This is a genomic window from Bacillus sp. FSL K6-0073, from assembly GCF_038006085.1.
Lineage (GTDB): Bacteria > Bacillota > Bacilli > Bacillales > Bacillaceae_G > Bacillus_A > Bacillus_A cereus.
The window spans coordinates 2,183,243-2,240,913 of record NZ_JBBOUN010000001.1 but is presented as its reverse complement, the minus strand read 5'-3'; the positions used below and the strand labels follow the sequence as shown (position 1 = coordinate 2,240,913).

Here is a 57,671-nt window from a genome sequence, read left to right as displayed (position 1 = left end):
TACAAGTCCTCTTCGAACGATATGATGATCCTCAACTAGTAGCAATTTAATCTTCAATCTTATTCTCCCCTTCAAATCGGCAATTGAATTTCTATTTTTGTACCCTTTTTCAGCTCCGTTATAATTTGAAACGATCCCTTCATTAACTGAATACGTTCCTTCATACTTTTCAGACCAAGTGCTGATTCCCTTACTTGTTCTTGTATAAATCCTATTCCATTATCTTCTATGTAAAAATGTAACTGGTTATTTTCTATTTTTAAAAGAACATGTACCTTTTCACACGAAGCATGCTTTTTACAATTATGTAGCGCCTCTTGGCTAATACGCCATAAAACTTCTTCTATTTCATCCCCAATTGAAACCATCCCATCAATTCGAACTTCCACTTGAACTCCTAATAACTTCCCGTAATTTTGAATTGCTTCCGCTAATCCTTTCTCTAATCCTTCAGGTCTTAATTGCCAAATTAATAGCGTCATCTCTTGTAATGCTTCTTGTGATAATTCTCCAATATAACTTAACATCTCTTGCAATTCTCTATCTTGCGTCATATTCAGAGTACCTTTCGCTGTTAGCATAATAGAAAATAACAATTGTTTTACTGAATCATGTAAATCACGTGCAAGTCGATTTCTTTCCGCTACCACTACATATTTACGTTCTTTCTCAACTAATTGAATACGTTGTATTGTCGTTCCAATTTGAAATGCAATTGATTCTAATAACGCTAACTCTTCCTCTGAAAAATAAGTTTTATGAGGTGCAGCCACATTTAGTAGACCAAATTTTTCTAATCCAGACCTAAGCGGAATAGTCGCATGATGTGTAACATCTTCTGTCTCTCCCCAATTACATTCAATTGCATCTTCTATTCGCTTACATTCAATAATATTAGTCGCTTTTTCCAATCTCCCATTTACAAAACGTTCTACACACCAACAGTTTCCTTCACACATCGGCTTCTTCTTTTGCCACGTAAGAGCCTCTGGTAAATTTTCGTCTACAAGCATGCTGTGCTTTCCACTTTCATCAATAAAGAATATCCACCCTGTTTGTAAATTCATTACTTGTAACAATGTATGCAACACTTTTTCTAACATATCCTGTAAGTTTGTTGCTTCATTTAATAATTCAGCAATTTCTTTTAATGCTTCTAAACGACGCATCTCTTTTTCTTCAAAGTTCATTCTCATCACCAACTACAATTATAACATTAAGAAATTTCTAAATTCTATAAATAAAAAAAGAACCGAATTCCTTCAGCCCTTTCTTTATATCAATCATTTTATTATTGTTATTCTATCCAATTTTGGAAGCAGAATTTTTGTTAACAAACGATTCTACTTTAGCTGTCCGATAAAGATTGTCCACCATGGATATGCTGTAAACCTTCAGTAGTAACAACCATATTCGCTGCTGGCATTTGCACTTGATTCTTATGGAACATAGACATTAATTCAAATCTTACTTGTCTAGAAGTTTCAAAATAATCTTCTGGCTTTATTAAACCTGTAATACAAAATTCATAGCCAACATATTTCAAGTTAGGATTTAAGTCTGTAACACCGACGTATTTAAATGGTTCAACAGCCTCATCCTCTACTCTATAAAGAGTTTGATTCAATTTTTCATTGCATATAACACAGACTTCTTCTAACAATTCCTTCACTCTTGTTGGATCTTCCTGATAACTTACCGTGATGCGTTCAATTACACGCATCCATCCTTTATTAAAATTTTGTATCGTTCTAATCTCTCCGTGCGGGATGGTAAGTAGTTTTCCTGACCATTCACGAATTTGCATAAAACGAATACTAATCTCTTCAATAGTTCCTGAATTTGTTCCGTTAAAAGTTACAAAATCACCAACTCGAAACTCTTTGTCCGCTAATCTTGCAAAACCTAATATAACATCTTTTAGCATCTGTTGTGCAGCAAAACCGATGACAACTCCAGCTATCCCTGCACCTGCAATAATACTTTTTATATCTACAAATTGGCTAATTAAATATATGATAAGACTGATGATAATGATATATCTAAAAATAGATCGAATTACACTTTGAATCGTCTGCTCTACCTCTTCATCAAAAAAGCTTGATTTCCTAAAAAACCAATCAATAATACGGTTTATTACAAAAGAAATAATGATTAAAACTAAAGCAAATAGTAAAAATCTTAAAAGTAAAAACTCCCTTACATAATTAAAAAATTCTTCAGTATACGTTAATAAACTCATCCATCCACTTCCTTACTAATTAAGAAATTCATAATCGTCTCAGTTTTTTCTAGGAAAATCTATTATCCTAATCTAAAATGCCACTACCCTTACTATGTATTTTGACTTTATTACTAATTCAGTTTATACAGTATGTCTAGATGTTCTTTTCCTTTCCCTTTAAATATACCCTTTTTAATAACCTAAGGGGGAGCAAATCGTGAAATTTTTTCAACGTTACAACTTTATTCAGCTCATTACGATTTCAACTCATTTATTCATTAACTACGTAAAAAAAGAGCTGAATTTATCAGCTCTTTTATTCGATGTTAATTGTTGTCTTACTGTTTTTTTCTTCTTTCAGTTTTGGTAATTCTATTGTCAGTACGCCATCTTTATAATTTGCTCTAACATTTTCTTCCTCAACTTGTTTAAAACTAAAGCGTCGAGTTACAGAACCTATAGAACGTTCTTTACGAATATATGTGCCATTCTCATTTTTTTCTTCTACTTCATTATGGTTAGTTGCTTGAATCGTTAATACATCTTGTTCAAAATCAACTTGAATGTTTTCTTTTTGAAAACCTGGTAAATCTGCTTTCACAGTATATTTATCAGATTGCTCATGAACATCTACTTTAAAAGTATCCATGTTCAGTGGCTTAAAGAAAGCATCTGTCATCCCTTCTAATAAAGAAGGCCCAAAATCAAAAATACCATTTTGACGTTTTGTTATCTCTGGAAATAAATTACGCATATTTTTTCCTCCTTATTATTTATGAATGAAAGATTATCTCTTTCTGCCTTTATTATAACATTTGGTCAAAAAAGGTCAAAGATTTTGTTTGACCTTTTTTGATGTATATTTTACCAAATAACACAAATAAGTTATATGTCTTCTCTCCCCTTATAAAGAGGAATATATTTACATAATAACGAATAGTTTATTTGCTCTTATTTTTTCTTACGGAGGTTACATACAATGGGATATATTGAAGAACTTAGAAAAGTTGTCGGATCAAGACCACTCAATTTATTAGGCGTTGCGGTAGCTGTTTTCAATGAACAATGACAAATAAAAGAGACCTTTTTTAAAGGCCTCTTTTTTCACTTCACTTCTGCATGTAAGCATGACTTAAAATGTCCAAGTGCAAATTCATGCCCTTGTGCATTAAAAGATGCAACCGCCTTTTCATAAACAACAATTTTAAACCCTTTATTATAAGCATCTACTGCTGTATGAAGAACACAAATATCAGTACAAACACCTACAAGATGAACTTCTGCTATTCCTCTTTCTCTTAGCTTCATCTCTAAATCCGTTCCAGCAAACGCACTGTATCGCGTTTTATCCATATAATATACATTCTCAGCATTTTTATATGTTTCGTATACTTCTTGTAACTCACCGAATAAGTCTCTACCATTTGTACCTGCTATATTATGAGGAGGAAATAATTTCGCTTCGGGATGATATTCATCATTTTCTTCATGTTTATCAATTGCAAACACTACGTAATCCCCATTTTCAATATATTGCTTCGTTATATGTACAATTTCATTCTCAATTTCTTGTCCTGGTTTTCCGCAAGTTAAAGCACCTTTTTCCGCTACAAAATCATATGTATAATCAATATTAATAAGAGCTCGTTTCATTACTATCTCTCCTTCTTCTGTTTCACAGTAAACAATAGAAAATTTGTTATTACGACATCGTATGTACTATTCGACATTTCAAATGAAATACCTACATTTTTCTTGCAAAACTCACCTTAATCCGAGTTTATCATAAAGTGAAACTTTAATCATTGGAGAGGTTGTTCATCTCCAATGATTATCAGCCCTCATCAATCGTGCATTTACAGGCAGTTGATCTCCCACCTAATCTCCTCACCTATACCGAGTTTTAAGGTAAGGTCTTACTGCCCGTTAGTGCGGGATATAATAGATAAACAATGGTAAAACAAATAGCTCCTATTAACAAGTCATGAATTTGATAATTGAGCGTTATTTGCATAAACTCTTATATCGTAAACCAAATTACTGCCATCATTAGGCTAATCAAAATGATACGAATACACCGATTCACGTATTCAGCCTCTTTCTCTGTCATAAGTAACAAGTGATTACTTCCTATTTAATCGTATTAGAAAATGAAATAAGTTATTCACTCTTGCACACTCTAGTCCAAACAAAAAAGCACACTACTTTTTGAGTAATGTACTTTTTATTCATATTAAGACGCTGGTTTTGTCTCAAATGTTGCTTGATTAAAACTAATAACCTTTCCTTTCGGGTCATTGTTTTCATACTGAACTGCAGTAATTGTATGACTACCTGTTTCCAGCGTTTTTTCTTTTAACTGCACTGTTGTCTGCGTTGTACTAGTTACTTGATGTTTATCCGTATACATTTGATCTACAAATACGAATGTTTCTTTATCACTTTGAAAATTAGAAAGTTCTAATTCAACTTGCTGAATTAACGTATCCTTTTTGATGAATACAGTCGGTATATTGCCGTTTTCAGAAGTACCATCTGGAGTAATAACTTTTACTTTCCCTTCTCCAATTGACATTGCTCCTTCAGGAAATACAACCATATTCTCATCACTTGCGTTTACAACTTGTTCTTCCTGTTTTGATTGCGCGTCCTCTTTTTCCTGTGGAGCACCGCAACCAACTAATAACAATACAGACAATCCAGTGATTATGAATTTTTTCAAAATTCATCCCCCCTGTAACTTCATTATAATTTATTATACAAAAATAACTTTTAAATTTTGAGACTACTTTCAACACTTTCATGAACAAATAGAATCTTGCTCACGATTAATGTATCATACTTTCCTTAATAGAACATTAATTTTTTTTATGAAATAAATAGTAATTCCCTCTTATCTATCATTTTAGCCCAACATATGAATTACATACCCTCAAAAATAAAAAGACATTGTTAGTTCAATGTCTTTTCTATACAGCAATTAAAAAACAAACGTTGTAATCTCATCTACTTCTTTTCTTGGAAGTTTCTTCGGTTTATCTTTCGGAAATCCGAGTGAAATAACCATATTTATTTGTTTTTCAGGCTCAATTTGTAAATATTGGCGCAGTTCATCTTGAGCTAGCAATACTGGCCCTGTCATTGGACAAGTACCAAGTCCCTTTGCATGTGCAGCTAACATTAAGTTTTGTGCCGCTAAACAGCTACTCTTAATGCCTTCTTCTTCCCAAACTGAATCTGGAACAAAAGCAATTGGATCAAATATCTTTTCACGGAACTTTGATTCATATGGTGTTGCCAAACATACGATTAATACTGGTGCCTCCGAGAAAGCTGTTGCATATGGTCCGAAAGAACGTGTAAGTAATTTCCCTGCTTTCTCTTCTCCATTTTCTGCTGCTTTTGTCGCAAGTTTATGTAATGCATCCCATGTCATTTGTTCAATTTCTTTAATCTTCTCTCGATTCATGATAACTAAGAATTCCCACGTTTGTGAATTCGTATCACTTGGTGCGTAACGAGCACAATCAATTATTTCTTTTATATCATTAGTAGATACTTCTTGATCTGTAAACTTTCTAACACTTCGTCTTCCGTGAATTACTTCTTTAAAATCTTCATAATTCATATATTAAATCCCCTTTTTACAGCGTTTTCAAAACTTGTCCTATGCTTGAATTATATCATGAAAAAAAGCCGGAAGAATACCAGCTTTTTTCTTCATAATTAATTTGTCACTTTAAATAAACGAATACTCTCTTCGTATGCAGCTTGTAGTTTTTTCGTAATTGGTCCTCTTTCACCAGCCCCGAACTGTTCATCACCAATTTGAACGACTGGGAATATTTCAAGCGGCGTCGCTGTAAAGAAGCACTCCTCAGCGTCATATACTTCTTGTAATGAAAACTCTCGTTCCTCTACATCGATATGTAACTCTTTCGCTAATGTAATTACGTAGTGACGTGTAATACCATGTAAAATGAAATGATCCGCTGGATGTGTAATCAACTTATTATTCTTCACGATAAAGAAATTGGAATGACACCCTTCAGTCACAATGCCATCTCGTACTAATATTGCTTCTTGATACCCTTGTTCATTTATTTTGTTTTTGATCATGATATTAGGAAGCAAATTTAAAGATTTTATATGGCAAAACTTCCACCTGATGTCCTCTTCTACTGTCACCTTAATCCCTGCCTCCATTGAAGCAACTGGTCTTGGGAACGAAACAAGATTTGCAAAATATGTCGGTTGTAAATCTGATTCATATACATGATTGCGCGGTTGTGCACCTCTTGATATTTGTAAATATACATTCCCATCTTCTTGAAATTGATTTTTTTTAATCATTTGATATAACTCTTCTACTAATTCTTCCTTCGTAAATGGTGGAATTAGTTTTATTTCCGCCATAGAGTTAAAGAATCGTTCCAAATGTAAATCTAATAAATGAGGCTTGCCATCGTATAGTCTAAATACTTCATAAATCCCATCACCAAATTGGAAGCCTCGCTCTTCTAATGCGACCATCGGCTGTTCTTCCTTCGTATTAATCATTCTCCCATTAAACAAGATCCAATCTTTATGAGTAGCTTTCATTCTTCCCCACTCCTTTATCACATGATTGATTTTATTGTACAACTTATGACACCCTGAAAGAAGGAATTTTCTGTATTTTCACAAACAAAAAATACATCACTTCGTAAAAGTGATGTATTTTATCATTTATTTAAGGAAATATTTTTCAATATCATCTAACATAAGGTTCGCAGCTTTAATACCGCCTGCTGTATTCCAGATTACCTCATCTACTTGGAATACTTTGTTATTTTTAGAAGCCTGTAGTTGCTTAAAGAGTGGATCTTCTGTCCATTCCTTTGCTAACGAATTTCCTTCATTATTCTTATCTGCATCTTTATCAGACGTGAAATAGAATAAGTAGTCTCCGTCCATATTTGGAATCTGCTCTTTTGTAATTCCTTTTATCGCAAAATCATCTTTATCTTGTAATGGTGGTCGTTTAAATCCAATATCATTTAAAACGACGCCCGAGAATGAGTTTTTTTGATAAATACGAACATCACCTGGCACGAAACGAATAATAGAAACTTTAGAATTTAATTTATCGCCTAACTTCTCTTTCATTCCTTCAATGCGTTTTTTATAATCATCAAGAGCTTTTTGCCCTTCTTCTTCTTTATTTACAGCTTTTGTATAAAGTATAAAGTTTTCTTTCCAATCACCGCGTAATGTTTCTGCATAAACAGTTGGTGCGATTTCTTTTAGCTGATCATATATTTTTTCATGACGCATTTTATTTCCGATAATTAAATCTGGCTTAAGCTTCATTACAGCCTCTAAATTAATATCACGTTCAGTTCCTACAACTTCTGTGTTTTTTAACTCTTTCGCTAAATGAGGATACCATTCATCACCAGCACGTGGTTTCGTAGTCCCCACTGGCGTTACGCCCACAGCTAGGAGAGCCTCTGCGCCTTCATTTGTTAAAACAACAACTTTTTTAGGTGTACCATTTACTGTCGTTTCACCCATTGCATGCTTTACCGTATATGAACCTTTTGCTTTCGCTGATATATTATTTTCTTTTTTCTCTTCTTTACTACATCCTGCAATTACAACCATGAGTATCATAATGCAGAACATAATTAGTTTTTTAGTATGTATCATATGTCCTCCCTAGATGAAATCGATTATCATTAACATTTAAAGATTAATGTATCTTACATACATTGTCAATGTATATCAGAAAACTTTTTTAATATATACTATTTAGATTCTATCCGCTTTTCTAATGTTTCTTTTTAAAACATAGTGCATAAGTATGAAAAATAATGTTGTTATTAAAATGCGTATCCTTGTTATACATAACAAGGATACGCATCCATATTGCACTATCATTTCAATTCCTAATATTGAGTATACTTAATATATGCTGAGTCATTATATACCCACTGATTTCCCCCAAGGTTTAACCAACCATTTTCATTTATATATACTGAATAAGATTCTGGAGAATTTAATTGGCGGATAACTGCAGATGTAGTTGATGGACCACTTCTTAAATTTACATTCATCCCTTGTATATATGCAACCCCAATCGGGCTTCCATCACTATTGCTTGTCTTTACAAAATTAATGTACGAAGGATCATTATACACCCATTGTCCATTCCCCAAATCTAGCCATCCGTTACTTTCCTGATATACAACGTAAGATTCTGGAGAATTTAATTGACGAATAACTGAGGAAGAAGTTGATGGACCATTTCTTAAATTTACATTTTTCCCAAGAACATAAGCGATTCCCTTCGTTTGAGGTGTCGGTTGTGGGTTAGGGGGTTGTGGATTTGGAGCTACTCCCAAAATAGCTGCTATTCCATTTGCATACGCTTGACTTAGATCTTCAATAAATTGTGGATTTTTTAATAAATTCGCATCAAACGCTGTATCAATAAAAGCAGTCTCAGTTAAAATTGCATCCATTGCGGTTTCTCTTAATACCGCATAATTTTCTTTTTTTGCTCCTCGATCACGAAGACCATATTTTGTTAATACAGGATTGACAGCTGTATGCATTTTTTGTTGCTTTGCATATGCAGTGCTGCTATTGGATAACGCATTATAAATATAACTTTCAAAACCTGTACCCCCGCCGCTATTAATATGAAATGAAATAAAATAATCCGCACTGAAAGCATTAGCAATATTAGCACGTTCCGATAAAGAAATAAACACATCACTATCACGTGTCATTTTAATTGTAATTGGGTAATTTACCGTTAAAATGTCTCGAACGCGTCTAGCAATTTGAAGTGTTAAGTTTTTTTCTACTAAACCATTACCAACAGCACCAGAATCATATCCACCGTGCCCTGCGTCTATAACAAGTTTCATTTTATTGCCCCGCCCCTTTCTTGTAATATGTTCGCATTTCTACTCGTCCTATTTTATGTGAAATGTACAAGTTCTGTTACAATTGCAAATAAAAAAACCGCCTTATGTAAGGCGGTTTCTATCATCTTGCTTTAACCAATTTAAAATAAATATATACGATTGATAGTGAACATAACGTATGCAAAATAAAATAAATAAAAGTGCTATTCCAACACCACTATAAAGTAAACCAAACTTTAAAAAAACATTTACAAGTGGTGGAAAGTTCATTAGATTTTGTAATGTACTAAGCATACAAAACATAATGAAAAAGACAGGGATGTATTGTAATTCATATGGCTTTTTTTTCTTACTCATTCTTTTCCGAATGATTATATGACATAATTCTGCTACTATAAAGCACCCTCCAATTAATACAAGACCAGAAGTCATCGTCATACATCCACCTGCCTTATATTTATTGTATCGCATAAATAATCATCGTTATATTTTCTTTACATACTCTTCATCTTCTGAAGTAAAACCAAAACTCTCTATGAAAGACTTCGCCTTTTCTGTTAATTTCTCTTGTAGCACTTTTATTTCTTTCACATTTCTTTGTTTCATCATTTCTTCAAATGTAAAATACGTATTTGTACCATAACCGTAACCTTGGTAATCAAAATGAATAATTAGCTGTGATAAAACAGCCCGTTCCTCTTGTACACTATAATCTATTACACCAATATATGTATCATCAACTTTCACACAGTACTGTACCTTTTTCTCACCTAAACTATGCGATTTAAACATTTCTTTAACAACGCTTTCATTTTCTACAGTAACTTTCTCAAACGTAATCATATGTTGTCCATCCTTTTACTATTATTGTATCAATAATACTTCCTATTTATGAAAAAAACCTTAAGACCGTATGCGATCTTAAGGTTTTTCTAATTAAACTAAGCTATACGCACGTTTTGTTTCTTCATGGAACTTATTCGTATCGTATTTATGCTCAACATAAATTTGGTGCCATACCATAAACGCAAGTACAGTCCAAATTTTACGGCTATAATCGCCTTTATCTGCACAATGTGCTTCCAGTAAGTTTAATACATACTGTTTGTCGATTAAATGCTCTGTCTTACTTTCGTTTATAATATTTATAGCCCAATCATGCATTTCGTCTTTTAACCAGTGACGAATTGGTACTGGGAATCCAAGTTTTTTACGATCTAATACGTGATCTGGAACGATTCCGCGTGCTGCTTCACGTAAAATAGCTTTCGTAGTTCCGTTAGCAATCTTAAATTCAGTTGGAATTTTAGATGCAACATCGAATACTTCTTTATCTAAGAACGGTACACGAAGTTCTAATGAGTTTGCCATTGTCATTTTATCAGCTTTTAATAAAATGTCACCGCGTAACCATGTGAACATGTCAATGTACTGCATTTTACTTACATCATCATAATCTTTAATCTCGTTATACAATGGTTTCGTGATATCCATATAGTTAACACTTTCATTGTAATACTTCATTAATTCAGCTTTTTCTTCTTCACGGAAGATTTTAGCATTTCCATAGTAACGCTCTTCAATTGGTGTACATCCACGCTCTAGGAAGCTCTTACCTTTAAATCCTTCTTTAAGAGCACCACTTAATGCTTTTAGAACGCTCTTACCTGGGCTAGGAATGTAAGAGAACATTTTTAGTGAGTTTGGCTCACGGTAAATGTTATAACCACCAAATAGCTCGTCTGCGCCTTCACCAGAAAGAACAACTGTTACATGTTTACGTGCTTCTTTCGCAACGAAGTACAATGGTACAGCTGCTGGATCAGCTAAAGGATCATCCATATGCCAAATGATTTTTGGGAACTCATCCATAAATTCTTTCGCTGAAATGAATACGTTATGGTTTTTAACGCCTAATTTCTCAGCAGTTTCTTTCGCAACATCAACTTCACTGAAACCACGTTGCTCAAAACCAACAGAGAATGTTAAAAGATTTGGATTCATTTCTCTTGCGATAGAAGCGATGATAGATGAATCGATACCACCAGATAAGAATGAACCTACTGGTACATCACTACGCATATGCACTTTTACTGAATCATATAACACATCACGAATTGCTTGGATATGCTCCTCTTTCGTTGCACTTGAAGCGTTGAAATAAGGTTTCCAGTAGCGATGGATTTCCATCTCTTTACCGATTTCTTTTACGAAATAATGACCAGGCTCGATTTTATTAACATCAATTGTTAACGTTTCTGGCTCTGGACCATATTGGTACGTAAAGTAATGTTGTAGTGACGTTGGATTAACGCCTTTATCTTCCATCACATGCATAATACTTTTCTTCTCAGATGCGAAGAATGTAGTATCACCTTGTTGTGCGATGTATAAAGGTTTAATACCGAAGTGGTCACGTGCACCGAAAAGTTTCTTTTCCTCACGATCCCAAATCATAAATGCAAACATACCACGAAGGTAGTCTACACATTTTTCTTTCATATGTGCATACAATGCAATGATAACTTCTGTATCAGATTGCGTTGCAAACGTTGCACCTTTTTCAAGTAACATTTCACGTAATTCTACATAGTTGTAAATTTCACCATTAAAAATAATTACATATCGATCATTTTCATAAGTTAGCGGCTGATGTCCTGCCTCTAAGTCAATGATGCTTAAACGGCGGAAGCCAAATTGTACATGTTCATCACGAAAATATCCTTCGTCATCTGGACCACGGTGGAAAATCATCGTGTTCATATTTTCAAATTGATGTTTTTCTGTTTCTGAAAACTCTCTAGGGTTTTCACATAAACATCCTACAAAACCACACATACTTCTTACCCTCTTTCAGTTTTCATTCTGTCTCTATACTACTATATCAACCCTATTTATACTAGCATAATCAACTGAATATGGCGACCAAAAACTATAAAAAAATCACTCCATTTCACATTTTTAACAATTTTTTATGAAAACATGAAAACTAGGCACTCACCTTTCTCCGCTTTTGTCATATGATATTGCAAATTGATTTCTAGGAGGGAATACCATGAGTGAAGAAAAAAAAGATTCTTCTCGCCCACCGGTTCGTAATTACTTAAAGCAAATTGATGATTTCTTCGAGCAAACACCTCTTCGCAATGTAATCGCTGATTTAAATCATTTTTTCCAAAAAGGAAACCGTTTATTAACATTCCCTGTAGATTTATATGAAGTTGGTGAAGAACTCGTTGTTACAGCTGAACTACCAGGTATACAAAAAGAACAAATCCAAATTGAAATACAAAGTGAATACTTAAAAGTCTCTGTAAAAGAAGAGATACTTGAAGAGGAAGAAGAACAAACATCCCATAACTATTATCGCCGAGAACGTTCCATTTCAGAAGCATCAAGATTGATTAAATTGCCGTATTCAATTAATAAAAAAGCGGCAAAAGCTTCTTATCAAAACGGCGTATTAGAAATTCGTGCACCGAAACTTCCCCAGCAACATGACATTTTATCGATAGACTAATACAAAAAAAAATAAGGGTGCTATGCACCCTTATTTTTAACCCACTAATCGCTTCATATCACGTATAATGTCTTCGTATGGCGTATTACTAATGCCACTATACTTTTTCATTACTTTTCCGTTTTGATCAATTAAATAAAATGATGTCCCATGCATGACCTGACCGTTCTCCGGCTTATCAACAAGTGATTGGAAATTATCTTTTGAAAACTTTGTAATATCTTCTAACGAATACCCCGTTAATAAATTCCAGTTACTAGTATCCTCTGTAAACTTTTGAATAAAAGCTTTCAGATTTTCTGGCTTATCAAGGTCTGGATCTACACTAAATGAAACAAACTGAACGTCTAATTTCTCTTCTTTTGCCATCTTTTGAAGCTTGGCCATATTTGCAGTCATTGGCGGACAAACTGTCTGACAATTTGTGAACATAAAATCTGCAACCCAAACTTTCCCTTTTAAATCTTTTGTACCAAATTTCTTTCCATCTTGATTTGTAAATTGGAAGGTTTCTAAATCCCAATTTAATGGTTTACGAAGCTTTGAACCTGATTCACTACATCCAGCAAGTACAAAGAGACAAAATACAACCATAAGACCAATTATTTTTTGATAACGCTTCATTTATAAACCTCTTTTCTCTATCCTAAATTTAAATAGGTTATGTTTATAATAACAAAAGTTAACACTACGAGAAAATTGTTTACTACATTTGTTCACGAAATCGTACGAATTTACGTATGTTACTTCTTTATTTCAAGCGAATTACTAGACAAAATATATTTTTTTACTATTATTTCTCTAAATAAAAGTGATAAAACTAATTTCATTGTTACTTTTGTAAATACCTCTCCCTATTTTTTAACAATTCCTTAAACATTAATCCATGTTTTACACTGTATTCCTTAACAACATTTCGGTACAATACAAATACAACGATTTTAAATGAGGTGATGTTCATGGCAAAGCGCTATGAAAATATGGATAATGTTAGTACAAAAAAATCAATTCGCTCTTTTTTACGCTGGCGTAAAGAACGAAAGCAAAACAAAAAAGATTTTTCTTTCTTAGTAGAACAATCACCCGTTAAACAAAGTGCATTTTTGCAAAGTAATGTTGAAAAAACGACTATCACATGGATTGGGCATTCCACTTTTCTTATCCAAACGAATGGACTTAATATATTAACAGATCCAGTATGGGCTAATAAATTAAAGCTAGTTCCAAGACTTACAGAACCTGGACTCTCTATAGAAGCACTACCTAAAATTGATATTGTCCTTATTTCACATGGTCATTATGATCATTTAGATTTTTCAACTCTTCGTCAGTTGAATGATGATGTTCTATATCTTGTACCTATTGGATTAAAAAAATTATTTACTCGTAAGAGATTTAAACATGTAGAAGAGTATAAATGGTGGGAAAGTACGATAATTAACGAAGTTTCTTTTCACTTCGTACCTGCTCAGCACTGGACGAGAAGATTCTTATTTGATATGAATACGTCTCACTGGGGCGGATGGATTATTGATAATGAAACGACTATGGAAACCATATATTTTTGTGGCGACAGTGGCTATTTCCAAGGTTTCAAAGAAATTGGTGAACGCTTTTTAATTGATATTGCTCTTATGCCCATTGGCGCTTATGAACCAGAATGGTTTATGAAAGTATCTCATGTTTCACCTGAAGAGGCCGTGCAAGCTTATTTAGATTTAAACGCTACACATTTTATACCAATGCATTACGGAGCTTTTGCACTCGCCGATGAAACACCTCGTGAAGCAATAACTAGACTTCGAAATAATTGGAATTTGCGCATGTTACCGTGGGAACAACTGCATGTACTCTTTTTAGGTCAAACTTTTATTTATAGTAACGCAACAAATGATAAGCAAATAAACGAAAAAATTGAAACTTTACATGTGTAACGTAATGACTGATTTTCTATATCCAACATATAATATAGAAAATCCTATAGTGAAACTTTAATTAGTGGGATTTCTTCATCCCCACTGATTATTTGCCTTCACCAATCAAGCTTTTACGGGCAGCCCGCTACCTAACCTCTTTGCTCCAGCTAAATTTGAGGTAGAGAGTTTTACTGTCCGCAAATAGCGGGATAAAGGGTGTTTTCTATGAATGAATATTTACAGACTCGCTATATCATTAGCGGTAGTGCCTGTGTAGCTCTTCTTATTTCTTACTTTCTATTTACATAAAAAAGCTACTTGAAATATATTTTCAAGTAGCTTTTTTATTACTCTGCTAAATACATAAATCCGATTGCACCCGGACCTGTATGAGTACTAATAATAGGCGTTGTATAAAAAATTTCTGATTGAGCAAATCCACTCACTTTTTCAACCGCCGCTTTCATACTTTCAGCTAAAGGAATTGCTTTCGCATGCGGAATTGCAACAGCTTTTACGACTTTTCCAGCCGTATCTTGCTCAAATAACTTAGCTAATGTTTTTACAATTTGGCCTTGGCTACGAACTTTCGTTACAGGATTATAAACACCGTCTTCAAGACTAGCAATTGGCTTTATATTAAGTAGCGAACCGATAAACGCTTTTCCTTTACCGATACGTCCACCCTTCACTAAGTTTTCTAATGTATCCACTACTACATATAAACGAGTATTCTTTCTTACTTCATCTACACGTTTTAAAATTTCTTCTAGTGAGCGTCCGTCATTTGCCATTTTTGCAGCTTCAATTACTTGATATGCTAAAGCATGTGTAATAAATTGAGAATCAACAACTGTTACTTTTGTATCAGTCATTGATGCAGCGCTATTTGCAGTTGCTACAGTACCGCTCATTCCACTTGTCATATGGATAGAAAGGACTTCGCTTCCATCTTCCCCTAGCTTGTCATACATTTCTACAAATGTACCCATAGCTGGTTGTGATGTTTTTGGTAATTCCTCTGATTTAATCATTTCTTCAATAAATTCGTCAGGTTGTAAATCAACGCGATCTAAATATGTTTGTCCATTTACAGAGATTGATAATGGTAAAACATGAATGTCATACTTTTCGATTACGTCTTGTGATAAATCTGCCGTTGAATCTGTTACAATTTTAATTTTTTGCATACTATACTTCTTCCCTTTCCAATACGCTCTCCTTGTTATTATACTAGTATTCCCATTGCTTTCAACAATTTGGAACGAAATTTCATCAAATTAATTATATTTTCATATCTAAAATGAAAAAGACAGAGTTTACTAACCCTGTCCGTACTTCGTATCATGCATTTTTTTCAAGGGTATTTGTTTTATATACATTTAAATAATCATTCCACTTCAAACAATTTTGTAAATATTCACGGAAAGAATACGAAAATCTTGGGTGTTTTTGTCTTTGAATTTTTGCAATAAATAATTGAAGACGAGACTGAATTAGAAACGATAATGGATGCTGTGCCTGTAGGACAGGGATTTCGAATATTTTAATGCAATCCCCTGTTGAATGAGTGAAATAAAAACTTTTCGTAATCACAATATCAATCCTCTTTTTCATTGGATTTTTGAACTTCCTCTACTTTGCGCTGTAACACGTTGTTTAAAGTGGAGTAAAATCAGACTTATATGATTTCTGTAGTCCTTATGGCTAGAAGATTTATACTCTATTCATCTCCACCTAATTCACCTTCCCGTCCTAAATATCTCTGAGACGGGAATCTCATTATCCATCAATTGTTTAATACATTTAGTATAAGCTTATAAAAGCGCAAAGTTTGTCTAAATTTTGGAGATTCTATAATTTTTTTCTTCTATATATTGTATACGTTTATAGCTATAGTATAACAAATAAATAAAAAAGTGCCTTTATAACGAGGCACTTTTCGACTGCATTTCTTCTCTTTTCTTTTTCCTCTTACTAACAACCTTTGATAACGCAATACTTACTTCATAAATACAAATAAGCGGCACTGCAACTAAACTATGAGATAAAAAGTCTGGCGGTGATATACAAGATGCAATGATAATTAATGCTACGTAAGCATACCTTCTTATTTTTATTAAAAATTCCGCCGTAAGTATTCCAATACTAGTTAAAAACATTACAACGACTGGCAATTCAAAAATCACAGCAAATGGAACTGTTAAATTAAGTACAAAATGAAAATACTTTTCTGTCGTAAACATCGTATTAAACATTTCATTACCTATCGTAGTTAAAAAGTGAAATAGAAACGGCATTACAATGAAATATCCAAAACATAAACCTGCGAGAAATAATATAGACAATACCGGTATATACATTATTGTCATCTTTTGTTCATTTGGATGTAAACCCGGTTTTACAAATAACCAAATTTGTATAGCAGCAAAAGGAATTGTACAAACGATAGCAAATACTGTAGCAATCGAGAAAAAAATCCACAATACATCACTTGGACCGAGAACAGTTAATTTCATTGGTAAATCTTTTACAAGCCAAAAATAAATATCCTTTGTAAAAGTAAATCCAATAATTAAAAATAGTACAAAGGATAACACCGTATATATTACTCTTTTTCGAAGCTCAACAATATGTTCTACTACGCTCATTTCCCGATCTTCCATCTCGTTCACCACACTTTATTTATCCATTACAAGGAAAATACACTACATTTTTTCTTTCTTTTCCTTTTCTTGAAATGCGTCATCTGTCAATTCTTTCGTTGATTTTTTAAACTCTTTTAACGTTTCCCCTAAAGCCTTCCCGATTTCCGGCAATTTTTTAGGTCCAAATAAAATGAGTACTGCTACTAAAATTAAAATTAACCCTGGAAAGCCAATATTTGAAAACATTTCCCCATCCCCTTTATTAGTAGTTTCCTTGTCCTACTATTACATAATTTTATTTTGTCAAAAAAGTTTGAAAACGTCAACAAATCCATTGTCTTTTATCAAAAAAATTCAAAAATATAATCAATTATACAAATTTCATTTTCTATTGCTCTTGTGTATGATATGGTAAGGGAAATGACATATTATTTTATGATAGTAGAAAGGATTTGCATTATGACTGAAAAAATGACACGAATGACCCAATTTGTAAAAGAAGAAATTGCAAATGCAATTACACATGGTATCGGTGCCATTTTAAGCATCCCTGCCTTAATCATATTGATTATTCATGCTTCTAAGCACGGTACCGCATCAGCTGTAGTTGCATTTACTGTTTATGGTGTAAGCATGTTCTTACTGTACTTGTTTTCAACATTGCTACATAGCATTCATCATCCTAAAGTAGAAAAAATATTTACTATTTTAGATCATTCAGCCATTTACTTATTGATTGCTGGCACGTATACTCCTTTTCTACTTATTACACTTCGTGGCCCATTAGGATGGACGTTGCTTGCTATAATATGGACACTAGCAATCGGAGGTATCGTCTTCAAAATTTTCTTTGTACGTCGCTTTATAAAGGCTTCAACTTTATGTTACATCATTATGGGTTGGCTCATAATCGTTGCCATTAAACCACTTTATGAAAATCTAACTGGACATGGTTTTTCACTACTTTTAGCAGGTGGAATTTTATATTCTGTCGGAGCTATATTCTTCCTTTGGGAAAAGCTACCTTTCAACCATGCCATATGGCACCTGTTCGTTTTAGGTGGTAGTGCGATGATGTTCTTCTGTGTACTCTTTTATGTCTTACCTACAGCATAATAAAAAAGGATTCAGCTTACTATAAGCTGAATCCTTTTTTATTACTTATGTAATTGTGATGCGATAACTTCCTGTGTATGCTTCGTTAATTCTTTAATATCCATATTCGCATAATCTTCAGGTGTAATCGGCTTAGAAATTGTTACTGTTGCATGAGCTGGCTTCATACGATTTCCATTCGCTTCAAACATCTTATATGTACCATCTAACGTTACAGGTAAAATTGCTACACCTGACTTTACTGCAAGATGAAAACTACCAGCCTTAAACTCTCCAACTTCGCCACCCTTACTTCTCGTTCCTTCAGGGAAAATTACGATAGAATGTCCATTCTTTAATAGTTCAATTCCATCTTTAATCGCTTGAAGAGATTGACGACGATCGCTACGATCCATAAATACACAATTCATAAGTTCCATCCAAGTTGGTACAACTGGGAACTTTTTAATCTCTGCTTTTGAAACGAATCCAATTGGTTTATTTAAGTAACCTAGTAAAACAGGGATATCCATATTACTTTGGTGATTACTTACAACTAGTACTGGCTTGTCTTTCGGAACATTTTCAAGTCCTTTCACTTCTACTGCCCCTCCAGCTACACGTACCATTTTCTTACCAAACCAATTTGTCGTTTTATACACAGCATTATCTTTTTCTTTTGGCGCCATCGTATTTACTTGTCTTTTAAGACGCCACATTCTCGGTGTAATCGCAATTACGATTAAAATTAAATAAAAGATTTTAAAAAACGTTTGAATCATACAGAACCCCCACCTATTATCATTCCGACCTTCATTATACTAGACAAACGAAGGAAAAAGAAGAAAAAAAGTCCAAACAGCAAGTGTTTGGACTTTTTAAGCATTCTATATTAGAAACGTTTTGCTAATTCACGAGCATTAGCAATTGCTGCTTCTTTAATTTCTTGTGCTTTTTCAGGGTTTGCATTCATACCTTCAACTGCGATATATTCAGTATCATTTACACCGACAAATCCTAATACAGTCTTTAAGTGATTGCGACCGAAGTCTACAGCTGCGTATGCTCCTTCAGAATATACGCCACCTGTTGCCTGAATGTGAAGTGCTTTTTTACCTTCTAATAAGCCGACTGGACCATTTTCAGTATATTTGAATGTTTTACCTGCGATTGCTACGTTATCTAAGTATGCTTTTACTACTGGTGGATAGCTAAAGTTCCACATTGGAGTTACGAATACATAACGATCTGCATTCATAAATGTTTCTAAGTTTGTGTTCATTGCTGCTACTTTTTGTTGTTGAACTTCAGTTAAAGCTTCAAAGCCTTCACCTGCTGCAAATTTACCCCAAGCAGCAAATACATCTGCATCAATTGCTGGTACTGTAGTATTGAATAAATCAATTGTTACAACTTCGTCTTGTGGATGTTCATTTTTATAAGCTTCGATGAAAGCTTCCCCTACTGCCATTCCGAAAGAACCTTCTGCTGAATTTGGATTTGCTGTGATAAATAGTACTTTTGTCATTGTATTCTCTCCCTTTTCTCTCTTTATCTTTAATTCAAGATTTGTTTTTTAAAAGTTAATAACTTACCTTATGTAAGTATAATACAAAAAGTTTCAATCAATGTCAATAAAAAATAGCTACTTTTTTTTCGTAAGTTAATGATTTACTTTGTTTCCTTAAAATTTAGTATACAGATATTAAGAACTCTTTCATATAAAAAGGCTACCTCTACAACTTATAGAGATAGCCTACTATTACATATTATTTTTGAAATACATGTTTTACTTTTTCAGCTGGAATATTACTTCCGCCTCTACCTTTTACATCTTCAATCATCATTGTAATGACCATATCTGGCGAATTTAAATCAAATGCAGCGAACCAACCTAGTTCTTTTCCTTCGGCCTCTTTTGATACTTTTAATTCCGCTGTACCTGTTTTTCCAGCAAGAGTCATGCCATCAATTTTAGCAATTTTCCCTGTACCATCTGGATCATTAATTACTTTTGTCATAGCAGTTTTTAATATATCCTGATTTCCTTTAGAAATTACATTTTCTTTCCAAGCTTTTGGTTGTTTATCTGTTTTAATAATATACGGTGATGGAATCGTTCCATCATTTACAATTGGCGCATACGTTAAAGCTAAATGAAGAGGAGTCATTAATACTTGTCCTTGTCCATATCCTGTATCTGCCATTTGAATATCATTTTTAATGCCGTCATTTGCAATTTTAGAAGCAGGGAATCCATATTCAATTGGTAGTTTCTCATCGAATCCGAATTTTTTCGCTTCACTCATAAACTTGTCTTTTCCGATTTTTAAAGCTTCTTGTGCGAAGTAAATATTATCCGAGTATTTCATCGCCTTATCAAAATCAATCGGATTTGCATCTTTCACACGTGTTACATAGTAATTACCCCAAGAAGAATCTTTTGTCCATTTTAATCCTTCAATTTTCAACTCTTCTTTTGGATCAATCGTTTTCGTTTCAAGACCAATTGCAGCTGTAATTGGTTTAAATACAGAACCTGGTACCGACAATTGTGTAAAGCGATTTGTCATTGGTTTTTTCGGATCATTATTCCACGCTTCGCGTTGTGCCTTTGATGTCCCTCGTGCAATTATATTAGGATCATATGCTGGACTACTTACTAGTGCAATTGTTTCTCCACTTTTCGGATTAATTGCTGCACTTGAACCAGCTTCGCCCTTCATTTCATTATACGTTTTTTCTTGAACAACACTATCAATAGTTAAAGTTACATTTTCTCCATCAACAGCATCTGTTTTTGCTAAATTTTTAATTTCTTTTCCTTGCGCATCTTCTACAAAGACACGGCCACCTTTTTTACCGCGTAGCTTTTCCTCTAATACTTGCTCTAAGCCAGCTTTACCAACTGGGTCATCAGCTTGATAGCCTTTCTTTTGTAGCGTTTTTAAATCTTCAGCATTTACCTTTCCAATATAACCAGTCAGATGAGCTGCCGCTTCCCCTAACGGATATGTACGAACATTTACAGGTTTTGTTGAAACACCTGGTAAATCAATGTACGTATTTTGTGTTGCCCCTTCAGGCAAAATTCCAATTGGTACGAGATACCCTGGTTTTACCCATTTAGCAGCTAATTTTTGATCAATTTCTTCTACAGACATATTTAATAACTTCGCTACTGTTTCTTTCGTCTGCGGAGCAGTATCCCCTAACTTTTCAGGAATCAATCCGATTTCAGAAGCTTTCCCATTCGTTGCAAGACCTTTTCCATTACGATCGTATATTTCACCACGTTTTGGCTGTGTTGTCTGCATACGCACTTTACTATCTTTCGTCATGCCAGGGAAAATAAAATCAGGAGTCCAATCTATTTTCCAAGATTCTTTATCTCCATCTTTTTCTTTCACCATTTTTGCTTCATGACCAAATGTGATTTTACCACCAACTGTATCCATGCTTACTTTAAAAGGAACAGGACCTTCATCTTTTTTATCTTCTTTTACTTCCCCTGTTTCTACCTTTAAGTCTTTCACTTCGATACCAGAATAAATTTTTTCATATTTCTCAGTAAACTCTTTCTTTGAAATATCTTTTTTTGCATTTTTTGATAGTTGATCATACATATCTGCAAATTTTTGTTTATTCCACGCTTTTACATATGTATCAAACGCTTCTTGTGGTTTTTCTTCTTTACCACATCCAACTAACATGAATGTTAAGCAAAGAAAAAGAATCCCCCATATCTTTCTCAATCGATTCTCCTCCTCTTTCTATATTAGTACTTTTGAAAATTTTAGCATTTTTACATGCTACCTATCATTATAGCACTATCGAATCTCATCTATAAACTTATATTGGTGAATACAAATAAAAAGATTGACGTGAATTCTCACATCAATCTTTTTTATTATTGTTGCTTCTCATATACATGGTAATAATACGTATACGGGTTTTTTTCATCCGTTAAACCTTTTTCTACAAAAATCTCTTTCCAATTTGTCATATCCATTTCTGGGAAGAATGTATCTCCTTCAAATGCATAATGGATTTTTGTTATATATAACTTGTCTACATAAGGTAAAAAGAGATCATAAATTTGCGCTCCGCCAAAAATAAAAATCTCTTCTTCATTTTTACATAGTTCAAATACTTCTTCTACAGAATGAACAACTTCACAGCCTTCAACATGATACCCTTCATTACGAGTTACAATAATATTACGTCTTCCAGGCAGTGGTCTACCAATCGCTTCATAGTTCTTTCTTCCCATAATAAGCGGGTGGCCCATCGTTGTTTTCTTCACGTATTGTAATTCACTCGGTAAACGCCAAGGTAAATTATTATCTTTACCAATTACTCTATTTTCGTCCATCGCGACCATAAATGAAACAATCATTTTTTCATCTCCTCTACAATTATACTGCAACCGGTGCTTTAATTGCTGGATGCGGATCGTATCCTTCAATCGTTAAATCTTCCATTTCAAAATCAAACACAGATTTCACATCTGGATTTAATGTAAGTTTCGGGAATGGACGTGGTTCACGTGCCAATTGCTTTTCTACTTGTTCAAAATGATTTGTATAAATGTGTGCATCTCCAATTGTATGAACAAATTCTCCTACTTCAAGACCACATTCATGTGCAATTAAATGTGTTAGTAGTGAATAACTTGCGATGTTAAATGGAATTCCAAGGAATATGTCACCACTTCTTTGATATAGCTGACAAGAAAGTTTTCCGTCCGCTACATAAAATTGGAATAATGTATGACAAGGCGGTAATGCCATACTCGGTACGTCTTCAGGATTCCAAGCAGAAACGATTAAACGACGCGAGTCTGGTGTTTTTTTAATCATTTCAATTACATCTTTTAATTGATCAAGTGTCTCACCAGCTGTCGTTTTCCAAGCACGCCATTGTTTACCGTAAACGTCTCCTAAATAACCATATTTATTTGAGAACTCATCATCTTCTAAAACGTTCTTTTTAAACAATTCCATTTGCTCATCGTACTGTACTTTAAATTCTTCATCTTGTTGTGAACGAAGACCAAAATCAGTCATGTCAGGACCAGTATACTCATCACTTTCTACCCAGCTCTTAAACGCCCATTCATTCCAAATGTTATTATTATGCTGCAATAAATAGCGAATATTTGTATCACCTTTCATAAACCAAAGTAGTTCACTTGCTACAAGGCGAAATGGTACTCTTTTTGTCGTTAATAAAGGAAATCCTTTGCTCAAATCAAAACGCATTTGATATCCAAATACAGATACAGTTCCTGTCCCTGTACGATCTTCTTTCTTCGTACCATGTTCCATTACATGGCGGCATAAATTTAAGTATTCATTTTCAGCATGTTTCATATGTAGGAAAACCTTCTTTCAATCGTATATGGAATTTATCATAACATGAAAAATGGTAAATTTAATAATCTTAATTAATAAAATTTCTTGCGCTAATTCTTACAAAATTATTAACTTTCCATATTTTAAAAGGTTTTCATTTTCTATTACCGAAAGTATAGTGCGGTAGATCAAAATTTATATTTGGAGGTTAGAAATATGTCTAAAATTGAAACACCTGTTATGACTTCTTTACAAACCACGGTTGAAAAAATGATGAAGGATTTAAATGTTCCTGGTGTTGCTGTCGCTGTTATAAAAGACGGTGAAGTTATTCTTTCAGAAGGTTTCGGCTATCGTAATATAGAAACAAAAGAGGCTGTTACACCGAATACTCGATTCGCAATCGGTTCCTCAACGAAAGCGTTTGGTACACTTTCATTAAGCTTGTTAGCACAGCAAAAAAAGTTTAATTGGGATGCTCCTGTCCCGTCTTATATACCTAACTTTACTTTATCTGAACTACTTGCTAGCTCACAAGTTACAGGACGGGATTTAGCTTCTCATCGAACTGGAGTGAGTCGTCATGAGGCTCTTTGGTACAGTTCTTCCTTATCTCGAAAAGATCTCGTTGAAAAAATAAAACATTTACCACTTGATGCACCGTTCCGGACTGCATTTCTATATAACAACTTAATGTATGCAACAATTAGCTACATTGTTGAAAACATTACAAATCAAACGTGGGAGCAATACACTACAGAACATATTTTAGAACCTTTAAATATGAGACATACAAACTTCTCTGTTAACGATTCACAAACTACAGATGATTACGCTTTACCTTACATTGAAAATGACGGTGAAATAAAAGCAGTTCCATTCCGTAACATCGATACAGTTGGCGCTGCTGGGTGTATTAATTCCACAATTGAAGATATGGCAAATTGGGTACTTCTCCACTTAAATGAAGGAAAATTTGGAGATCATGAATTAATCTCCTCTGAATTATTACAACAAATGTATACACCACACAATTCAATTCCAGACCAACCGGTTTTATCACTCCCTGAATCTCCATTAAATAGTTACGGTCTTGGTTGGTTTATTAGCGCTTATCGTGGTAAAAAAGTGATTCATCATGGCGGTAATATCGATGGATTTTCAGCGCTTGTTTCATTCATACCAACAGAAAACATAGGCCTTGTCATTTTAACGAATGCTGGAGGAACATTACTTCCTACTTATCTCGCTAATCAAATTTATGACGAACTACTTGAATTAGAATCCATTGATTGGCATAAACGTGCTGTAGAAGATACTAAAAAAATGAAGGAAATGATGAAAGAAGCAACTGAATCCCTCCCTGAACAAATTAAAGGGACTACACCTTCGCACAAGTTAGAGGATTATACTGGTACTTTTGAACATCCTGCATACGGAACATTACAAGTATACAAACGAGATGATTCGTTATATGTACAATTTATGGAAATGGATATTCAATTAGGGCATCATCATTACGACATCTTCTCCACAAAAGTTGACTTATTCCAAATGAAAATGAGCTTATTATTCGCTTATGAAATGAATGTAAGTGGTGAATTCCCATCCCTTCAGTTACATGTACCAGCTACATTAAGTACTCAGCCGCTTACATTTAAGAAAATTAAATAAGTATCTTGATGGTAAAAAATAAAGGTAGGTGCGAATCACACCTACCTTTTCTATTTCATATCAATCTTATCTGGTTGAAACCAAATTGGCTTCGATAACTCAAAGTTATTATGATCCTCTAAAACTATAGTAAGACGCTCTAACATATCATCTAACATATGCGGCGCTGCTCGTAATGTCCAGACAACTGAGGAGAAAACTGTCATGCCAACATACACCGTGTATAATTTCCAGAACTCCTCTGGTATTTTCCTATTAAAGTATCCTTCTATTTGTCCAATTGAATACGGAATACTAATATCCCTTGCAAACAGTGCAATTTTTACGAAATCATGAATTGGGTCGCCCCAGTCATAGCCATTAAAATCAACAACACCTACATATTTTCCATCCCGTACAATTATATTTTCTAAATGAAAATCATCGTGTTGAAATCGATTCGGGCGGCTCTTTAAATATATTTCATTTTCCTCTATAAACTTTATGATTTTATCATCATTTTTTATTTTTATTCCGCATGTTTTGTATACCTCTACATATTTACTATGTTTTTTCATAGCTCTTTCATACCATGGAAGTATATCCTTAGGAGCTTCAAATGTATGCATTTTTGCTAAATCTTTTCCTGCCTCTATACCAATATCATATTGTTCTTTTGGTGAATACGTAGGCAATAGCTTCTTCGCATCTTCCCCTTCTAAATATGAAAAAATACTATAGCATACACCTTCTTCTTCCAATATACCTATTTCAATTGGCCTTTGTGCCTGTACGTTACGTTTTACCATTTCATTTAAAATTTGAAACTCTATTTTCTTTCTTTCATACTCTTTTATATCGCCTGTCCGAAATAAATATTTTTCATTATTTGCATTCGTAATTATATATTTCTTATCAGGCGAAAAACCTTTAGAAATTTCTTCAATATTCGCTGCATCTTTTACTATTTGTATATTGCTTTGCCGTGCTGTAATTATCTTCATATCTATTCCCCTTACATTTCTGCATTTGGTGTATAGGCAACTTCTACAATAAATCCATTCGGATCGTAAAAATCAATCGTATAGTAACCTTCCGAATAATGATTCATTTCAATTGGACCACGTATTACCTTCACTTTCGTACTAGAAAGAAAATCTGCTACTTCATCAACTACTTCTCTATGAATAGCTTGATAACAAATATGTCTAGGCCCTAACGTCCTTACAATTTCCTCATCTACTTCTTTAAAGTATATTTCACTTTCTCCTGTGCTATATGCTACTTCATTTAACTTTCTCCACCCAATTATGGAAAACAACTTATTATAAAAAGAAATGGACTCCTCTAAATTTGCTACCCAAAATTCAATATGATGAATGCCTGCTCGCAGTGTATTCATATTAAGAATACGCTCCTTGTACTACTTGCACAATTTCCATCGGCTTATGAACCATGTAATCTGGTGCATCTTTTTTCACTGTTTCAATAACATCATATCCCCAAGATACCCAAATTACGTTCACTCCAGCCTTTTTACACGCTGCTACGTCTCGCTGTTCATCACCGACATATAACATATCTTTCTCTGTTATCTTTTTCGATTTTAAAAATCTTTTTATCATCTTGTCTTTACCGAACAAATTTTTAGAACAATACACTTCTTGTATATTTTCTATATCATTCTTTTGTAAAAACGCCCGAATATGCTCTTCTGAGTTCGATGATATGACTGCAATTCCGTAGCCTTTTTTATGTAGTTCATCTAATACTTCCTTCATCCCATGGAACAAAATAAGATCTTTTATAGCAGGTTGATACAATTTATAAAACTCCAGCGCTAATATCGGTAGTTTATACAGTGGTACATCGAGTTGTTTACATCTCTCCGCCATCGTTAACTTGCGTAAATACTCAATTTCTTCTTCTCTTACCGTTTTATATCCGTGCTTTTCAGCAATTTGATTATAAATTGGTACAAATATATTTTGTGAATCTACTAATGTGCCATCAAAGTCAAAAACAATATATTTTTGCATTCCCATACTCCCTTTGCTTCTTTTTTCTAAACCTATGTTATTCAACAACATGGTTGTCTGTCCCTTCTATAAAAATAAAAAAGAACAAGATTTTCTCTTGTTCTTTTTAAGAAAGCCATTTCGGCGGTACATTCGTATTCCAATAAATATTTCCTAACTCATGATGTCCTGAGTATCCATCATCAAAACGATGATAATGGAAATTAAAATAATAACCATCTTGCGGTGGATGATCTCTTCTTACATGGAAACGCAATAAATCATTTCCTGATTTCGTATCGTAGACATGAAAAATCTTTTCATTATTCCCACCAGCTGGTTTTTGAGAAATCGCTAATGATTGTAGTGAATCTTCTGGTACATCACTAGCAAGCTCAGCAATTGCCTCTTCAATCTTTGGTAATATTACATCTTTAAATTCATCTTCAATTACTGGACCAATTTTAGTACCAAACTTTTGCATCGACTGCTTCTCTGCTTCTTGCATCGCATAAGTAATAAAAGTATCGGTGGTTAACCTGTCATTCGTTTCTTCATATGTATAGGACGTACTCTCCAAACTTTGTTGCCCAGCTGTGCTCGTAGGCTTGTCCGCAGCTTTGGCATTATCAAGCAATATGGAAGGAGGCGTCACTAAACCAAATGTAAATACGGTAATTAATGCGACTAAGGTTTTTCTAAACCAATTTGGCATTTATGTTCCCTCCCCTTTCACTCATTATTTTTTATATAACGGTGGTTTCTTCTATTATACAAAATGATTATAATTTTTGCACTTTACAATTTTGTTAACGTTCACATATTTTTCACTTGAATATGAAATTGTAAGATTTCATACAATATTAATACCACGATATTGAGGAGGCACTTGAATGACTTTAGACGTCATGTATTCCGCCGCAAGCATACTCGTTTTAGTATATTTTATTTATCAATGTGTTACAGACTAGAAAAAGAGCCATCAATGGCTCTTTTTTAATGGTAGAAATACAATCCATACAATTAATAAAATAAAAACAACGCTGCCTACCACAGCTGGCAATAAATAAAACTGTGAAAGTATAACTATTCCATATAAAAGTATTGCTGGTAGTAGTAAATAACGATCTGCCTTCCATCTTAACAATAGTAATTTCCCTTCATCACAATATAAACGAAGAAACATCTTATTCGTAAATTCATTCCAATAATCACGTGCATAGCGAGAAATTGCAACTACAGCAAATACGAGAACAATAGCTGCAATCCACCTTGGAGTCATAATTATACTTGCAGTACTGATACATACAATTTGAATATAAAATATTCGTGCAGTACTTGTGCGGAAAAATTCTTTCAAAAAAGATTCGACAATACGAGAATCAGCTTTTTTCCCTAAAAGTCTTTTAGAGCGCGGAAACATCCACGGTTTTTTATTCGAACTACTCGGTTTAGCCGCATGACCACCAACTTGCATAATTCCGCTCGTCCAGCGCATGCTTTCCTCCTTTTCTTTCTCGATTTCTTTAAAAAAGAACTTTTTATAATTCATTTTCTCTTTTACTAATACACTACTTAAGAAAATTACTAGACCGATAAATAAAATTGAATACAACGGATTTTTATAAATAAAAAATAAACTAATTCCAAAAAAGGACACGCTCATAGAAAATACTACATTTTTTACAATCCATAAAACCCATCGTTTCCCCACATGTACATGAACAAATCTCGTTAACAACGACAACATAAATCGAAATATAGTAAAGAATACCCAAAATAATAGGACTTGTATCTCTGTTACTTCGATACTTTTCATCAACACCGGTAACATAATAACGACTACTATTATATTCGTTATCGCTATTCGAACAAATGTGTACATCATGCCATACTGGACTAATTTTCGCATATGTGTTGCATACGAAATTAAAAATAAACTATCCGCTTGCTCAAAAAATGAACGAACTCCTCTTGGATATGTTACTAAATAAAATGCGAGTAATCCTAATCCGAAATAAATCGTCTCTTCCGTTGATAATTCATTTATCCATAGCGATCGATAATAGATTCCCATAAATATAAGTGCTGGAATAATAATATATAATGCGACTGTCCAATCTGTTACCGAACGTATAGACTTCCATTTCCGCTCAAGTTCATGGCGTAATCTCTTATAAAATTGTTGTTTAATCATGTTGTTCACGCCTTACAATTACATCAAAGCAGTCTAATAATGAACTACCCGGCATTTCCGCTAATATTTGAATAGATTCTAAATGTCCATCTGCGACTAATGTACCTTGTGAAATGAGTAAAAATCTTTCACAAATTTTTTCAGCAGTATCTAATACGTGCGTACAAAGTAAAATTCCTGCCCCGCGCTCTTTTTCTTTATATAAATAATTTAAAAACTCTTTCGTAGCTACTGGATCTAAACCGATAAAAGGTTCGTCAATGATATAAAAATCTGGCTCAGTTAAAAATGCCAATATTAGCATCGATTTTTGTTTCATGCCTTTTGAAAACTTTGATAAATACTCATGTTTATGCTTATTCATTCGAAAAGTATGTAATAATTGTTCCGCTCGTTCTTCCCAACTTCCCATTTCACTTCCACGAGCTGCCATTAATAATTCAATATGTTCCCAGAGCGTCAAGTAATCATAGTATGTTGGATGTTCTGGTACGTATGCATACGGATTTTTCTTTTCACCGAATGATATTTCACCGTCCATATTTACAAGTAATCCGAGTATCGTTTTAATCGTCGTACTCTTCCCAGCACCATTTGCTCCAATAAGAGCAACTAGTTCACCTTTTTCGATAGAAAAAGCTATATCATGAATTATTTTTTCGCCTATTTCATATCCAGCTGAGCGGATATTTACTTTTAACATGCATTCCCCTTCTTTCCATTTCTAATACAATCAAGGAAAAGAATAACATATAACTATCTATATATCATTATAAAATATTTATTTTCATAGCAGGAAAAAACATTTTTTAACAGAATATTAAATGTTTGATTACATTTTATTGGAGTGGATAATATGTCTTTTCAAATGCGTGAAGCAACGATAGATGATATAGACGCACTTTGTTCTTTAACGAAAGAATTAAAAGGTTCCTCTATTTCCTATGAAGATATGAACAACCGATTACAATTCGTACAAATGAGTCCGTTTGATTTTTTATATGTTTACGAGGAAGAAGAAGCTATATTTGGATTACTTGGATTTCGTATACGTGAAAATTTAGAAGATGTAACACGTTATGGAGAGATTTCAATTATTAGCGTTGATTCTAACATACGACGGAAAGGCATTGGACAAGTGTTGATGGATTATGCCGAGCAATTAGCAAAGAAACATAATTGCATTGGCACATGGCTAGTTAGTGGAACAAAAAGAGTAGAAGCTCATCCTTTTTACAAAAAATTAGGCTATGAAGTAAATGGCTACCGATTTGTAAAACATTTTTAAACTACTTATAAAGTGAAACTTTAATCAGTGGGGGTCTTACTCCCCGTTAATACGGAATAAATTGAAGGGACTATAACTATGACAAACATTAAAGCAATTTTCATTGATCGTGACGGTACAATTGGTGGTGACACTACAATACATTATCCAGGATCTTTTACATTATTTCCATTCACAAAAACATCTTTGCAAAAACTAAAAGCTAAAAATATAAAAATTTTCTCTTTCACAAATCAACCTGGTATCGCAGATGGAATAGCAACTGTAGCCGATTTTGTACAAGAATTAGAAGGCTTCGGTTTTGATGATGTTTATGTATGTCCTCATAAACACGGTGATGGTTGTGAATGCCGTAAACCAAGTACAGGCATGCTGCTTAAAGCAGCAAAAAAACATGGGCTTGATTTAACACAATGTGCTGTAGTTGGTGATCGCTGGACTGATATTGTTGCAGGGGCAAAAGTAAATGCGACTACGATTCTAGTCCGAACAGGCGCTGGGTATGATGCTTTGCATACGTACCGAGACAAATGGGCACATATTGAACCAAACTACATTGCAGATAACTTTGAAGATGCAACAAACTGGGTTTTAAATCAACTATAATACAAATGAAGATTTTGATTCACTCGAAATAATTTAAAACATAGTTTAAATAGCCTTTTTGGCAAATAATTGTCTTCCACAAAACGGATCACCTCAAAAGGTAGCAAGTTCCCTTTTGATACGCAAACATTGCAATTCAAATTATATTTTTTATTAGTAACAGCAATTAACGTAAAGAAGGAATAGCTTAGTGGCTATCCCTTCTTTATTGACTTCTATTATTTACATTTGTTATCTGTTTTTATTGAGTATTCTCATCGTTTTTATACTCCAAAATATCCCCTGGCTGACACTCTAAAGCTTTACATATCGCTTCTAATGTTGAAAAACGAACCGCTTTTGCTTTCCCATTTTTCAAAATAGAAAGATTCGCCATCGTAATTCCAACCTTCTCCGAAAGCTCCGTTACACTCATTTTTCGTTTTGCTAACATGACGTCAATATTAATAATGATTGTCATATCCGCCACCTCAGACCGTCAAATCATCTTCTGATTTTATGTTAATTGCCTCTTGTAGAAGTCGTTGGAGGATAGCAGCAAAAACGGCGATAACGAGCGAAGCAAAAACGATAATGAGTCCCACTAGCCCAATAGGAGGGTCCATTTTTTTCGCTATAAAATGAAAAAGTGGCAAACTTAATACATACAAACCACTGATTGTAATTGCACAGCGCTTTATATTCTTTAACGCCTTTACTGATAATTCCGAGAACGCTGTGTTCTCATCAATGTACTGTAAAAGATTGAAAGCCTGATAAAGAGCAACGTAAAAAGGCACAGCTGCTCCATACATCACAATGAAAACAAGATATTTCATCGGAGCAATATTAGGATACAAATTTGCTGCGAAATTCGCCATTTCCGGCACTAAAAATATGCATAAAGCAAGCACTGAAATTCCAGCAAGAAAAATAATTACTTTTAAGAACGTTGTTGAACTTCGTTTAAGATTCATTTACAATTCCTCACTTATTTAATGACAACATAATTTTATCACAACATTTATTGTTTAACAATAAATAAATATCGTTTTATTTTTGTCATGTTTTTTAATTTAGGCAAAAATAAAAAAGAATTTCTCATTACAAAGAAATTCTTTTTCTTGAAAATGTCTCTTTCAACTTAATTTTTTAAAACGTTAATTCGTAATGGAAATAACGATTATCTCTCAAATAACCATTTTCAGCGTATAATCGTTGTGCTGATAAATTATCAATCTCTGTTTGCAGCTTTACACCTTTTGCTCCATTTTCTAATGCGTATTCTTTAGCAGCTTCTAATAATTTTTTACCTGTTCCGGCTCCACGCTTCGCCGCTTGTACAAATAAATCATTTAAAATCCATAATTCTTTCATTGAAATGGAAGAAAATGATGGATATAGTTGCGTGAACCCAATATATTCGCCGTCTTCAACTGCTACGAAAATAACGGACTCTTTTCTCTCAATTCGATTTCGTAAAAATACTTTTGCCCCTTCTAAATCAGAATCTTGTCTATAAAATATGCGATAGTTATTAAAAACTGATGCTAGTCCATCTAAATCTGCAATTGTTGCCTCATATATTCTCATTTTACTCCATTCCCCTTCCAATACTGTCTCATTATATCCGTTGCCCATTTAGGCTGGTGTATTTCTTCTGTCGGCATAAACCCTTTCATTATTGGTTTTATATCCAATATAGGAGTGCCATCAATAGCATCTAATCCCTCAACAATAATTGATTTACCTTCTCTTTTGATTACCTTGACAATTGTTACACCTATGCGATTCGGACGATTTTTCCCGCGCTGTGCAAAAATACCTACTTCAGGATAATCCTTATTATTTCTAGGATGTCTAGCAAAATACTGAATTTGCTCGTCAGTTACTTTATGAAAATAAAAAACAACTTCAATATGAGAAAAATCTTCAATCCCTTGTATACTTTCTTCTGCATACATTTCAGTTAAAGTTATACGGGATCTTACTTTCCCCCACTCATCATCTTTTATTTCCTTTCTTTCATTATGTACAAATGCGATTGGTTGAACTGAAAACATACGCATTCCCCCTTAAATGTAACCACTTACATTATAAAATATTTTCTGAATGTTTTCCAGATATACGAATCAAGTTTACATAATATAATTATACTCTATCTAGAGCTACCTTGACTGCTTCAATTGCATGTATATGAGTTGTATCAAATATCGGGACAGATACGTTTTCTTGCTTTATTAATAATCCTATTTCTGTACAACCTAATATGATTCCCTGTGCTCCTTTTTGCACTAACTCTTCGATGACTCTTTTATAATATTCTCTAGATTGAGATACTATTTTTCCTAAACATAATTCTGTATATATTACTTTATTTATTTCTTTTCTATTTTTTTCTGATGGTACTATTACTTTTATATTATTTTCTTCTATACGTGACTTATAGAAATCTTGCTCCATTGTATATTTAGTTCCAAGCAGACCAACCTTTTGAATGTCTTTTCTTTTAATTTCTTTTGCAGTTGCATCAGCAATATGTAAGACTGGAATATCAATTTTCGCCTTTATTTTTCCAACTACCTTATGCATTGTATTTGTACAAATAATTATAAAGTCTGCTCCTCCCTTTTGTAATGAATATGCCGCATTCCCTAGAATTTCTCCAGCACCATCCCAATCTCCGCTAGACTGACATCGTTCAATCTCTTCAAAATCCACACTATTAATCAAACATTTTGCTGAATGTAGCCCTCCTAATCTCTCTTTTATTTCTTCATTAATAATTCGATAATATTCTGAAGTTGATTCCCAACTCATACCACCTATAAGACCTATCGTTTTCATATAAACAAAACACCTACCTAAACTATTTTTATAAAACTAATAACAACGTTTTATTATGTATATTATACACAATAAAACAAGACTTTAAGTTTGGAATATAAAGTCTTGTTTTAACGGAATAATAAAGAATAATTCTACTTTCATTTCCAAGGAAATTTTTATAGAATATTCTGAAATTAAAAATTTGATGTTTTTATAAATTCTTTATACTTATAATTAAAACACTCTCGATACAACTCTTTGATTTCATCATATGATGGAACACGTGGGTTATTAGCTGGGCTACCACTTTCAATTGCATCTAATGCCATTTTAGAAATAGCATTTTCAAATTCAATTTCATCGATTCCATATTTTTTTAAATTTGGAATACGAAGATCAAAGCAAAGTTTTTTTATTTCCCCAAGCGTGTAGTTTGCTACTTCCTCATCAGAATTCGAATACAAATCCTTATTTAAACTACGCCCAATTTTTGCTAACCTTTTCACTGCACTTGTTTTTGTAAACTCTAACACTGTAGGTAATAGTATGGCATTTGATATTCCATGCGGTACATGAAATAATGCTCCCACTGGCCTTGACATTCCATGAACTAATGTAACTGATGCATTCGAAAATGCAATTCCAGCTTGTAAGGAAGCAATCATCATCGCTTCTCTTGCCTCCATATTACGTCCATCTTCATATGCTATACGTAAATATTTCATAATACTTTCAATAGCCGAAAGAGCAAGTACATCTGTAAGTGGTTGTGAAAATTTAGAAATATAAGCTTCAATCGCATGACATAACGCATCTATTCCTGTTGCTGCCGTAATTTCTGGTGGTAACGAACTTGTCAAAACTGGATCTATAATTGCTACTTTCGGTATAAAACTAGGATGCTTCATCATCATTTTTACATCTGTTTTTTTATTCGTAATTACTGCTACACTTGTAACTTCCGAACCAGTACCAGAAGTTGTTGGAATTGCAATAAGTGGTAGTGGATTGTTTTCTATTTCAATATCCTTTTGGACATAATCCTCAACTTCTCCACCATTTGTATATAAAACCGCTACTGCTTTCGCAGCATCAATACAACTTCCACCACCAATACCAATAATAAAATCGCACTTTTCCTCTTTACAAAGAGATAACGCTTCTAATACGTGTACATTTGTAGGCTCAGCATCCACTTTATTATATGTGCTAACAGTAATACCTTTCTTATTTAGTTGTTGTATACACTTTTCAATATATCCTAATTTCTCCATAATTGTATCAGTAACTATAAAAGCTCTTTTCCCTAACTTTTTTGATTGTTCTCCCAGTTTTTCAAGCGAATTCCTTCCATATAATACCGACTTTGGCATCCGAAACTCAGAAACCTCTTGCAAGTCCCCCACCCCTTCTTATCCTAATTAATATTTTATGACATAAATTATCGATTTGATGAATCTTTACGCTTCAAATTTTTAATAGAGTCCTGTTAAAGTATAGAATGCGATAACTAAAAATACAGCAACCGTTTTCAAAATAGTAATAGCAAATATATCTTTATATGACTGTTTATGTGTTAATCCTGTTACTGTAAGAATAGTAATAATAGCCCCGTTATGGGGTAGTGTATCCATTCCTCCTGATGCCATTGATACGATACGGTGCATAACTTCTAATGGAATATCAAATTGATTGGCCGCTGCAATGAATTTATCTCCCATTGCGCTTAATACTATTCCCATTCCTCCTGATGCAGAGCCTGTAATTCCAGCTAAAATATTCGTCGTTACTGCACCATTCACTAACGGATTTGTGAAAGTAGCAGAGATGCCATCTCTCATAATTGCGAAGCCTGGAAGTGCTGCAATGACACCACCGAATCCAAACTCAGCTCCTGTATTCATCGTTGCAAGTAGCGCTCCACCAATACTTGTATTCAATCCAGCTTGGAAACCTGTTACTACTCGCTTCCAATATAATAATAACGTTGTTAAGATTCCTATAATAAGTGCCAATTCTACAGACCAAATTCCTACTACTGCACTTAATTCTACTTTTCCAAATGCTTTCATACCAATTGCAGAAAAATCAAAACCGCTTGGATACCACTTCGGTATCATAATAGTAAACACTTTATTCATTACACCTACTAAAATAAGTGGTATAAATGCAATAAGTTGTTGCGCTCTTGTGATTTCAATGTTATTAATTAATGGCATATTTTTTTGTTCTACTTGCAAAGATGCTGCCATTTCAGTATTTCCATCATTAAAACCAAAATATCCTTCACCTGCTGCTTTTGCCTTCTTACGTCTACTCTCTAAATATAGTAAACCTAATGTAAGAACAAAAATTGCTCCTACAATCCCAAGTATCGGTGCAGCATAAATATCCGTTTTAAAAAATGTTGTAGGTATTACATTTTGAATTTGTGGTGATCCAGGTAGCGCATCCATTGTAAACGTTACTGCTCCAAGAACAATCGTTCCAGGGATTAAACGCTTTGGAATATTAGCTTGTCGAAACAACTTAGCTGCGAACGGATAAACAGCAAACACTACTACATACACACTAACACCACTATACGTTAAAATAGCCCCCATTAATACAATCGCTAATATAGTACGTTTTTCACCAACTAACTCAATAATTGTTTTTGCGATAGAATCTGCAATTCCTGACATTTCCACTACTTTTCCAAATATTGCTCCTAATAAAAACACAGGAAAATATAATTTTATAAATCCAACCATTTTCTCCATAAAGATATTAGAAAAGAAAGGTAATACATAACTAGGTTCTGTCAAAAATACTGCAAATAATGCAAATATCGGCGCGAATAAAATAACAGAAAAACCTCTGTATGCTACGAACATAAGTAAACTTAGTGCTAATAATATAATAACTAACTCCAATTTTACCCCTCCATTAAACAGAATATTCTAAATTTTATTGATATATTTCTACTAACCTTTTAATTCTGACATCCCTCCTCTTATTCATACAAATTTTTATGCTAAAAATGTCTAATTATAATTATTCGATTACATATGAAAAATCCCTTTAAACAGAAACGAATTCATCGTCATACGTTATAAAGGGATTGCTAGAATCTATATTTACTGCTGTATTAAATTTTTCTCTACACAAAAATGATACAGTTCTTCAACATCTTTCACTATGTAGGTCGCACTAACTTCAGTCAGTTCTTTTTCACAGCCATAGCCATATAAAACACCAATTGAAGCAATTCCATTCTGATTTGCACCTATTATATCGTGCTTTCTATCACCAATCATTATCATTTCTTCTTTATTTAGTTCTTCATGTGTTTGTAAAATATGAGCAATTATTTCTTCTTTTTTTATTCTCGTACCATCTAAATTACTTCCAATGATGTCTTCGAAATAATTCGTTAATTGAAAATGCTCTATAACTTGTTTCGCAAATACAGTGGGCTTTGAAGTTGCTACGAATATGCGATTCCCTGAACTTTTTAATTGTTGCAAGAGCTTCAGAATCCCCTCGTATACATTATTTTCAAACAATCCACGCTGCTTTAAATACTCACGGAAGTAAAAAACAGCACGTTCAACCTCTCCTTCACTCATATTATATCTCTCTATGAATGATTGCTGAATAGGAGGACCTATAAATGAATCTAACTCACTTATATGTACTTCTTCAATTCCTACTTTTTTTAATGCATATAAAACCGAGTTTACAATCCCTTCTTTCGGATCCGTTAAAGTTCCATCTAAATCAAATAGAAATGTTTTATACATGCTTCATTCCTCCACTTAATTTGCTGTATAAATAAGTGCTAACATCTCTTCCACTTCTCCTTATTATACTATTATTATCTATTTTTTCGAAAAATCAATTTCCATATGTCACATACTTTCAGTTACAAAATACGATAGATATGATACAGTAAAAAAGTTACAATTATTTTAATAGAAACTGGTGAAACAAATGTCAATTACGTTAATTTTTATAATGGCTTTCACAATTGTGATCCACGCAGTTGAAACAAGCTCTTATAGTATTCGATTAGCTGGAGTACGTTTAAAGAAGATTGCGGTTGCCTTGTCTGTTGTAGGAATGGTGTTACTTATTTCAAGAACATCAAACTTACTACAAGCCTTTTTAATCGGTGGTATTGTCGATGAAGCAAAACTAGATTCTTCTATTAATTTAGAGCATATTATACGACTCGTACTATTATCGGCTTCTATCGGTACATTAATCGCGATCATTCTTTATCCAACTTTGACAAAATTATTTGGATATGTCATTCAAAACTTTGAAACAGACGGTTCTTTCATTCGAATGATGAAAACGAATAACATTCAAAAATTAAAGTACACAAAAAAATATGTCCGTTTTCCAAAGTTAGAAATGATTCATAGACTGCGTATCGGTGGTATTCCAAAGCGTATTATGCTTATTAACATGTTTGCTACTGCTATTTATACAGCAGGGGTACTTTCAGCCCTTTACGCTTCTTTTTTAAATCCAGATTATGCAACAAATGCAAGTACAGCTTCTGGCCTTGTAAATGGTTTCGCCACTATTTTATTAACTGTATTACTCGATCCACGCATTGCTCTTTTAACAGAACGTGCTCTACAATCAGAAAGCGGTGCTGAATCTATGAGTAAAATGTATGGTTGGCTAATGATTTCTAGACTTCTCGGCACATTATTAGCACAACTGCTATTTGTACCAGGTGCTTACTGGATTTTATGGATTATTGAACTGATGCATTAATTTACTAGAAAGGTGAATTTATCAATGAAGATCAAAACAGAGAAAGATATAATTCGCTTAATAGAAAACGACGAATGGATGATGAATGTATTACAAATGGCAAAATCACTAGAGCTACCTGATTGGTGGATTTGTGCCGGATTTGTTCGTTCTAAAATTTGGGATACTTTACATGACTATGAAGCGAAAACGGCTATGCCTGATGTTGATGTGATTTATTATGATAGTCTACATCAAGATGAGATATACGAACAATCATTAGAAACGAAATTAATGAATATTGATGCTACTATCCCTTGGTCTGTAAAAAATCAAGCTCGTATGCATGTAGTGAATAATATGCCACCATATTCTTCTTCTGTTAATGCTATTTCTAAATTCCCTGAAACAGCAACGGCTTTAGGAGTTACACTTGATGAACTAAACAACGTTATCTTAACAGCCCCATGTGGTATTGAAGATGTCCTTTCCTTACAAGTGAAACCAACAGCTCATTTTCTTAAATCGAAAGAACGATTACATATGTACAAAAACAGAGTTATAAAAAAGAATTGGCAAAGTAAGTGGCCTAACATCACAATCACATATCCAGAAATTTAGAAAGGGTGCCTCTCATTTATAGAAGCACCCTTTTCTTCATTTCAAAAAATGTATGACTGTTTCTGCAAATCTATCCGCTTCCTCATAATGAGGTGAATGACCGCTCTCTTCAAATACGATATACTTGCCGTTTCGGGCATCTTTATTAAATGTTTTAATTTGTTCTTCACACGTTACTACATCATGTTTTCCTACAATTAATAACATTGGATTTTGTACTTCTTTTATTTTATATAATAATGACGTATGACATGAGCCCTCTAATTTTAATCTATCAAAATGAATTTGAGAGCGATTTGAAAATTTTTCCCACTCTTCATCACTGTATAAACTCTCATCTGTCCTATCTTCCTTATTATTGTAAATCTCCATTCTTTTTTCTTCTAATTCATTGCTTAGTCTTATATAAGCTTCTAACAACTCTTTTGAACTAGCATTGCTAGATGAATAAGCAAGAGACTCTTCTGCTACTTCTTCTTTTCCATACTTTTTTAATAAATGCCCTGTCTTTTTTAACAAAGCCCTACTTGTTAATGCAAAATCAAAAGTTGGTCCTTCAAATATTATTTTCTCTATTGAACTTGGATATATCGACGCATAAAGCAATGCTACATATCCACCGAAAGAGTGTCCAATTATAGACCACTTCTCAATTTGTAATACTTTTTTTAATTCCTCACAGTCTTCAATCAAATCATTTAATCCAAAAGCTTCGTCTTCAGTAATTTCTTCTGAGCGACAAACACCTCTTTGATCTATCATAATTACATATAGAGAATCTTTTAAACGTTCCGCTTGATGAAATGAAAAATCATAACAACTTTCTCCTGGTCCACCATGCAAGTATAAGACTGGCTTATTTTTAGGATTTCCATGTGTTTCAACGTATAGCTTTTTCCCTCTAATATTCATATATTTCCCTGCTTCTATCAAATTTTCCTTTATGATCATCGCCCCCTTTTTTACTGAATATTATAACATTTAATATTAAATAATCCCTATTACATTTAAGAAGACGATAATTATTGCAAGTGGTGCTACAAATCGAAGTAAAAATACCCAACAAGTAAATACTTTCTTTCCATAATTTCCACCTACAAAAAACTCTGCTTCTAGTACCTTCTTCTCCATTTTGAATGAAACGAAAATACTAATAAATAGTGCTCCAAGTGGCATTAATATATTACTAGATAAAAAGTCTACTGCATCAAAAATATTCTTTCCAAAAATCGTAATTTCACTCCATACTCCAAATGATAACGCAGATGGTATACCTACTAAGAAAATGCAGAAGCCGATCATCCATGATAATTTCGTTCTTCTTTCTTGTTCACCATTTGCTAATGCTGAAACAACAGTTTCTAGTAGAGAAAATGCTGATGTTAATGTCGCAAATGTAAATAGTGCAAGAAATACTGTTAAGAAAAATCCACCGAATGGGATTTGACTAAATACAGATGGTAATACGATAAATAGTAATCCAGGTCCTTCTGTTGGCTCCATTCCTAATGAAAATACGGCTGGAAAAATAGCAAGACCTGCAAATAATGAAACAAATAAATTTAATCCAACAATTGTTATTGCTGATTTTGGTAAACTTTCTTTTTTATTTAAATAGGAACTATACGTAACCATAATTGAAATCCCGATACTAATTGCAAAGAATGATTGCCCCATTGCGAACAAAATACTTTCCGAAGTAATCTTTGAGAAATCTGGTTGTAAGAAAAACTTCACACCTTTCATTGCATCATCAAGTGTTAACGAACGAATAATAAGAGCGACAAATAAAACGAACAATGCTGGCAACATATATTTACTTGCTTTTTCAATTCCGTTTTGTACACCCTTTGATACAACCCATATCGTAATGAACATAAAAGCGAAATGTCCCATAATAGCCCAAGCAGGATTCCCAATTGTTTCAGTAAATAATGTACCGTAATTTTGTCCTGGAGTAATCAGTTGTCCAGTTATTCCTCTGAATAAATAAATTAATACCCATCCACCTACAACACTATAAAACGAAAGTAGTATAAAACACGTTCCAACGCCAAGGCGTCCAATCCAATGCCATCCTGTATTTGGTGCGATGCTTTTAAATGCTCCAACTGCTTGTTTCTGCGTACTGCGTCCAATCATAAATTCAGCTATAAGTAGCGGTAGTCCAATTAAAACAGTAAATAATATAAATATTAAAAAGAACGCTCCTCCCCCACTCTTCCCAGCGATATAAGGGAACTTCCATATCGCACCAAGTCCAATTGCTGATCCGGCTGCCGCCATTATAAAACCTAATTTCGAAGTCCATTGCTCCGTCTGTTTCATCTCATTTTCCTCCTAATTAAATCTTTTTATACAAATAAATAAATTTTATAAACCTATTCAAATAAACCCTCCATTTCTTCTTCCATATAATAAAAAAATGGCCTAGCATCTCTATATAAAGAGACGCTAAGCCATTTACTTAACGCGGTACCACCCTTATTGATTCCATTATGAATCCACCTTAGTAGTAATCGTTTGATTACAAACCTAATATCGAAGGTTAACCGTTAAGATTTACTAAGAATGTAATTCCGTTCCACCTTACTGCTCCTAGGCGAGTTCAGGATGTCATTTGACTATGTCACACCAACCCATAGCTCTCTGTACAAATACATGACCTTACTACTCCTATTCAACACATTTTAATATTTAGAATATATTTTCTTTTGAAATTAATATGAAGTATATCTGTTATATTTGTAACTGTCAAGGGTATATTGATTTTTTTGTCGAAATGGTTCATATTTCAACTGACTTTTACTAAGCTTATTAGAAAAAGAAAGAGTCTATATTTTCACCTTTTTAAACGAACTATAAAAAAAGAATCTTCGCGATAATCGCGAAGATTCTTTTTACGGTATGAGACGAGTACAATCTCTCGGAAAAGCACTCGCCTCTCGTACATTTGTTAATTCTAAAAGTTTATATACAACCCTTTCTAACCCAATTCCGAAACCTCCATGTGGTGGACAACCATATCGAAATGTATTTAAATAAGATTGAAATTTATCTGGGTGTAACCCTTTTTCTTTAAACGAAGCGAGTAACATTTCATAATTATGAATTCGCTGTGCCCCTGACGTTATTTCTAATCCTTTATATAATAAGTCGAATGAATCAGTAATAGATGGATTCTCTTTATTCGGCATCGTATACATCGGTCTCGCTTCTTTCGGATAATGCGTAATGAAAACAAATTCACTATTATATATTTCCTTCACATATTTCCCTAGTAACTTTTCACCTTCTGTATCTAAATCCCCTACAGGAGATTCTTTACGATACTTACTTTTCAAAATTTCTTGTGCTTCTAACAATGTAATTTTAGGTATTTCAGTAATAATAGGTACTTCTATTTGTAATAGTTGTAGTTCTATTTCACATTTTTTCGCTACTTGTTGAAACATGTATCGTAAAACATCCGTTTCTAGTTGCATCACTTCATAAAAATCATGAATAAAACCAAGCTCTACGTCTAACGATATATATTCATTCAAATGACGGGAAGAATTATGATGTTCCGCTCTATATACAGGTGCAATTTCAAAAACTCGTTCTAACCCACCTGCCACCATCATTTGCTTATAGAACTGTGGTGATTGTGCTAAATAAGCTTCTTTTTGGAAGTATGGAAGCTTAAAAACATTTGCTCCTCCTTCTGCCCCTTGCGAAACAATTTTCGGCGTAAATATTCGTGTGAAATCGTTCTCTATTAGAACTTCACTAAAGCTCTGAACGAGTGTAGATTTCACTTTAAAAATCGCTGCAGTTCGCTCATGTCTTAATGAGAGTACCCGCTCATTCAATAATTGATCTAAGCCAACTTGTAATTTCTTTTTATTTATTTCAAATGGAAGTGGCTCTGCACCGTTTATTACGTTCACTTCATGAGCAAGTACTTCAACACCCAATTCTGTTTTCGATGTCTCGACTATTTCACCAATTACGTGGACGACACTTTCTACATCAACTTTATATCCAGCCAATTCATTTTCTAATACACATTGAATTACTCCTGTTCTGTCCCGTAATAATAAAAAACTAACATTTCCAAGATGCCGAATTTTTTTTACCCATCCTTGAAGTAATACAACCTTTCCGTTTTGCTTTGTACATTCTTTTGTGAGTGAACGCTTCATTATTGAATCCATTATTTTTCCCTCCAGTAATTTTATATTTATTTACGTTATTGTTGTCATCGTCATCATCCACGGTCACTCACCCCCTTTCAAAGAATACAAAAATCCGCCCCTATAAATAGGGACGGATTTTTTCCGCGGTACCACCCAAATTGTCATACTGACCATCTTAGCCCTGATAACGGTAGGTACCGTTTGCTTTTACTAATAATCACGTTCAAAGCAACACTCACAGGTGTCTTTCCATCATGCGGTATCGCAACCTTCCCAGCAACCGGCTGCTCTCTGTAGACCTTTGCACCATGTACTTTTCCTGATCATCACTTTTTATATTTACAGAGTATTCTAACTCCTTACCTTATAAAACGCAAGCTTTTTTGAAACATTCTGGTTTTCTAACTCCTAACTTCTTCTAAAGTGTGAAAAGTTAATTTTGTAATACATATTCTTATGTATTACATCCGAAATTACCCCTTTAATATTTTCCAATTTTTACATAAAAACTAATTCATTTACGCATATTAATAAAAATTTTAAAGCGAGGTGTGTATATGCAAAAAGCAATTAGTTTCTTTCTCCTTTTGTTTTGCTTAATTGTAGTAAACGAAACGTACGCCTATTCACCAAAATCTTTACCAATCTCTCAAAACTCTGATCAATGGCAAGTGAATATTGATAAACCGAAAAAAACAAACAAGAATATGCTTCAAGCTAAAAAAGATGAATTTCAAACATATCATTTTTCAGTAAAGAATGTCGGGAATAGTGAAGTATATAATGTAAACGTAGAAGTATTCCGCAACGAACCAAATAAGAAAACGAAATATGAACTCTTTTCCCTAAAGGAAAGTCGTTTGGCAAGTGGAAAAACTGGATTTGAACACGCTAATTTACCTGTTGCTACAAAAGCGGATGAAGTTGATGTTATTATTACATGGCAAGAACACCCATTCCGATCGATGCGAAATGGTCAAAAAGTTGAATCTAGAAAATTTAAAGAGCATTTTGTTTTTAAAGAAGCTAAAAAGTAAATGGGATATGGATACATTCACACTATCATTGATATAGCTTTATTTACTAGTACCAGTTCGTAAGCAAATTAAAAAGTCGTGGCTTATAAATGCCACGACTTTTTATATTAATTCGTACTAATGCCTCTCGCTGCCCAAATGCGATCGATATCAGCAGCATGTTGTCCGCCATATAAAAGAGCATCCGCTTGCTTAATTGCTTTTGCTCCATCACTGAATTTAGAGTTTGGTGTTAATGACCAGTGCGATTGTAAAATAATTTTCGTTGCTACATCACGTCCAAATGCTTGTGCCATTTCATATTGGCCTTGTGCCCAAATTTCCCCATCATCATGTACCTCATTTGTAATATCTTTCGGATACACTTTATTCGTATCTAATCGGCGTAAGCACGTCGGATCTGAACTAGAATAAGCAGTCGCATCCCATTCTCCAACACATGCTTTTCCGTACCCTGTCGTCGATACTGCATCTTCATACGTAGCACCTAAGAAGTCGCCAAATCCTTCTCCCATCGCTCCACCTTCTGCTGAACTACCAAAGCCAGGAACTTGGTTATCTTGAATCGAATGCCCATATTCATGTGCGATAATACCAGCATCTTCTGCATCATCAACACCGCCAGTACCGAAAGTTAAAGCTTTTGTTGATGGAGAATAGAATGAGTTATCATCAGTTGTACCATTAACATTCACTTTTATCGAACGGTTATTAATATTTTTAAAACCTAGACTTTGAATGTAACGTTGCAATGTGTCGATATGATAGTACGACATAACATCTTCAAAGCTATCATTTGCGCGTGTATAGTTAAATTGTAAATTCGTAGATTTTGTTTTCGCTTTTGAAGAAATCGTTACATATTCTCCAATTAAAAATCCTGTTCCATCTAAACCTTTTAACGTAACAGTTTTCAGTTGGTTCGTTAGAGCTGTTGAATCTGCATCGTTATTATCTTTTAAGCCTACTTTACTACCGCTAGATACGACTGGGTTAGGTAAAAATACTTTTCCTGACCCTTCAGCTTTTCGGTTTATATCAACCTTTTTAATTAACTTTCCATTTTCTGCATCAATAAATGTTTCCCATGCACCAAATGGATTATTAGAATGGACTACAACTTTATATACTGGACGAGCAATTCCTTCTTCAACAATATATCCGAACTCTTTATCTGTAGGAGCCCATAAATTTTGCTCACTTGCTTCTCCAACATACGCCATTGATTTTTGTATTGCATCTTTTTCACTAATTTTTGTCGTTACTTCCTTCACACCTGTAACAGGCTGATAATCAGAAACAGCGAGTACTCCCTTTCCCTCTCCGTTAAGCGTAACTGTTATTTGTTTTGAAAATACAGGTGCACCATTAACAACTTGTTGGAACCTAACATATGAAGCTACTGACGTTTCTGTTGTAGAAATATATTGCAAGTCTGAAAGATCTGTTTTCAATCCATACTGCGCAGCATTTTCTTTTAAATATTCAGTTGCTTTTTTCTGTGGCGAATAAGCTTCTAACTTTACTTGCTGTTGTTTTTCCAATGCCGAAACCGTAGTAATTGTCCCCATTACTAACGGCACAGTCATTGCCATTGCCACCATTTTTTTATTAAACATAGAACCACTCCCCCTAATAAAGTAGCTCAACCTTATCCCATTACCACTAGGCAATCATTCCCCGCAAAACGGATGGATAAAAATTGAATCTACGAGTAATTCTCTATGAACACTTCTATTACCTTTTCATTTAGGGTAAGTGAAATTTTCTCAATATTTATGTATAAACCGAACACAATACTGTAGAAATATATTTCTACAGTATTGTGTTCGGTACGCTATGAAAAAAGACAATTGCTAGTGGTCCTATCGAATGTATAGTCAAATAAATTCTAATCATACAAAAAGGAAGTTGGAATCATTCCAACTTCCTTTTTTCTTTAATTAGCTGCACTTAATTTAATTCTAAGTTTTGTTTCACCTAAAGAAAGTTCATCGTCTTCGTTCGTTAAGTGACCAAATGTAAATTGTTTAACGAGTAAGTTTTCTTCCAATAAATCTTTATGGTTCGTTAACGTTCTCTGTAGCTCTACTTCTGTATCAAGAATAACATCGACTCGTAAATTAACTGGTAAATTCAACTGTTTACGATATTCTTGAACCGCACGAATGAATTCACGCGCTACTCCTTCTTGTAACAATTCTTCCGTTACATTCGTATCTAACATAACTGTATATTGTCCGTTAGTCGTATTAGAGAATCCTGATTTTGCAACTTTCTCAACTAACACATCTTCAGCAGTTACAACTACTTCTTCTCCTGGTGTTGCTTCGTAAACTGCTCTTCCTGTTGATACAAAGTTTTGTACTTCTTCTTGTGATAATTGTTTTAGCCAACCATTCACTGCATTCACATTTTTACCGAATTTCGGCCCCGCTGTTTTAAAATTAAGCTTCAATTGATATGATGTGTATTTTGTTTCATCGAGTTCAACATGGAACGCTTTTACATTTAACTCATCCATAACGATATCACGATAAGATTCCCAATCCATATCATTCTCGTTATGCTCAAGTAATACAAGTTCTGCTAGCGGCTGTTTTACTTTTAAAGAATGCTGATTACGATTACTTCTTCCAAGTTCAACAACTTGTAAAACAGCATCCATTTCCGCTTCTAATTTCGGTTGAAGTAGTGATTCATTTACAACTGGATAATCGGCTAAATGAACGCTGCTTCCTTCTAAATTTAGATGAATGTCTTCCGCGACAAACGGTGTAAATGGTGCAATTAATTTACTAATTGTTACAAGCACTTCATGAAGTGTCTCATACGCAGCTGCTTTCTCAGCGTTCATACCAGATTCCCAGAAACGATTACGTGAGCGTCTTACATACCAGTTACTCACTTCATCTACAAGTGCTGCAATTTCACGAGCTGCATTCGTAAATTGATAATCATCAAGTGCAGTTCTCACTTTTTTCGTTGTACTATGCAATCTTGATAATACCCATTCGTCTAATTTCGTAAGCTTTACATCATACGTTTCTTTCGGATTATACTCATCTAAATTTGCATATAAAACGTAGAAGCTATACACATTGACTAATGTATCTACAAATTTAGATTTCGCTTCCAGTACTGTTCTTTCAGAAAAACGCTTCGCATTCCACGGGGCACTATCAACAAGTAAAGCCCATCTTAGCGCATCTGCACCAAACTTATCTACTAAATCAACTGGATCTAGTGCATTTCCTTTGCTTTTAGACATTTTCTGCCCTTCTTCATCTAAAACATGCCCTAGCGATAACACTCGTTTATACGGTACTTTTCCTGTATATAGTGCTGATACTGCTAATAAACTATAAAACCAGCCGCGTGTTTGATCAATTCCTTCAGCAATAACATCCGCTGGAAACTGCTCTTCAAATAACTCTTTATTTTCAAATGGGTAATGATATTGTGCAAATGGCATAGAACCACTATCAAACCAAACATCAATCACTTCTGGTGTACGATTCATTGTGCCTCCGCATTTCCCGCAGCACACTTGCACTTCATCTACATAAGGCTTATGCAATTCCAAATCTTCTGGTGTTTCTTTCGTACTATGCTTTCTTAATTCGGCAATGCTTTTCGGTGCGAACTGATGATCACAACTTTCACATTCCCATACATTCAATGGCGTTCCCCAATATCTATTTCGGCTAATATTCCAATCTACCATATTTTCTAAAAACTTACCAAAGCGCCCATGTTTCATATGATCCGGATACCAAGTAACAGAATTATTATTTTGTAAAAATGTATCTTTAATTGCAGTTGTTCGGATTAACCAACTTTCTCCTGCATAATAAAGTAGTGGTGAATCACAACGCCAGCAATGCGGATAGCTATGTTCATATTTTTCTTTATGATACAGTAAACCTTCCTTCGCTAAATAACGAACGATATCCACGTCACAATCTTTTACAAATTTCCCTTTCAAAAATGGTACTGCTTCTGTATACTCACCTTTTTCATCTACAACGTGCAAAAATGACAATCCTTCACTTTGAACGACTCTATAATCGTCCTCTCCATATGCTGGAGCAATATGAACAAGTCCTGTACCACTATCTGCCGTTACAAAATCTGCTGCGATAACGTGGTAACCATTTGTAACTTCTTTCATCGGAAATGGCGCTGTATAAGATGTGTTTAATAATTCTCCGCCTTTATGAACAGATAATACTTCATAGTTCTCTTTTAATACTTCTTGTACACGTTCTTTCGCAACAATATATACATGACCTTCTTGTTTTGCTTTAACGTATTCCATATTTGGATGGACAGCAAGCGCAACGTTTGCTGGAAGTGTCCAAGGTGTTGTGGTCCAACCTAAGAAATACTCATTTTCACTATCTTTCACTTTAAACTTCACAGTTGCACTTAAATCTTTTACTGTTTTATACCCTTGTGCAACCTCATGTGAGCTCAATGAGGTTTGGCAGCTTGGGCAGTATGGTGAAACTCTATGTCCTTTATATAACAATCCTTTTTCATGGATTGTCCCCAAAATATGCCATACACTTTCGATATATGGATTCTTTAAAGTTACATATGGATCATCCATATCTACCCAATAACCAATACTTTCAGTGAATTCACGCCACTGCTTCTCATATGTGAAAACACTCTCTTTACACTTTTGAATAAATGGTTCAATGCCATATTCTTCGATCTCATGTTTACCAGAAATACCAAGTTGCTTCTCAACGCCTAATTCTACAGGTAAACCATGTGTATCCCATCCCGCTTTTCTTAACACTTTATAACCAGCCATCGTTTTATATCTTGCTACTAAGTCTTTAATTGTTCGTCCAAGTGCATGACCTACATGCGGTAGTCCGTTCGCCGTTGGTGGTCCTTCATAAAATACGAAAGACTGTGCGCCTTCTCGATTCTGAATTGATTGTTCGAAAATATTTTGTTCGTTCCACTGTTTGCGAATTCGCATTTCTCTTCCTACAGCTGATTCTTTTACATCTACTTTTTCCATATACAATCACTCCTTTGAATATTTTAAAGCACACAAAAAACCCGTCCCTATAAAGTAGGGACGGGTTTACCCGCGATACCACCCTAATTCTATTAGCTTTTTCACTAATAGCACTTAGCAACGTACTATCATACGTGTTCTTTGTAACGGTAGACATCCGTCCGGGCTTACTTACTTTCAGCCTCGGCTCCTCGGAGATGATTTTCAAATAACGTCTGCACACCGGCTTTCAGCAATATACCGGCTCTCTGGAGAACAGCTCACTATTTTACTCTTTCTCGTCTTCAGATTTGTATACTTTGTTAAAAGTTATTTTATGCCATTTAGCAACTAATTGTCAACTAATTCAAAATATATCCTTATCTTTTTCCCCTATTCTTATACAATTACTTTTCAAATTCTCGCAATGCTGCTAAATTTTCATCATCCTCAATAAGTTCAGCAAAGAATCCCGATTCATCCTCACGAAGGACAAATTCAAGCTCTTCCTTCGCCTCTTCATTTCTATTTAACTGCGCTAAATAACAAGCACGATCATATCTTGCTAACAAATCACTCGCGTCAATTATTAATACTTCATTTGTTATTTTTTCTGCCTTTATCGTTTGGCCGACACCATGATATGAAGATGCTAAAGAAAGAAGAATTGCTGTTTCATTTGGATGATGTACAGAAGCATTTTCTAATACATGAATTGCCTCTTCAAACCTTTCTTGACTTTGATATATTTCTCCTAAAGCAAGAAATGCTCTACTTACAAACGGTGTTTGCTCTGTTAATTGTAAGATAATCTTTTCTGCTTTTCTTTCTTCCCCTGCTTTAAAGAATACTTGTGCTTGCAGAAGAAGAGTATCATAATCATCTGGTAGTTCTCGAACCATTTGTTTCGTTAATTCCAAAGCATCTCTTAACATATCTTCTTCCTCGCACTCAACGAAAAGATTTACAAGTTGCTTCGCTACGTCATAATCCCATTTATTTTCTAGTGACGTGTGCAGAATCTCTATTGCTTCTTTATTCATCTCTACATTCTCATAAAATAGCGCAAATCGCTGTGCTGCCATACTATTTTTCGGATTTAACTTTAAAGAGATTTCATATAAATCAATTATCATAGTAACCATTGAAATTTCTTTCGCACGATTTTTCATACGATAAAAAGCTCTCGTAATGATAGATCGTTTCGGCTGTTCATGCAGCTGGCGTTCAATCCATATTTCCGTAACCGCAGCTGCAGCATACATGAATGCTGTACTTCTTTCTGCTTTTTTCACCTTTAATGTATGAAGAAAATCTCGTATGTTAGACAATTTTTTATGTTGCTCTACTGCTTTTACATAAACATCAAATATACGTTCATTATCAAAATCTTTTTGTATTACTTTCATTGCAACTTCAATTGCTTTTACATTTCTTTTTTTCACTAATACTTTTGCATAATGATATAGTACTTCTATATGCTCACCATCTAATTGTAGCGCGTATTCAATCTGTGCTTGTTCTTTATCTGTTTCATTCATCGCTCCGTACACATATGCAATCGCATCTAAACGCCATATTTCAGGTACTTCGTCCGCTAATTGTTCTAGTTCAATCAGCAATTCTTCCTGAAGGTTCATTTCTACTGAAAGCTGTGCCAAATATTCCATATTAATATGCAACGGCTCTTCTTTCATCGCCTGAACCATATGACTTTGTTCTTTAGAACGGTTTTCTTCTTTTTCGTATATTTCCGCAAGCTGTAAATGTACACCTACGAAATTCCCATCAAGCTCTAAACATGTTTCATACGCCTGCTTTGCTTCCGTCAATTGCCCTAATGCCATAAGTGTTTCGCCAATTCGGTAATACGGTAATGCCGTTTCCATTTGTTCTATCGCCTTATTATATCTTTTCATCGCTTGGCCGTACTGTCCAATAGATTCATATAAAATACCTGCATAACAACCGTACTCACTTACTTCATTTCTTTCTTTGTGTAACGTTCTTAAAAATGCTATACCTCGTTGTACAAATTCCGTTCCTTTAATTCGATTCACATATTCATCTAACGCACTTGCTACATTATAATCACTTTTCTTTATACCATTTTCTAACTTAGATAGCGCTACTTTAAATCCTTCTTCATTTCCACCAAGTTCAATTTCAGCATCCCATAAAACCATTCCTGCATTCATGAGGAAATCTTGGCTCTTTTCAATTTGCTTCTCAAGACCAAGAATATATTCTTTTGCTTCCTTATATTGTTCTCTTGCCATATAAACTTGTGTAAGTCCGAAGTGAGAATAAACATCCTCATCATTTTCTTCTAAAGCACGCTTATACAATACTTCTGCTTCTTCCAAGCTATCATTTTGAAAATGATAGTCACCTAATTTTACGTAAAGAGGTGCTTTATCATCACAATTCTCAATACCGTTTAATAAAATTTCTTTCGCACTTTCCTCATCCTTCAAATCAGATTCGTATATTTCCGAAAGTTTCGTATAAATGTAAGGTGCATTACTATCCAAATGAATCGCTACTTTAAGCCCCTTTATTGCTAAATATAATTTCCCTAGTTGATGTGCACATCTCGCTCGTTCATACCATACATGCGCTTCATATTTATACTCTTTTAACAAGTCATTAAAGATTTCATATGCTTCTTCATATCTTTCTAAATCTATTAATATTAAACCGTGATTTGTTAAAGTGAACCTTTCAGGACTACGCTCTAACGCAACTTGAGAGTATTGCAATGCTTTTTCAGATTGATCAATATACATATAGGATAAAGCGAGAAAACTCCAAGCAATAGGCTGATCTGCGTCTAATTGTAACGATGAACGAAAGCTTGAAATCGCTTCTAGATAACTTTCCTGTTCAAACGCATATCTTCCGTTTATTAAATGATATAAAGCACGATTATTTTTCTTCTCAACGCTTGTCAGCATTTGCTCCGCTTTCTCTACTTCTTGAAGACGAATAAAACACTGTGCACCATGCAATTTAACAAAGTCCGAGTTCGGAAACTTTTCCATTAACTTATCGATACAATATAAAATAAATTCTTTATCTACTTCAACATCTAAGTGCTTTATCGTATATAACCACGTATTTGGATTATCACTCGTTTCTTTTAAAAATTGTACTAAGTTACTAATTCCCTCTTTGTCATGTTCATCTAAATGATCCGTAAGAGAAAAAATAGATTTAAAATAACGATTTTCTTCTTCACTTAGAAACGCTAGTTGCTCCTTCTTTTCTTTCGGAACAAACGTGATTGCTAAACAGCCTGTATAACGATATTTTTCTTGTAATTTACTATATTCCACAAGAACTGGTTCTATAAAGTTTGGATCTTGAACATAGAAAGCTTGCAATGTATCATCATATCCAGATAACACTTGTACGTGTGAAGCATGCTCAATATCTATACTTAATAAAACAGGAATCCCTTCGTCAATCAGTCTCTTATAATTCTCTTCATTTCCTTTAAAATAACGATATTCATAACCTAATTCTTCTAAATAAGAAACAGTATCTGAAAACTTCGAACCTGTCATATCAAAAATAAACTCTGCTATTTCATCTTGTGTACGTTTCTCTCCCCATATACGCAACATCATCTCTAAACTTGTCGGAACACAATAATTATCCTTTTGTACAATAGGAACTATCGGCAAGTGAACCTTTTTTCCATCCGGATTTTTTTCTAAATTATGATATAAAGATTCTTTTAAACTCTTTTCTTCTTTTAATAGTTTTTGTAAATCTGCAAATTTATTCATTTTGTACAGTGCTTCTGCACGTAAATGTACAAAGTAAGTATTATAGGCATGATATGGCAGCTGAGTATTTATGTTATCTATTACCGCTAACATCTCTTCATATTGCTCTAAATCTAATAAATACTTTATCTTCTCAAAATGAAAATATGGTACTTGTGGGAATTTTACAATCGCATCATCGATTAACTGTATCGCGCGGTTTTGGTCTCCTTTATTCGCATACAATTGTGATAATAAATAGGTAGATAACTCTTCACAATCTTCATGCTGCATGCCAGCAATAAATTGTTCTTCCGCTTTCTCCCATTCACCTGTATGCATATAAACGTAGCCCCATTTATCAAACACTGCGCGTGCACTGTACTCCTCTGCTTTTTGCATATACATTAACGCTTCTTCGTTTCGTTTCATTTCTAAAAGACATCGTACTAACGTAAAATATGTTTTCGCTAAAAAATCTGCATCTATTTCTTCTTTACTTAACTCTTCTAAAGAAGATTTTAACAACTGCTCCGCTTCAAGAATTTTCCGCTCATCAATTAACTCATCACAATATAAAGAGAGCGTTCTCATATTTGGGAATTTTTTATAAGCGTAACGAATGAGGAATGAACTGTATTGGTGCATAAGCCCTTCATCAGTAAGGCGAATTAATATATCGAACTCCTTATGCGAAGGAATATTGGCAAGCCAATTCTTCACATAGGATAAAGTATTCGTTTCTTTTATATATGCAATTTCATTATTTATTTCCTGTAATCCATCTACAAATCTCTTGTCTTTTAAACAAGTTTCTAACTGCTTAAAATCTAGCATGCATTCACCTCGAATTTATATTTAAACTGCTACTTGCTTAGATTTTACACACCATATAGTATGTATTCAACTAAAATCTCTTATAGTGGGTGGTATTAATTAATATTATTCAAATTTATAACAAAATATAGTAAAAATGATTGTTTTTCTCCGTATTTTGTTTAATTATATGGAATAACGTAACATGCGGTTTTAATCTTGTAGAAGCTGAAATTAGTACATAAAATTATATCGGCGATAATTCAAATATATCAGCGATTCTTTCATTTTATCGGCGATTTTCAAATTATATCGACCGATTCTTAACATTTATCAGCGATTATATGTCGAATATCGACTTATCGACATTAAACGACAATCCTTATACATCATACCTTTTAACAAACTATGTCACCAAATGTAATTTTCATATTGGGAGCGTATACAAAAGAAGAATACACATGAAATATTTTAAAAAATCGTAGTTCAGCTTCATATTGAGCTAGCGCATTATCATATGTTAATCCTCTGGCTATTAAACGTTCTACAAATTGTTGCTTATCACCCGGATCACCTGCAATCCCCTCTTCTTTTAATGATTGATACAAATCGTTTTTATCATTGTGATGCATATTTGAATCTAAAAAGTTCACTTTATCGCTTACTCTACATTCAATATTTTTCACACCTAATTCACTTAAATATATCGGTATTTTCATGCCTATATTGCCATCTTTACCATTTCTTTGCGTATCACTTTCAAATAATTTCTGCAAAACACCTAGCTGAATAAATTCCGATTGTTTCTCCCCATCTAGTAAATAAGAAGCCATATTAGAAATCCAATGTGGTTCAAAACAGATTATTTTCCCGCCTCCTTTTATATACAAAACTAAAGTTCTCTATATAATAGCCGTATTCCTACACTTTTCTTAAAATTTCAAAGCAAAAAGCTAGTGTATTATTAAAAATACACTAGCTTTTTATTTGGAAGAAAAATTTAACAAGTACAATCACAATCAAAACAATCCGTACAGTCTAAATCGTCACAATCTGCTTTTCTCTTTCTTTTGTTTCTTTTAAGATAATAATACAGTAGCCCAAACAATAGTATACAAATAACAAAAGCTATTATTGCTTCTGTATACTTATTTTGAGTCATAAAACCAATTCCACTTCCGCCTGAAATAAAAATTAGAATTAAATAAATCCAGAACATCTATGTAAATACCTCCATTACTATATATCTTAAGATAATATCCATATAACACTAGAGGAAATGAATAATCCCATACCATTACCGCTTAATACACCAGTAGTTATTCTTAGCAAATTTGAGCTACTTCTCCATTTCCACTTTTGGGTGAACCCATCCATAAGTAACGGAATTTGAGCGAAAAATGATAGTATGATTGCCAAAAGAAATGAAGGTGTCATATAAAAATAAATTGGAAACATTAAAATACCAATAAGCATGCCTGTACAACGCGCACATAAAGGTATGTACTTTTGTAGTTTAAAAAAACTCCTATCTAATCTTCTATGACAAGGAATTTGTAAAATAAAAGTTCGAATCAATATGAATCACCCTCTCTAAAAAGATTTTAATTGATTTTGCAAAAAAAATATATATCCAATAAAAAAACAAACCAGGTTTATACTAGACCCAGTTTGTCAGTTTACTACTATGTTACATTTCCTCAGGTGCCTCCACCCCAAGTAAACGTAATCCTTCTTTTAATACAACCGTCACAGCATAAACCAATGCGAGTCTGCTGTCTTTTTCTGCGCTCTCTTCTAATATACGAACATTACCGTAATATTTATTGAATGATTGTGCTACATCTAATATATATTTCGAAATAATAGATGGCTCATTTTTATTGAAAGCTGCTTCAATTACTTGAGGGAATTTATTAAGTAATTTTACGACACTCCAGCTATGATCGTCTTTTAAAGCAAATGTACATGTTTCAAATTCTACACTTTCTTTTCTTAAAATAGAACAAGCACGTGCATGTGTGTACTGTACGTAAGGTCCTGTTTCTCCTTCAAATTTCAGCATATTTTCTAATGAGAATTCGATATTATGCATACGCTCATTTTTTAAATCATGGAAGATGACTGCACCAACACCGACTTGCTTTGCTACTTCTTCTTTTTGTTTTAAGTTTGGATTTTTCTCTTCAATATTTTGTTTTGCAAGTTCGATTGCTTCTTCGAGTACTTCTTCAAGTAAAATAACTCTTCCTTTACGTGTCGACATTTTCTTACCATCTTTTAAAATGAAGCCAAACGGTACGTGTTCCATACCATCAACCCAAGTATAGCCAAGTTTTTTTAATACGGTGAAAAATTGATTGAAATGTAAGCTTTGTTCTGGACCAACAACATATAGCGCTTTATCAAACCCATAAGTGTTTTGACGATATAAAGCTGCCGTTAAGTCACGCGTTGCATAAATCGTCGCACCATCTGATTTTCTAATTAGGCAAGGCGGCATTCCTTCTTCTTCTAAATTAACGACTAATGCACCTTCTGATTCTTCAAGCAACTCATGTTCTTCTAAAATCCCAATAAAATCTTCCATTAAATTATTATAAAATGCTTCTCCCTGAAAATTAGTAAATTCTACGCCGAGAAGTTCATAAATGCGAGAAAATTCTTTAAGGGACTCATGACGGAACCAATTCCAAAGCTCTACCGCTTCTTCATCACCTTCTTCTAATTTCTTAAACCAAGCACGTCCTTCTTCTTCTAGTTCTTCGTCGTCTTTTACCTCTTCATGGAATTGGACATATAACTTAAATAGCTCACGTATTGGATCTTCTTTAACTACTGCTTCATTTCCCCATTTTTTATAAGCCGTAATTAACTTTCCAAACTGTGTTCCCCAATCTCCTATATAATTAATCCCTACAACTTCATAGCCACATTTTTCAGCGATATGTTTCAGCGAATTTCCTATCATTGTAGAACGTAAATGCCCCATCGAAAAAGGTTTCGCGATATTAGGAGAGGAATAATCAATTACTACTGTTTTTTCACAGCCAAAGTGGTTTTGACCGAACTCTTCTTTCTCCGCTAAAACTGTTTTTAATACTGCATCACTTACAGTTTCACGATTGAAAAATACATTTACATAAGGACCAACGGCTTCTACTTTCGTAAAAAACTGATCATTGAATTTCTCAGCAACTTCCTTTGCGATAAGAGCTGGTGCT

Annotated in this window: 55 protein-coding genes, 2 pseudogenes and 3 other annotated features (2 of these 60 running past the window's edge); of the genes and pseudogenes, 9 read left to right on the top strand and 48 right to left on the bottom strand. The window is 33.8% G+C overall.

Features of this window, described 5'->3' with window-relative positions; translation table 11 throughout:
- From casR to asnB, 14 genes and pseudogenes are all read right to left on the bottom strand, one after another.
- Positions 1 to 57 carry the start of a two-component system response regulator CasR gene (gene casR / locus MHB52_RS11790; RefSeq protein WP_000694631.1) on the bottom strand. 585 nt of this gene lie to the left of the window's left edge, so only the first 57 of its 642 coding nucleotides appear in the window; its start codon is at positions 55 to 57; its stop codon lies beyond the left edge, outside the window.
- 14 nt (positions 58 to 71) lie between these two features.
- Positions 72 to 1,169, bottom strand: coding sequence for a two-component system sensor histidine kinase CasK (casK, locus tag MHB52_RS11785; protein ID WP_170962673.1), 1,098 nt, complete (start codon positions 1,167 to 1,169; stop codon positions 72 to 74).
- Positions 1,170 to 1,348: 179 nt separating this feature from the next.
- Positions 1,349 to 2,242 (bottom strand): mechanosensitive ion channel family protein, encoded by an 894-nt coding sequence (locus tag MHB52_RS11780; RefSeq protein ID WP_000055434.1) that lies wholly within the window; start codon positions 2,240 to 2,242, stop codon positions 1,349 to 1,351.
- Between the two features lie 298 nt (positions 2,243 to 2,540).
- Positions 2,541 to 2,978, bottom strand: a complete 438-nt coding sequence (locus MHB52_RS11775) for an Hsp20/alpha crystallin family protein (protein WP_001245052.1) — start codon at positions 2,976 to 2,978, stop codon at positions 2,541 to 2,543.
- Positions 2,979 to 3,328: 350 nt separating this feature from the next.
- Positions 3,329 to 3,877, bottom strand: a complete 549-nt coding sequence (locus MHB52_RS11770; protein WP_016117736.1) for a cysteine hydrolase family protein — start codon at positions 3,875 to 3,877, stop codon at positions 3,329 to 3,331.
- Positions 3,878 to 4,127: 250 nt separating this feature from the next.
- Positions 4,128 to 4,334, bottom strand: a pseudogene (locus MHB52_RS11765) (hypothetical protein).
- Positions 4,335 to 4,457: 123 nt separating this feature from the next.
- Positions 4,458 to 4,946, bottom strand: a complete 489-nt coding sequence (locus MHB52_RS11760) for a hypothetical protein (RefSeq protein WP_000713496.1) — start codon at positions 4,944 to 4,946, stop codon at positions 4,458 to 4,460.
- Positions 4,947 to 5,204: 258 nt separating this feature from the next.
- A complete protein-coding gene (locus tag MHB52_RS11755) occupies positions 5,205 to 5,852 on the bottom strand; it encodes a nitroreductase family protein (RefSeq protein ID WP_001105290.1) in 648 nt (215 codons plus the stop codon).
- 98 nt (positions 5,853 to 5,950) lie between these two features.
- Positions 5,951 to 6,826, bottom strand: coding sequence for a D-amino-acid transaminase (gene dat, locus MHB52_RS11750; protein WP_000648387.1), 876 nt, complete (start codon positions 6,824 to 6,826; stop codon positions 5,951 to 5,953).
- Between the two features lie 126 nt (positions 6,827 to 6,952).
- Positions 6,953 to 7,915, bottom strand: coding sequence for an ABC transporter substrate-binding protein (locus MHB52_RS11745; protein ID WP_000581994.1), 963 nt, complete (start codon positions 7,913 to 7,915; stop codon positions 6,953 to 6,955).
- 239 nt (positions 7,916 to 8,154) lie between these two features.
- Complete coding sequence (locus MHB52_RS11740; protein WP_061663301.1) at positions 8,155 to 9,141, bottom strand: N-acetylmuramoyl-L-alanine amidase; 987 nt, start codon at positions 9,139 to 9,141, stop codon at positions 8,155 to 8,157.
- A gap of 102 nt (positions 9,142 to 9,243) precedes the next feature.
- Entirely contained in the window at positions 9,244 to 9,573 is a 330-nt protein-coding gene (locus tag MHB52_RS11735) for a hypothetical protein (protein WP_000200459.1), read from the bottom strand.
- Between the two features lie 51 nt (positions 9,574 to 9,624).
- A complete protein-coding gene (locus tag MHB52_RS11730) occupies positions 9,625 to 9,984 on the bottom strand; it encodes a GNAT family N-acetyltransferase (RefSeq protein WP_000627523.1) in 360 nt (119 codons plus the stop codon).
- Between the two features lie 93 nt (positions 9,985 to 10,077).
- Entirely contained in the window at positions 10,078 to 11,979 is a 1,902-nt protein-coding gene (gene asnB, locus MHB52_RS11725) for an asparagine synthase (glutamine-hydrolyzing) (protein WP_000333816.1), read from the bottom strand.
- A 217-nt stretch (positions 11,980 to 12,196) separates the two neighbouring features.
- Between asnB and MHB52_RS11720 the strand changes: the two genes are divergently transcribed.
- A complete protein-coding gene (locus tag MHB52_RS11720; RefSeq protein ID WP_001288085.1) occupies positions 12,197 to 12,661 on the top strand; it encodes an Hsp20/alpha crystallin family protein in 465 nt (154 codons plus the stop codon).
- 36 nt (positions 12,662 to 12,697) lie between these two features.
- Here MHB52_RS11720 and MHB52_RS11715 read toward each other — a convergent pair whose 3' ends face one another.
- Entirely contained in the window at positions 12,698 to 13,285 is a 588-nt protein-coding gene (locus MHB52_RS11715; RefSeq protein ID WP_000833331.1) for an SCO family protein, read from the bottom strand.
- Positions 13,286 to 13,620: 335 nt separating this feature from the next.
- Here MHB52_RS11715 and MHB52_RS11710 point away from each other — a divergent pair, with 335 nt between their 5' ends.
- Positions 13,621 to 14,595 (top strand): MBL fold metallo-hydrolase, encoded by a 975-nt coding sequence (locus MHB52_RS11710; RefSeq protein ID WP_016117735.1) that lies wholly within the window; start codon positions 13,621 to 13,623, stop codon positions 14,593 to 14,595.
- Positions 14,596 to 14,924: 329 nt separating this feature from the next.
- Here MHB52_RS11710 and MHB52_RS11705 read toward each other — a convergent pair whose 3' ends face one another.
- The 4 genes from MHB52_RS11705 to MHB52_RS11690 form a co-directional block, all read right to left on the bottom strand.
- Positions 14,925 to 15,767: a DegV family protein gene (locus MHB52_RS11705; protein ID WP_001169470.1), complete on the bottom strand. Its 843-nt coding sequence runs from the start codon at positions 15,765 to 15,767 to the stop codon at positions 14,925 to 14,927.
- A gap of 154 nt (positions 15,768 to 15,921) precedes the next feature.
- Entirely contained in the window at positions 15,922 to 16,173 is a 252-nt protein-coding gene (locus MHB52_RS11700; protein WP_000629013.1) for a DUF2535 family protein, read from the bottom strand.
- Positions 16,174 to 16,502: 329 nt separating this feature from the next.
- Entirely contained in the window at positions 16,503 to 17,243 is a 741-nt protein-coding gene (tatC, locus tag MHB52_RS11695; protein WP_000390120.1) for a twin-arginine translocase subunit TatC, read from the bottom strand.
- Positions 17,244 to 17,285: 42 nt separating this feature from the next.
- Positions 17,286 to 17,471: a twin-arginine translocase TatA/TatE family subunit gene (locus tag MHB52_RS11690; protein ID WP_000492443.1), complete on the bottom strand. Its 186-nt coding sequence runs from the start codon at positions 17,469 to 17,471 to the stop codon at positions 17,286 to 17,288.
- 213 nt (positions 17,472 to 17,684) lie between these two features.
- Here MHB52_RS11690 and trhA point away from each other — a divergent pair, with 213 nt between their 5' ends.
- Positions 17,685 to 18,341 (top strand): PAQR family membrane homeostasis protein TrhA, encoded by a 657-nt coding sequence (gene trhA, locus MHB52_RS11685; RefSeq protein ID WP_000136889.1) that lies wholly within the window; start codon positions 17,685 to 17,687, stop codon positions 18,339 to 18,341.
- 41 nt (positions 18,342 to 18,382) lie between these two features.
- Here trhA and MHB52_RS11680 read toward each other — a convergent pair whose 3' ends face one another.
- The 5 genes from MHB52_RS11680 to MHB52_RS11660 all read right to left on the bottom strand — a co-directional run bounded on the left by MHB52_RS11680 (position 18,383) and on the right by MHB52_RS11660 (position 23,695).
- Positions 18,383 to 19,102, bottom strand: a complete 720-nt coding sequence (locus MHB52_RS11680) for a lysophospholipid acyltransferase family protein (protein ID WP_000616577.1) — start codon at positions 19,100 to 19,102, stop codon at positions 18,383 to 18,385.
- A gap of 110 nt (positions 19,103 to 19,212) precedes the next feature.
- A complete protein-coding gene (locus MHB52_RS11675) occupies positions 19,213 to 19,848 on the bottom strand; it encodes an FMN-dependent NADH-azoreductase (protein ID WP_000170025.1) in 636 nt (211 codons plus the stop codon).
- A 241-nt stretch (positions 19,849 to 20,089) separates the two neighbouring features.
- Positions 20,090 to 22,075 (bottom strand): penicillin-binding protein 3, encoded by a 1,986-nt coding sequence (gene pbpC / locus MHB52_RS11670; RefSeq protein ID WP_016117734.1) that lies wholly within the window; start codon positions 22,073 to 22,075, stop codon positions 20,090 to 20,092.
- A gap of 155 nt (positions 22,076 to 22,230) precedes the next feature.
- Positions 22,231 to 22,719, bottom strand: a complete 489-nt coding sequence (locus MHB52_RS11665; RefSeq protein ID WP_000637207.1) for a dihydrofolate reductase — start codon at positions 22,717 to 22,719, stop codon at positions 22,231 to 22,233.
- Between the two features lie 19 nt (positions 22,720 to 22,738).
- Entirely contained in the window at positions 22,739 to 23,695 is a 957-nt protein-coding gene (locus MHB52_RS11660; RefSeq protein WP_000679609.1) for a thymidylate synthase, read from the bottom strand.
- A gap of 198 nt (positions 23,696 to 23,893) precedes the next feature.
- Between MHB52_RS11660 and MHB52_RS11655 the strand changes: the two genes are divergently transcribed.
- Positions 23,894 to 25,351, top strand: a complete 1,458-nt coding sequence (locus MHB52_RS11655; RefSeq protein WP_000034348.1) for a serine hydrolase — start codon at positions 23,894 to 23,896, stop codon at positions 25,349 to 25,351.
- A 50-nt stretch (positions 25,352 to 25,401) separates the two neighbouring features.
- Here the strand turns inward: MHB52_RS11655 and MHB52_RS11650 are convergent, their stop codons facing one another.
- The 6 genes from MHB52_RS11650 to MHB52_RS11625 all read right to left on the bottom strand — a co-directional run bounded on the left by MHB52_RS11650 (position 25,402) and on the right by MHB52_RS11625 (position 30,248).
- The gene (locus MHB52_RS11650; protein ID WP_000692078.1) at positions 25,402 to 26,334 is read right to left on the bottom strand and encodes an aminoglycoside phosphotransferase family protein; all 933 of its coding nucleotides are present in this window, start codon (positions 26,332 to 26,334) and stop codon (positions 25,402 to 25,404) included.
- An 11-nt stretch (positions 26,335 to 26,345) separates the two neighbouring features.
- Positions 26,346 to 26,732: a VOC family protein gene (locus tag MHB52_RS11645; protein WP_001094668.1), complete on the bottom strand. Its 387-nt coding sequence runs from the start codon at positions 26,730 to 26,732 to the stop codon at positions 26,346 to 26,348.
- 1 nt (position 26,733) lies between these two features.
- Positions 26,734 to 27,369, bottom strand: coding sequence for an HAD family hydrolase (locus MHB52_RS11640; protein ID WP_001987851.1), 636 nt, complete (start codon positions 27,367 to 27,369; stop codon positions 26,734 to 26,736).
- A 106-nt stretch (positions 27,370 to 27,475) separates the two neighbouring features.
- Positions 27,476 to 28,063 carry a YpjP family protein gene (locus MHB52_RS11635; protein WP_001134421.1) on the bottom strand — a complete coding sequence of 196 codons (588 nt, stop codon included), beginning with the start codon at positions 28,061 to 28,063 and terminating at the stop codon, positions 27,476 to 27,478.
- Positions 28,064 to 28,330: 267 nt separating this feature from the next.
- Entirely contained in the window at positions 28,331 to 29,545 is a 1,215-nt protein-coding gene (locus tag MHB52_RS11630; protein WP_000595442.1) for an ABC transporter permease, read from the bottom strand.
- Positions 29,538 to 30,248: an ABC transporter ATP-binding protein gene (locus MHB52_RS11625; protein ID WP_000921904.1), complete on the bottom strand. Its 711-nt coding sequence runs from the start codon at positions 30,246 to 30,248 to the stop codon at positions 29,538 to 29,540. Before MHB52_RS11625 ends, MHB52_RS11630 begins: the two co-directional genes overlap by 8 nt.
- A gap of 153 nt (positions 30,249 to 30,401) precedes the next feature.
- On the opposite strand from MHB52_RS11625, the gene MHB52_RS11620 reads away from it, so the two are divergent.
- Positions 30,402 to 30,833 (top strand): GNAT family N-acetyltransferase, encoded by a 432-nt coding sequence (locus MHB52_RS11620; RefSeq protein WP_061663302.1) that lies wholly within the window; start codon positions 30,402 to 30,404, stop codon positions 30,831 to 30,833.
- 78 nt (positions 30,834 to 30,911) lie between these two features.
- Positions 30,912 to 31,439: an HAD-IIIA family hydrolase gene (locus MHB52_RS11615; RefSeq protein ID WP_016117730.1), complete on the top strand. Its 528-nt coding sequence runs from the start codon at positions 30,912 to 30,914 to the stop codon at positions 31,437 to 31,439.
- Positions 31,440 to 31,680: 241 nt separating this feature from the next.
- Here the strand turns inward: MHB52_RS11615 and MHB52_RS11610 are convergent, their stop codons facing one another.
- From MHB52_RS11610 to MHB52_RS11575, 8 genes are all read right to left on the bottom strand, one after another.
- Positions 31,681 to 31,899 carry a helix-turn-helix domain-containing protein gene (locus MHB52_RS11610; RefSeq protein ID WP_000152534.1) on the bottom strand — a complete coding sequence of 73 codons (219 nt, stop codon included), beginning with the start codon at positions 31,897 to 31,899 and terminating at the stop codon, positions 31,681 to 31,683.
- 10 nt (positions 31,900 to 31,909) lie between these two features.
- Positions 31,910 to 32,395 carry a DUF2975 domain-containing protein gene (locus MHB52_RS11605; RefSeq protein WP_061663303.1) on the bottom strand — a complete coding sequence of 162 codons (486 nt, stop codon included), beginning with the start codon at positions 32,393 to 32,395 and terminating at the stop codon, positions 31,910 to 31,912.
- Positions 32,396 to 32,570: 175 nt separating this feature from the next.
- On the bottom strand, positions 32,571 to 33,011 hold the full coding sequence (locus tag MHB52_RS11600) for a GNAT family N-acetyltransferase (RefSeq protein WP_001223853.1): 441 nt from the start codon (positions 33,009 to 33,011) through the stop codon (positions 32,571 to 32,573).
- On the bottom strand, positions 33,008 to 33,481 hold the full coding sequence (locus MHB52_RS11595) for an SAM-dependent methyltransferase (protein WP_016117728.1): 474 nt from the start codon (positions 33,479 to 33,481) through the stop codon (positions 33,008 to 33,010). The genes MHB52_RS11600 and MHB52_RS11595 overlap by 4 nt, the downstream gene beginning before the upstream one ends.
- Before the next feature lie 88 nt (positions 33,482 to 33,569).
- Positions 33,570 to 34,265 carry an aspartate/glutamate racemase family protein gene (locus MHB52_RS11590; RefSeq protein ID WP_000848571.1) on the bottom strand — a complete coding sequence of 232 codons (696 nt, stop codon included), beginning with the start codon at positions 34,263 to 34,265 and terminating at the stop codon, positions 33,570 to 33,572.
- 176 nt (positions 34,266 to 34,441) lie between these two features.
- Positions 34,442 to 35,644: an iron-containing alcohol dehydrogenase gene (locus MHB52_RS11585; protein WP_016117727.1), complete on the bottom strand. Its 1,203-nt coding sequence runs from the start codon at positions 35,642 to 35,644 to the stop codon at positions 34,442 to 34,444.
- Positions 35,645 to 35,722: 78 nt separating this feature from the next.
- Positions 35,723 to 37,162, bottom strand: coding sequence for a GntP family permease (locus MHB52_RS11580; RefSeq protein ID WP_000424327.1), 1,440 nt, complete (start codon positions 37,160 to 37,162; stop codon positions 35,723 to 35,725).
- 204 nt (positions 37,163 to 37,366) lie between these two features.
- Positions 37,367 to 38,032: an HAD family hydrolase gene (locus tag MHB52_RS11575; RefSeq protein WP_000278478.1), complete on the bottom strand. Its 666-nt coding sequence runs from the start codon at positions 38,030 to 38,032 to the stop codon at positions 37,367 to 37,369.
- A 190-nt stretch (positions 38,033 to 38,222) separates the two neighbouring features.
- On the opposite strand from MHB52_RS11575, the gene MHB52_RS11570 reads away from it, so the two are divergent.
- Both MHB52_RS11570 and MHB52_RS11565 read left to right on the top strand, forming a co-directional pair.
- A complete protein-coding gene (locus tag MHB52_RS11570) occupies positions 38,223 to 39,020 on the top strand; it encodes a lipid II flippase Amj family protein (protein ID WP_000028915.1) in 798 nt (265 codons plus the stop codon).
- Positions 39,021 to 39,044: 24 nt separating this feature from the next.
- The gene (locus MHB52_RS11565) at positions 39,045 to 39,620 is read left to right on the top strand and encodes a nucleotidyltransferase family protein (protein WP_016117726.1); all 576 of its coding nucleotides are present in this window, start codon (positions 39,045 to 39,047) and stop codon (positions 39,618 to 39,620) included.
- Positions 39,621 to 39,656: 36 nt separating this feature from the next.
- Here MHB52_RS11565 and MHB52_RS11560 read toward each other — a convergent pair whose 3' ends face one another.
- The 3 genes from MHB52_RS11560 to aspS form a co-directional block, all read right to left on the bottom strand.
- Positions 39,657 to 40,532 carry an alpha/beta fold hydrolase gene (locus MHB52_RS11560; RefSeq protein WP_016117725.1) on the bottom strand — a complete coding sequence of 292 codons (876 nt, stop codon included), beginning with the start codon at positions 40,530 to 40,532 and terminating at the stop codon, positions 39,657 to 39,659.
- A 75-nt stretch (positions 40,533 to 40,607) separates the two neighbouring features.
- Positions 40,608 to 41,948, bottom strand: a complete 1,341-nt coding sequence (locus tag MHB52_RS11555; protein WP_000814541.1) for a sodium-dependent transporter — start codon at positions 41,946 to 41,948, stop codon at positions 40,608 to 40,610.
- A 116-nt stretch (positions 41,949 to 42,064) separates the two neighbouring features.
- Positions 42,065 to 42,313, bottom strand: a binding site (T-box leader).
- Positions 42,314 to 42,520: 207 nt separating this feature from the next.
- Positions 42,521 to 43,819, bottom strand: a complete 1,299-nt coding sequence (aspS, locus tag MHB52_RS11550; protein WP_016117724.1) for an aspartate--tRNA(Asn) ligase — start codon at positions 43,817 to 43,819, stop codon at positions 42,521 to 42,523.
- A gap of 105 nt (positions 43,820 to 43,924) precedes the next feature.
- Positions 43,925 to 44,137 (bottom strand) — a binding site (T-box leader).
- Between the two features lie 221 nt (positions 44,138 to 44,358).
- Between aspS and MHB52_RS11545 the strand changes: the two genes are divergently transcribed.
- Complete coding sequence (locus tag MHB52_RS11545) at positions 44,359 to 44,838, top strand: hypothetical protein (protein WP_001167912.1); 480 nt, start codon at positions 44,359 to 44,361, stop codon at positions 44,836 to 44,838.
- Between the two features lie 107 nt (positions 44,839 to 44,945).
- Here MHB52_RS11545 and MHB52_RS11540 read toward each other — a convergent pair whose 3' ends face one another.
- From MHB52_RS11540 to argS, 7 genes and pseudogenes are all read right to left on the bottom strand, one after another.
- Positions 44,946 to 46,457, bottom strand: coding sequence for a M36 family metallopeptidase (locus MHB52_RS11540; protein ID WP_016117723.1), 1,512 nt, complete (start codon positions 46,455 to 46,457; stop codon positions 44,946 to 44,948).
- A 320-nt stretch (positions 46,458 to 46,777) separates the two neighbouring features.
- Positions 46,778 to 49,879, bottom strand: coding sequence for an isoleucine--tRNA ligase (gene ileS / locus MHB52_RS11535; protein ID WP_016117722.1), 3,102 nt, complete (start codon positions 49,877 to 49,879; stop codon positions 46,778 to 46,780).
- A 53-nt stretch (positions 49,880 to 49,932) separates the two neighbouring features.
- Positions 49,933 to 50,173, bottom strand: a binding site (T-box leader).
- A gap of 92 nt (positions 50,174 to 50,265) precedes the next feature.
- Complete coding sequence (locus MHB52_RS11530; RefSeq protein WP_061664228.1) at positions 50,266 to 54,468, bottom strand: bacteriocin-processing peptidase family protein; 4,203 nt, start codon at positions 54,466 to 54,468, stop codon at positions 50,266 to 50,268.
- A 377-nt stretch (positions 54,469 to 54,845) separates the two neighbouring features.
- Positions 54,846 to 55,331: pseudogene (locus MHB52_RS11525) on the bottom strand (class I SAM-dependent methyltransferase); the annotation flags it as partial.
- 116 nt (positions 55,332 to 55,447) lie between these two features.
- Complete coding sequence (locus MHB52_RS11520; protein ID WP_000498604.1) at positions 55,448 to 55,666, bottom strand: hypothetical protein; 219 nt, start codon at positions 55,664 to 55,666, stop codon at positions 55,448 to 55,450.
- 29 nt (positions 55,667 to 55,695) lie between these two features.
- The gene (locus MHB52_RS11515) at positions 55,696 to 56,025 is read right to left on the bottom strand and encodes a DUF2085 domain-containing protein (protein WP_016117720.1); all 330 of its coding nucleotides are present in this window, start codon (positions 56,023 to 56,025) and stop codon (positions 55,696 to 55,698) included.
- A 112-nt stretch (positions 56,026 to 56,137) separates the two neighbouring features.
- Positions 56,138 to 57,671, bottom strand: partial view of an arginine--tRNA ligase gene (gene argS / locus MHB52_RS11510; RefSeq protein WP_000384914.1) — the 3' portion only. It continues 155 nt past the right edge of the window; the window shows 1,534 of its 1,689 coding nt (coding positions 156–1,689); its start codon lies off the right edge, out of view; it ends in the stop codon at positions 56,138 to 56,140.

Excerpts from the sequence above, each read along its gene's own strand:
- dat (WP_000648387.1), bottom strand. The coding sequence starts at position 6,826 with ATGAAAGCTACTCATAAAGATTGGATCTTGTTTAATGGGAGAATGATT.
- MHB52_RS11610 (WP_000152534.1), bottom strand. The coding sequence starts at position 31,899 with ATGACAATCATTATTAATATTGACGTCATGTTAGCAAAACGAAAAATG.
- MHB52_RS11770 (WP_016117736.1), bottom strand. The coding sequence starts at position 3,877 with ATGAAACGAGCTCTTATTAATATTGATTATACATATGATTTTGTAGCG.
- MHB52_RS11690 (WP_000492443.1), bottom strand. The coding sequence starts at position 17,471 with ATGTTTTCAAATATTGGCTTTCCAGGGTTAATTTTAATTTTAGTAGCA.
- MHB52_RS11705 (WP_001169470.1), bottom strand. The coding sequence starts at position 15,767 with ATGCAAAAAATTAAAATTGTAACAGATTCAACGGCAGATTTATCACAA.
- MHB52_RS11640 (WP_001987851.1), bottom strand. The coding sequence starts at position 27,369 with ATGCAAAAATATATTGTTTTTGACTTTGATGGCACATTAGTAGATTCA.
- MHB52_RS11555 (WP_000814541.1), bottom strand. The coding sequence starts at position 41,948 with ATGAAACAGACGGAGCAATGGACTTCGAAATTAGGTTTTATAATGGCG.
- MHB52_RS11675 (WP_000170025.1), bottom strand. The coding sequence starts at position 19,848 with ATGACAAAAGTACTATTTATCACAGCAAATCCAAATTCAGCAGAAGGT.
- asnB (WP_000333816.1), bottom strand. The coding sequence starts at position 11,979 with ATGTGTGGTTTTGTAGGATGTTTATGTGAAAACCCTAGAGAGTTTTCA.
- aspS (WP_016117724.1), bottom strand. The coding sequence starts at position 43,819 with ATGGATTCAATAATGAAGCGTTCACTCACAAAAGAATGTACAAAGCAA.
- MHB52_RS11710 (WP_016117735.1), top strand. The coding sequence starts at position 13,621 with ATGGCAAAGCGCTATGAAAATATGGATAATGTTAGTACAAAAAAATCA.
- MHB52_RS11520 (WP_000498604.1), bottom strand. The coding sequence starts at position 55,666 with ATGTTCTGGATTTATTTAATTCTAATTTTTATTTCAGGCGGAAGTGGA.
- MHB52_RS11630 (WP_000595442.1), bottom strand. The coding sequence starts at position 29,545 with ATGATTAAACAACAATTTTATAAGAGATTACGCCATGAACTTGAGCGG.
- MHB52_RS11730 (WP_000627523.1), bottom strand. The coding sequence starts at position 9,984 with ATGATTACGTTTGAGAAAGTTACTGTAGAAAATGAAAGCGTTGTTAAA.
- MHB52_RS11755 (WP_001105290.1), bottom strand. The coding sequence starts at position 5,852 with ATGAATTATGAAGATTTTAAAGAAGTAATTCACGGAAGACGAAGTGTT.
- MHB52_RS11735 (WP_000200459.1), bottom strand. The coding sequence starts at position 9,573 with ATGACTTCTGGTCTTGTATTAATTGGAGGGTGCTTTATAGTAGCAGAA.
- MHB52_RS11560 (WP_016117725.1), bottom strand. The coding sequence starts at position 40,532 with ATGAATATTAGAGGGAAAAAGCTATACGTTGAAACACATGGAAATCCT.
- MHB52_RS11605 (WP_061663303.1), bottom strand. The coding sequence starts at position 32,395 with ATGAATCTTAAACGAAGTTCAACAACGTTCTTAAAAGTAATTATTTTT.
- MHB52_RS11565 (WP_016117726.1), top strand. The coding sequence starts at position 39,045 with ATGAAGATCAAAACAGAGAAAGATATAATTCGCTTAATAGAAAACGAC.
- MHB52_RS11665 (WP_000637207.1), bottom strand. The coding sequence starts at position 22,719 with ATGATTGTTTCATTTATGGTCGCGATGGACGAAAATAGAGTAATTGGT.
- MHB52_RS11645 (WP_001094668.1), bottom strand. The coding sequence starts at position 26,732 with ATGAATACACTGCGAGCAGGCATTCATCATATTGAATTTTGGGTAGCA.
- MHB52_RS11615 (WP_016117730.1), top strand. The coding sequence starts at position 30,912 with ATGACAAACATTAAAGCAATTTTCATTGATCGTGACGGTACAATTGGT.
- MHB52_RS11530 (WP_061664228.1), bottom strand. The coding sequence starts at position 54,468 with ATGCTAGATTTTAAGCAGTTAGAAACTTGTTTAAAAGACAAGAGATTT.
- MHB52_RS11635 (WP_001134421.1), bottom strand. The coding sequence starts at position 28,063 with ATGCCAAATTGGTTTAGAAAAACCTTAGTCGCATTAATTACCGTATTT.
- tatC (WP_000390120.1), bottom strand. The coding sequence starts at position 17,243 with ATGGAAGATCGGGAAATGAGCGTAGTAGAACATATTGTTGAGCTTCGA.
- trhA (WP_000136889.1), top strand. The coding sequence starts at position 17,685 with ATGACTGAAAAAATGACACGAATGACCCAATTTGTAAAAGAAGAAATT.
- MHB52_RS11740 (WP_061663301.1), bottom strand. The coding sequence starts at position 9,141 with ATGAAACTTGTTATAGACGCAGGGCACGGTGGATATGATTCTGGTGCT.
- ileS (WP_016117722.1), bottom strand. The coding sequence starts at position 49,879 with ATGGAAAAAGTAGATGTAAAAGAATCAGCTGTAGGAAGAGAAATGCGA.
- casK (WP_170962673.1), bottom strand. The coding sequence starts at position 1,169 with ATGCGTCGTTTAGAAGCATTAAAAGAAATTGCTGAATTATTAAATGAA.
- MHB52_RS11595 (WP_016117728.1), bottom strand. The coding sequence starts at position 33,481 with ATGTTTTCAGTTCAACCAATCGCATTTGTACATAATGAAAGAAAGGAA.
- MHB52_RS11620 (WP_061663302.1), top strand. The coding sequence starts at position 30,402 with ATGTCTTTTCAAATGCGTGAAGCAACGATAGATGATATAGACGCACTT.
- MHB52_RS11660 (WP_000679609.1), bottom strand. The coding sequence starts at position 23,695 with ATGAAACATGCTGAAAATGAATACTTAAATTTATGCCGCCATGTAATG.
- MHB52_RS11650 (WP_000692078.1), bottom strand. The coding sequence starts at position 26,334 with ATGAAGATAATTACAGCACGGCAAAGCAATATACAAATAGTAAAAGAT.
- MHB52_RS11625 (WP_000921904.1), bottom strand. The coding sequence starts at position 30,248 with ATGTTAAAAGTAAATATCCGCTCAGCTGGATATGAAATAGGCGAAAAA.
- MHB52_RS11570 (WP_000028915.1), top strand. The coding sequence starts at position 38,223 with ATGTCAATTACGTTAATTTTTATAATGGCTTTCACAATTGTGATCCAC.
- MHB52_RS11780 (WP_000055434.1), bottom strand. The coding sequence starts at position 2,242 with ATGAGTTTATTAACGTATACTGAAGAATTTTTTAATTATGTAAGGGAG.
- MHB52_RS11775 (WP_001245052.1), bottom strand. The coding sequence starts at position 2,978 with ATGCGTAATTTATTTCCAGAGATAACAAAACGTCAAAATGGTATTTTT.
- MHB52_RS11575 (WP_000278478.1), bottom strand. The coding sequence starts at position 38,032 with ATGTATAAAACATTTCTATTTGATTTAGATGGAACTTTAACGGATCCG.
- MHB52_RS11600 (WP_001223853.1), bottom strand. The coding sequence starts at position 33,011 with ATGAGAATATATGAGGCAACAATTGCAGATTTAGATGGACTAGCATCA.
- MHB52_RS11655 (WP_000034348.1), top strand. The coding sequence starts at position 23,894 with ATGTCTAAAATTGAAACACCTGTTATGACTTCTTTACAAACCACGGTT.
- MHB52_RS11680 (WP_000616577.1), bottom strand. The coding sequence starts at position 19,102 with ATGATTCAAACGTTTTTTAAAATCTTTTATTTAATTTTAATCGTAATT.
- MHB52_RS11745 (WP_000581994.1), bottom strand. The coding sequence starts at position 7,915 with ATGATACATACTAAAAAACTAATTATGTTCTGCATTATGATACTCATG.
- MHB52_RS11720 (WP_001288085.1), top strand. The coding sequence starts at position 12,197 with ATGAGTGAAGAAAAAAAAGATTCTTCTCGCCCACCGGTTCGTAATTAC.
- MHB52_RS11545 (WP_001167912.1), top strand. The coding sequence starts at position 44,359 with ATGCAAAAAGCAATTAGTTTCTTTCTCCTTTTGTTTTGCTTAATTGTA.
- MHB52_RS11590 (WP_000848571.1), bottom strand. The coding sequence starts at position 34,265 with ATGAAAACGATAGGTCTTATAGGTGGTATGAGTTGGGAATCAACTTCA.
- MHB52_RS11540 (WP_016117723.1), bottom strand. The coding sequence starts at position 46,457 with ATGTTTAATAAAAAAATGGTGGCAATGGCAATGACTGTGCCGTTAGTA.
- MHB52_RS11715 (WP_000833331.1), bottom strand. The coding sequence starts at position 13,285 with ATGAAGCGTTATCAAAAAATAATTGGTCTTATGGTTGTATTTTGTCTC.